This is a genomic window from Aeromicrobium sp. YIM 150415, from assembly GCF_016918125.1.
Taxonomy (GTDB): Bacteria; Actinomycetota; Actinomycetes; order Propionibacteriales; family Nocardioidaceae; genus Aeromicrobium; species Aeromicrobium piscarium.
On record NZ_JAERWM010000007.1, the window covers coordinates 56,984 to 109,003 of the forward strand.

49 protein-coding genes (1 of these 49 running past the window's edge) are annotated in these 52,020 nt (G+C 69.5%); 13 read left to right on the plus strand and 36 right to left on the minus strand.

Annotated elements, in window-relative coordinates:
- Positions 1–487, minus strand: partial view of a patatin-like phospholipase family protein gene (locus tag JL108_RS05275; RefSeq protein ID WP_205197400.1) — the beginning only. The gene continues 509 nt to the left of window position 1, outside the view; only the first 487 of its 996 coding nucleotides appear in the window; it begins with the start codon at positions 485–487; the stop codon falls past the left edge of the window.
- Between the two features lie 190 nt (positions 488–677).
- Between JL108_RS05275 and JL108_RS05280 the strand changes: the two genes are divergently transcribed.
- Complete coding sequence (locus JL108_RS05280) at positions 678–1,568, plus strand: alpha/beta fold hydrolase (protein ID WP_205197401.1); 891 nt, start codon at positions 678–680, stop codon at positions 1,566–1,568.
- 125 nt (positions 1,569–1,693) lie between these two features.
- Here the strand turns inward: JL108_RS05280 and JL108_RS05285 are convergent, their stop codons facing one another.
- A complete protein-coding gene (locus JL108_RS05285) occupies positions 1,694–1,906 on the minus strand; it encodes a hypothetical protein (RefSeq protein ID WP_205197402.1) in 213 nt (70 codons plus the stop codon).
- A gap of 276 nt (positions 1,907–2,182) precedes the next feature.
- On the opposite strand from JL108_RS05285, the gene JL108_RS05290 reads away from it, so the two are divergent.
- Positions 2,183–2,476, plus strand: a complete 294-nt coding sequence (locus JL108_RS05290; protein WP_205197403.1) for a hypothetical protein — start codon at positions 2,183–2,185, stop codon at positions 2,474–2,476.
- Complete coding sequence (locus JL108_RS05295) at positions 2,473–2,781, plus strand: transcriptional regulator (protein WP_205197404.1); 309 nt, start codon at positions 2,473–2,475, stop codon at positions 2,779–2,781. The genes JL108_RS05290 and JL108_RS05295 overlap by 4 nt, the downstream gene beginning before the upstream one ends.
- Before the next feature lie 51 nt (positions 2,782–2,832).
- On the opposite strand, the gene gatB is transcribed toward JL108_RS05295, so the two are convergent.
- From gatB to JL108_RS05320, 5 genes are all read right to left on the minus strand, one after another.
- Positions 2,833–4,323 (minus strand): Asp-tRNA(Asn)/Glu-tRNA(Gln) amidotransferase subunit GatB, encoded by a 1,491-nt coding sequence (gene gatB / locus JL108_RS05300; RefSeq protein WP_205197405.1) that lies wholly within the window; start codon positions 4,321–4,323, stop codon positions 2,833–2,835.
- Positions 4,320–5,798: an Asp-tRNA(Asn)/Glu-tRNA(Gln) amidotransferase subunit GatA gene (gene gatA, locus JL108_RS05305; RefSeq protein ID WP_205197406.1), complete on the minus strand. Its 1,479-nt coding sequence runs from the start codon at positions 5,796–5,798 to the stop codon at positions 4,320–4,322. The genes gatB and gatA overlap by 4 nt, the downstream gene beginning before the upstream one ends.
- Positions 5,795–6,097, minus strand: a complete 303-nt coding sequence (gatC, locus tag JL108_RS05310) for an Asp-tRNA(Asn)/Glu-tRNA(Gln) amidotransferase subunit GatC (protein WP_205197407.1) — start codon at positions 6,095–6,097, stop codon at positions 5,795–5,797. Before gatC ends, gatA begins: the two co-directional genes overlap by 4 nt.
- A 39-nt stretch (positions 6,098–6,136) precedes the next feature.
- Positions 6,137–8,545, minus strand: a complete 2,409-nt coding sequence (gene ligA, locus JL108_RS05315) for an NAD-dependent DNA ligase LigA (protein WP_205197408.1) — start codon at positions 8,543–8,545, stop codon at positions 6,137–6,139.
- 165 nt (positions 8,546–8,710) lie between these two features.
- Positions 8,711–9,643: a methionine synthase gene (locus JL108_RS05320; protein ID WP_205197409.1), complete on the minus strand. Its 933-nt coding sequence runs from the start codon at positions 9,641–9,643 to the stop codon at positions 8,711–8,713.
- 41 nt (positions 9,644–9,684) lie between these two features.
- Between JL108_RS05320 and JL108_RS05325 the strand changes: the two genes are divergently transcribed.
- A complete protein-coding gene (locus JL108_RS05325; RefSeq protein WP_205197410.1) occupies positions 9,685–10,212 on the plus strand; it encodes a GNAT family N-acetyltransferase in 528 nt (175 codons plus the stop codon).
- 5 nt (positions 10,213–10,217) lie between these two features.
- Here JL108_RS05325 and JL108_RS05330 read toward each other — a convergent pair whose 3' ends face one another.
- From JL108_RS05330 to JL108_RS05355, 6 genes are all read right to left on the minus strand, one after another.
- On the minus strand, positions 10,218–10,850 hold the full coding sequence (locus JL108_RS05330; RefSeq protein ID WP_143911640.1) for a hypothetical protein: 633 nt from the start codon (positions 10,848–10,850) through the stop codon (positions 10,218–10,220).
- The gene (gene mnmA / locus JL108_RS05335) at positions 10,847–11,950 is read right to left on the minus strand and encodes a tRNA 2-thiouridine(34) synthase MnmA (protein WP_205197411.1); all 1,104 of its coding nucleotides are present in this window, start codon (positions 11,948–11,950) and stop codon (positions 10,847–10,849) included. Before mnmA ends, JL108_RS05330 begins: the two co-directional genes overlap by 4 nt.
- A complete protein-coding gene (locus JL108_RS05340; protein WP_143911642.1) occupies positions 11,947–13,149 on the minus strand; it encodes a cysteine desulfurase family protein in 1,203 nt (400 codons plus the stop codon). The genes mnmA and JL108_RS05340 overlap by 4 nt, the downstream gene beginning before the upstream one ends.
- 57 nt (positions 13,150–13,206) lie before the next feature.
- The gene (locus JL108_RS05345; RefSeq protein WP_205197412.1) at positions 13,207–14,127 is read right to left on the minus strand and encodes a hypothetical protein; all 921 of its coding nucleotides are present in this window, start codon (positions 14,125–14,127) and stop codon (positions 13,207–13,209) included.
- Positions 14,124–15,683 (minus strand): serine/threonine-protein kinase, encoded by a 1,560-nt coding sequence (locus tag JL108_RS05350; RefSeq protein ID WP_205197413.1) that lies wholly within the window; start codon positions 15,681–15,683, stop codon positions 14,124–14,126. Before JL108_RS05350 ends, JL108_RS05345 begins: the two co-directional genes overlap by 4 nt.
- A 76-nt stretch (positions 15,684–15,759) precedes the next feature.
- The gene (locus tag JL108_RS05355; protein ID WP_205197414.1) at positions 15,760–16,764 is read right to left on the minus strand and encodes an FhaA domain-containing protein; all 1,005 of its coding nucleotides are present in this window, start codon (positions 16,762–16,764) and stop codon (positions 15,760–15,762) included.
- Positions 16,765–16,836: 72 nt separating this feature from the next.
- Here JL108_RS05355 and JL108_RS05360 point away from each other — a divergent pair, with 72 nt between their 5' ends.
- A complete protein-coding gene (locus JL108_RS05360) occupies positions 16,837–17,580 on the plus strand; it encodes a hypothetical protein (protein WP_143911646.1) in 744 nt (247 codons plus the stop codon).
- Positions 17,581–17,721: 141 nt separating this feature from the next.
- Here JL108_RS05360 and JL108_RS05365 read toward each other — a convergent pair whose 3' ends face one another.
- The 10 genes from JL108_RS05365 to JL108_RS19775 form a co-directional block, all read right to left on the minus strand.
- Complete coding sequence (locus JL108_RS05365) at positions 17,722–20,385, minus strand: hypothetical protein (protein WP_205197415.1); 2,664 nt, start codon at positions 20,383–20,385, stop codon at positions 17,722–17,724.
- Positions 20,385–20,786: a TadE/TadG family type IV pilus assembly protein gene (locus JL108_RS05370; RefSeq protein WP_205197416.1), complete on the minus strand. Its 402-nt coding sequence runs from the start codon at positions 20,784–20,786 to the stop codon at positions 20,385–20,387. The genes JL108_RS05365 and JL108_RS05370 overlap by 1 nt, the downstream gene beginning before the upstream one ends.
- Positions 20,783–21,157, minus strand: a complete 375-nt coding sequence (locus JL108_RS05375; protein ID WP_240190686.1) for a TadE/TadG family type IV pilus assembly protein — start codon at positions 21,155–21,157, stop codon at positions 20,783–20,785. The genes JL108_RS05370 and JL108_RS05375 overlap by 4 nt, the downstream gene beginning before the upstream one ends.
- A 20-nt stretch (positions 21,158–21,177) precedes the next feature.
- The gene (locus JL108_RS05380) at positions 21,178–21,576 is read right to left on the minus strand and encodes a TadE/TadG family type IV pilus assembly protein (RefSeq protein WP_307837198.1); all 399 of its coding nucleotides are present in this window, start codon (positions 21,574–21,576) and stop codon (positions 21,178–21,180) included.
- A 4-nt stretch (positions 21,577–21,580) separates the two neighbouring features.
- Positions 21,581–21,793 (minus strand): Flp family type IVb pilin, encoded by a 213-nt coding sequence (locus tag JL108_RS05385; RefSeq protein WP_205197419.1) that lies wholly within the window; start codon positions 21,791–21,793, stop codon positions 21,581–21,583.
- Between the two features lie 18 nt (positions 21,794–21,811).
- The gene (locus JL108_RS05390; protein WP_205197420.1) at positions 21,812–22,720 is read right to left on the minus strand and encodes a type II secretion system F family protein; all 909 of its coding nucleotides are present in this window, start codon (positions 22,718–22,720) and stop codon (positions 21,812–21,814) included.
- Positions 22,717–23,586, minus strand: coding sequence for a type II secretion system F family protein (locus tag JL108_RS05395; protein ID WP_205197421.1), 870 nt, complete (start codon positions 23,584–23,586; stop codon positions 22,717–22,719). The genes JL108_RS05390 and JL108_RS05395 overlap by 4 nt, the downstream gene beginning before the upstream one ends.
- A complete protein-coding gene (locus JL108_RS05400; protein WP_205197422.1) occupies positions 23,583–24,890 on the minus strand; it encodes a CpaF family protein in 1,308 nt (435 codons plus the stop codon). The genes JL108_RS05395 and JL108_RS05400 overlap by 4 nt, the downstream gene beginning before the upstream one ends.
- A complete protein-coding gene (locus JL108_RS05405) occupies positions 24,890–25,669 on the minus strand; it encodes a hypothetical protein (protein WP_205197423.1) in 780 nt (259 codons plus the stop codon). The genes JL108_RS05400 and JL108_RS05405 overlap by 1 nt, the downstream gene beginning before the upstream one ends.
- A gap of 79 nt (positions 25,670–25,748) precedes the next feature.
- Positions 25,749–26,516, minus strand: a complete 768-nt coding sequence (locus JL108_RS19775; RefSeq protein ID WP_205197424.1) for an SAF domain-containing protein — start codon at positions 26,514–26,516, stop codon at positions 25,749–25,751.
- A 130-nt stretch (positions 26,517–26,646) separates the two neighbouring features.
- Between JL108_RS19775 and JL108_RS05415 the strand changes: the two genes are divergently transcribed.
- The 4 genes from JL108_RS05415 (at position 26,647) to JL108_RS20585 (ending at position 32,698) form a co-directional block, all read left to right on the plus strand.
- A complete protein-coding gene (locus tag JL108_RS05415; RefSeq protein ID WP_205197425.1) occupies positions 26,647–31,188 on the plus strand; it encodes an FtsK/SpoIIIE domain-containing protein in 4,542 nt (1,513 codons plus the stop codon).
- A 199-nt stretch (positions 31,189–31,387) separates the two neighbouring features.
- A complete protein-coding gene (locus JL108_RS05420) occupies positions 31,388–31,591 on the plus strand; it encodes a hypothetical protein (protein WP_205197426.1) in 204 nt (67 codons plus the stop codon).
- On the plus strand, positions 31,579–32,496 hold the full coding sequence (locus JL108_RS05425) for a DUF222 domain-containing protein (RefSeq protein ID WP_205197427.1): 918 nt from the start codon (positions 31,579–31,581) through the stop codon (positions 32,494–32,496). The genes JL108_RS05420 and JL108_RS05425 overlap by 13 nt, the downstream gene beginning before the upstream one ends.
- Positions 32,414–32,698 carry an HNH endonuclease signature motif containing protein gene (locus JL108_RS20585; RefSeq protein ID WP_374190842.1) on the plus strand — a complete coding sequence of 95 codons (285 nt, stop codon included), beginning with the start codon at positions 32,414–32,416 and terminating at the stop codon, positions 32,696–32,698. Before JL108_RS05425 ends, JL108_RS20585 begins: the two co-directional genes overlap by 83 nt.
- 67 nt (positions 32,699–32,765) lie before the next feature.
- Here the strand turns inward: JL108_RS20585 and JL108_RS05435 are convergent, their stop codons facing one another.
- From JL108_RS05435 to JL108_RS05445, 3 genes are read right to left on the minus strand one after another with little or no spacing between them, the layout of a single operon-like run.
- Positions 32,766–33,662: a hypothetical protein gene (locus JL108_RS05435; protein WP_205197429.1), complete on the minus strand. Its 897-nt coding sequence runs from the start codon at positions 33,660–33,662 to the stop codon at positions 32,766–32,768.
- Between the two features lie 4 nt (positions 33,663–33,666).
- Complete coding sequence (locus JL108_RS19780; protein ID WP_205197430.1) at positions 33,667–34,275, minus strand: DUF6318 family protein; 609 nt, start codon at positions 34,273–34,275, stop codon at positions 33,667–33,669.
- Positions 34,276–34,281: 6 nt separating this feature from the next.
- Positions 34,282–34,587, minus strand: a complete 306-nt coding sequence (locus tag JL108_RS05445; RefSeq protein ID WP_087623019.1) for a WXG100 family type VII secretion target — start codon at positions 34,585–34,587, stop codon at positions 34,282–34,284.
- Positions 34,588–34,774: 187 nt separating this feature from the next.
- Between JL108_RS05445 and JL108_RS05450 the strand changes: the two genes are divergently transcribed.
- The 3 genes from JL108_RS05450 to JL108_RS05460 are packed head-to-tail and all read left to right on the plus strand — an operon-like array spanning position 34,775 to position 37,579.
- The gene (locus JL108_RS05450) at positions 34,775–35,107 is read left to right on the plus strand and encodes a hypothetical protein (RefSeq protein WP_205197431.1); all 333 of its coding nucleotides are present in this window, start codon (positions 34,775–34,777) and stop codon (positions 35,105–35,107) included.
- 1 nt (position 35,108) lies between these two features.
- Positions 35,109–37,082, plus strand: a complete 1,974-nt coding sequence (locus JL108_RS05455; protein ID WP_205197432.1) for a hypothetical protein — start codon at positions 35,109–35,111, stop codon at positions 37,080–37,082.
- A complete protein-coding gene (locus tag JL108_RS05460; RefSeq protein ID WP_205197433.1) occupies positions 37,082–37,579 on the plus strand; it encodes a hypothetical protein in 498 nt (165 codons plus the stop codon). Before JL108_RS05455 ends, JL108_RS05460 begins: the two co-directional genes overlap by 1 nt.
- 36 nt (positions 37,580–37,615) lie before the next feature.
- On the opposite strand, the gene JL108_RS05465 is transcribed toward JL108_RS05460, so the two are convergent.
- The 7 genes from JL108_RS05465 to JL108_RS05495 all read right to left on the minus strand — a co-directional run bounded on the left by JL108_RS05465 (position 37,616) and on the right by JL108_RS05495 (position 44,492).
- A complete protein-coding gene (locus JL108_RS05465; protein WP_205197434.1) occupies positions 37,616–38,467 on the minus strand; it encodes a hypothetical protein in 852 nt (283 codons plus the stop codon).
- Entirely contained in the window at positions 38,464–39,015 is a 552-nt protein-coding gene (locus JL108_RS05470) for a DUF6318 family protein (RefSeq protein ID WP_205197435.1), read from the minus strand. Before JL108_RS05470 ends, JL108_RS05465 begins: the two co-directional genes overlap by 4 nt.
- 64 nt (positions 39,016–39,079) lie before the next feature.
- Complete coding sequence (locus JL108_RS05475; protein ID WP_205197436.1) at positions 39,080–40,195, minus strand: cysteine desulfurase family protein; 1,116 nt, start codon at positions 40,193–40,195, stop codon at positions 39,080–39,082.
- 2 nt (positions 40,196–40,197) lie between these two features.
- Positions 40,198–41,034: a carboxylating nicotinate-nucleotide diphosphorylase gene (nadC, locus tag JL108_RS05480; protein ID WP_240190687.1), complete on the minus strand. Its 837-nt coding sequence runs from the start codon at positions 41,032–41,034 to the stop codon at positions 40,198–40,200.
- Positions 41,034–42,533: an L-aspartate oxidase gene (nadB, locus tag JL108_RS05485; protein WP_240190688.1), complete on the minus strand. Its 1,500-nt coding sequence runs from the start codon at positions 42,531–42,533 to the stop codon at positions 41,034–41,036. Before nadB ends, nadC begins: the two co-directional genes overlap by 1 nt.
- Positions 42,534–42,543: 10 nt before the next feature.
- Positions 42,544–43,803: a quinolinate synthase NadA gene (nadA, locus tag JL108_RS05490; protein ID WP_205197437.1), complete on the minus strand. Its 1,260-nt coding sequence runs from the start codon at positions 43,801–43,803 to the stop codon at positions 42,544–42,546.
- Positions 43,800–44,492, minus strand: coding sequence for an NUDIX domain-containing protein (locus tag JL108_RS05495; RefSeq protein ID WP_205197438.1), 693 nt, complete (start codon positions 44,490–44,492; stop codon positions 43,800–43,802). The genes nadA and JL108_RS05495 overlap by 4 nt, the downstream gene beginning before the upstream one ends.
- 159 nt (positions 44,493–44,651) lie before the next feature.
- Here JL108_RS05495 and eis point away from each other — a divergent pair, with 159 nt between their 5' ends.
- Positions 44,652–45,812, plus strand: coding sequence for an enhanced intracellular survival protein Eis (eis, locus tag JL108_RS05500; protein ID WP_205197439.1), 1,161 nt, complete (start codon positions 44,652–44,654; stop codon positions 45,810–45,812).
- Between the two features lie 79 nt (positions 45,813–45,891).
- On the opposite strand, the gene JL108_RS05505 is transcribed toward eis, so the two are convergent.
- The 3 genes from JL108_RS05505 to JL108_RS05515 form a co-directional block, all read right to left on the minus strand.
- On the minus strand, positions 45,892–49,299 hold the full coding sequence (locus JL108_RS05505) for an error-prone DNA polymerase (RefSeq protein ID WP_205197440.1): 3,408 nt from the start codon (positions 49,297–49,299) through the stop codon (positions 45,892–45,894).
- A gap of 100 nt (positions 49,300–49,399) precedes the next feature.
- Positions 49,400–50,917, minus strand: a complete 1,518-nt coding sequence (locus tag JL108_RS05510; protein WP_205197441.1) for a DNA polymerase Y family protein — start codon at positions 50,915–50,917, stop codon at positions 49,400–49,402.
- On the minus strand, positions 50,917–51,558 hold the full coding sequence (locus JL108_RS05515; RefSeq protein WP_205197442.1) for a hypothetical protein: 642 nt from the start codon (positions 51,556–51,558) through the stop codon (positions 50,917–50,919). Before JL108_RS05515 ends, JL108_RS05510 begins: the two co-directional genes overlap by 1 nt.
- Positions 51,559–52,020: the final 462 nt, after the last annotated feature.

Genomic DNA, 52,020 nt, shown 5'->3' on the forward strand with positions numbered 1-52,020 from the left:
ACGGCAGGTACATCACGCGCTGACGTGAGAGATCGCTGGCGGTGACGACCAACCGGTAGGCGCGCTCCGGCGGAAGACAGGACTCGGGATCGTCCAGCCGCAGATCGCCGAAGGAGCGCACCCCCAGGTCGTCGAGCACTCCGGCGAGCCACTGCTGCAGGTACGCGCCCCGGTGCGCCCCGAGATGGAACAGCACACCCCAGGCGTTCGCGGCATTGGGCCACCAGGCCAGTCCCCGGCCGATCGCCCGTCGGTCGAGCATCGCGCGATAGTTCACCGTGCGCATGACATCGTCGACCCGACTCATCGACTCGCCGCGCTGCTGCATCGCGACGATGATCGCGCCCACCACCGCCCCAGCCGATGAGCCGGCGACCCGGGCGAAGCGGTACCCGTGGTCGGAGAGCGCGACGGCCGCCCCCACCAGGGCGATGCCCTTGACGCCGCCTCCCTCGAGCACCAGATCGGTGACACGTTCGCTCGCCATGGGGACAACCTACGTCGATCGCGCCGATGTGACAGCGCATGGCCAGATCCGCGAGTGGTGCAAATCCGCCCGATTTTCACCGTTTCCGGGGCGAATCTGCACCACTCGCGGGCAAGATTGCACCACTCGGCGGACATCCCCGTTCCCAGAAGTCCACTCCGGGCTGTAAACCAGGACTACACTCAGGGCCGTGATCTCTCACGAGACCCTGCGCTATGTCGACATCGACAGCCAGGACGGGACCCGGATCCGAGCGTGGACCAATGACGTCGCCGGCCCCTCGGTGCTGCTCTCGAACGGCCTGGGCACCAATCCCTTCGCCTGGCCGGGGCTGTTGCGCGAGGACTGCGGGGTCCACGTGGTGTCATGGAATCACCGCGGCACCGGCGGAGGCGGACGTGTCGCCAAGCGCCGGGTGAATCTGGACGCCTTCGTCGAGGACGCCGTGGCGACCCTGGACGCCTTCGGCCTCGAACGAGCCCCGGTGCTGGCCTGGTCGGCCGGGGTGACCGTCGCCTTCGAGCTCGCCCGGCGCTTCCCCGAGCGAGTGGAGGGCATCTACGCGATCGCCGGCGTTCCCGGCGACACCTTCTCGACCACCCTCGCGCCACTGCGGGTGCCGCCCTTCATCGCCCGTCGCATGGTGGTGGCCCTGAGCCACACCGCCCGCCGATTCGGACCGCTCGTCGAGCCGCTGACCCGCGACCTGCCGGTGGTCCCGCTGGCGTCCCGGGTGCTGCGCACCACCCGGCTCATCGATCCCGCCGCGGACCTGGAGGAGCTTCAGGCGCTCCTGCACGAGTTCCGCACCACCCATCCGCGGTGGTATGCCCATCTGGCGTTGAGCGTGAAGGACCATCAACGCATCTCGCTGTCGTCGATCGACTACCCGGTACGATTCCTCGCCGGACGTCGCGACCTCCTCGTCGGCGCCCGCTACGTCAAGACCGCCGCCGATCGCATCGCGCACGCCGCCTACGACGAGATCAACGCGACGCACTTCATCGGCGTCGAGTTTCCCGACTACGTCACCGAGACCCTGCACGACTTCGTCACCGAGCTCCGGCCAGGAACCCGTTGAGCGTGCTGGCCTCGTCCCCTTCCCCCACTCGCTCACCTTCGCGCTACCACCGCCTTCCACTTACTACGCGACTCACTGCGTACGATCTGGATGAGAGAAGGGAAGATGAGAAGGCTTGAAGGCCTTCAGCCTTGAGTGGGGGGATCTTCATCCGCCTTCTTACGCTTGCGCTTCCTGTCTTCATCGAAGCCGAGGCCGATGGCGAGACCGATGGCCGGCCCTACCGCTAGCCCGAAACCGAGATTGTCGGCGAGTAGACCAAGAACACCACCGGCGACGACACCGATGAGCAGGCCGATCACCATGTACGTGTACGAAAACTGCTGCTCCTGTGTCATGCCACCATTGTAGAAAGCACTCCTGGGAGGAGTCAGGAGAGCCGATGACGGCATGTCACCTGGTGGGGGCGACGCTCTGCGGCCGCGAAAGTCGCTGCGTCTTGATCGGCTTGTTCGTGCGGACTCGATCCACCGGCAACACACCACCGGTCGCGGACGTTGGCGGTTCGCCGACCGGCTCTACACGCCGGGTGGTACCACCCGGCCCTCGGCCTGCTGCTCGGTCTTCTCGTACTCCAGCTCTGCGGCGTGCTCGGCCGATCTGCGGTGTTCCTCATGCCGGTGCCCGTGCTCGGCATCATCGCGCTGGGGCGCATCTACCGGCGCCTATCAGGTATCGACCTCTATGGAGCGGATGCACCCGACGGGGGCCAGCGGGGGCGCTCGCTGCTCGCCGTCTACGTCTGTGTCCTCGTCAGCTGCTTCGCCGCCGGCTTCATCCTGAGCGATCAACTCGGCAACGCCTGGACCGCCTGGGTGATCACCGCCCTCGTGGTAGTCAGCACCGTCGTCGTCGGGCGCACCTACGACGGCCTGCTCCGCGAGCAGCTCCGAAGCGCCGGATCATGACCGGCGAGCCGACCAGCGATGGTCTCGATCCCTTGATCCATGAGATCGCTCGGTTGCGCATCTGCGCGGCCCTCGCGGCAACGACAGCGGTCGAGGCGCAGACGCTCAAAGCGGCCGCCGGGATCAGCGACTCGGCGCTCAGCAAGCACCTGCGCCGCCTCGCCGAGGCCGGCTACATTTCGCAGACCCTGGGCACATCCCGCGGACCCGGGCGTCCCCGAACCTGGGTTTCTCTCACCGATCACGGACGCACTGCCTACACCCAGCATCTTGCGGCACTGCAGCGCCTCACGCAGGCCTCTTGACAGCACAAAGCCCAGCCAGGCGACACACCGAAAACACCCAACGGGTTCTGGCTAGGAGAGCTTCTCCAGGATGAGCTCACGGACGCGGCCCGCGTCGGCCTGGCCGCGCATCTGCTTCATGACCGCCCCAATCAGGGCACCGGCCGCCTGCACCTTGCCGCCGCGGATCTTGTCCGCCACATCCGGATTGTCGGCGATGGCCTGGTCGACGGCCTCGCTCAGCGCTCCGTCATCGGACACGACCTCCAGACCTCGGCCGGCCACGACCTCCTCGGGAGTCCCCTCCCCCGCCAGCACCCCGTCGAAGACCGACCGAGCCAGCTTGTCGTTGATGCGGCCCGCGTCGATGAGCCCCTGGATCTCGGCGACCTGCTGGGGAGAGATGCCCAGGTCGGCGATCTCGGTACCGGTCTCGTTCGAGCGACGGGCGAGCTCGCCGAGCCACCACTTCTTGGCCGCCGCGGGGCTCGTGCCGGCCTCGATCGTGGACGCGACGAGGTCGAGCGCACCCGCACCCACCGTGTCGCGCATATCCAGATCGGAGAAGCCCCATTCGGTCTGGAGGCGCTTGCGCCGCTCGGCCGGCGGCTCCGGCAGGGTCTGACGCAGCTCCTCGACCCACTCGCGCGACGGCGCGACCGGCGCGAGATCGGGCTCCGGGAAGTACCGGTAGTCCTCGGCATCGGACTTCTCGCGGCCGGCAGAGGTGCTGCCGTCGGCCTCGTGGAAGTGCCGCGTCTCCTGCACGACCTTCTCCCCGGCGTCGAGGATGCCCGCGTGACGACCGACCTCGTACCGCACAGCGCGCTCGACGGAACGGAACGAGTTGACGTTCTTGGTCTCGCTGCGGGTTCCCAGCACATCCGAGCCCGTCGGCTTGAGCGACAGGTTGACATCGGCGCGCAGCGAGCCCTGATCCATGCGGGCATCCGACACGTCGAGAGCCACCATCAGGTCGCGCAGGTAGTTGACATATGCGCGCGCCACGGCGGGTGCCTTGTCGCCGGGGACCTCGATAGTCTTGGTGACGATCTCGATCAGCGGGATGCCCGCGCGGTTGTAGTCCAGCAGCGAGTGCGAGGCACCGTGGATGCGACCGGTAGCGCCACCGACGTGCAGCGACTTGCCGGTGTCCTCCTCCATGTGCGCCCGCTCGATCTCGATCCGATAGACCTCGCCCTCGACCTCCAAGTCGACATAGCCGTCGAAGGCGATCGGCTCGTCGTACTGCGAGGTCTGGAAGTTCTTCGGCATGTCCGGATAGAAGTAGTTCTTCCGCGCGAAGCGGCACCACTCGGCGATCTCGCAGTTCAGCGCGAGGCCGATGCGGATGGCCGACTCGACCCCCTTGGCGTTGACGACCGGCAGTGCACCGGGCAGACCGAGGCACACCGGGCACACCTGCGTGTTGGGCTCGGCACCGAAGGTCGTCGCGCAGCCACAGAACATCTTGGTCGCGGTGTTGAGCTCGACATGGACCTCGAGGCCCATGACGGGCTCGTATCGCGTGAGGGCATCCTCGAAGGCAACCATCGTGGTCATCGGACCTCCTCCAGCTTCGGGGTGTCGACGAGGCGCTCCAGCGCGGCCGCGGCGTTGTACAGACGGTCATCGGCCATGGCCGGCGCCAGGAACTGCACACCGACCGGAAGACCCGAGTCGTCTGCCAGCCCGACGGGCAGGCTCAGGCCGGGCACACCGGCGAGGTTGGCGGGGATCGTCGCGATGTCCTCGAGGTACATCGAGAGCGGGTCATCGGACTTCTCACCGAGCTTCCAGGCCGTGGTGGGCGTGGTCGGCGAGACCAGGACGTCGACCTGCTCGAAGGCGGACTCGAAATCGCGGGCGATGAGCGTGCGCACCTTCTGCGCCGAGCCGTAGTAGGCGTCGTAGTAGCCGCTGGACAGCGCGTAGGTGCCCAGGATGATGCGGCGCTTGACCTCATCGCCGAAACCGGCATCGCGGCTCGCCGCCATGACCTGCTCGGCACTCGCGCCCTGATGCGGGACGGTGCGCAGGCCGTAACGCATCGCGTCGAAGCGGGCGAGGTTGCTGCTGACCTCGCTGGGCATCACGAGGTAGTACGCGGCGATGCCATGCGCGAAGCTGGGGCAGCTCACCTCGACGATCTCGGCACCCGCCTGGGACAGCTGCTCGACGGCGCGATCGAAGGCGGCCTGGACACCAGGCTGGAAGCCCTCGCCGCCCAGTTCGCGGATCACGCCGACACGAAGCCCCGCCACGTCGCCACGACGTGCTGCCTCGACGACGGGCGGGACGGGACGCTCGATGCTGGTGGAGTCCATCGGGTCGTGACCCGCGACGACCTCGTGCAACAGCGCCGCATCGAGCACGGTGCGGGCCATCGGGCCGACCTGATCGAGGCTGCTCGCCATCGCGATGACGCCGTAGCGCGACACCCCGCCGTAGGTCGGCTTGACGCCGACGATGCCGGTCATGGCGCCCGGCTGACGGATCGAGCCGCCGGTGTCGGTGCCGAGGGCGAGTGGGGCCTCATAGCCGGCGACCGCGGCGGCCGAACCGCCGCTGGAGCCGCCGGGGATGCGCGAGGTGTCCCACGGGTTGCGGGCCGGCCCGTAGGCGGAGTGCTCATTGGACGAGCCCATCGCGAACTCGTCGAGATTGGTCTTGCCGAGGATCGGCAGACCGGCGGCGCGCAGACGCGCCACGACGGTGGCGTCGTACGGAGGGATCCAGCCCTCGAGCATCTTCGACCCGGCTGTCGTGGGCTGGCCGGTGGTGTTGATGAGGTCCTTGACGGCGATCGGGACGCCCGCGAGGGCCGGGAGCTCGGCACCGTCCGCACGGCGCGCGTCGACCTCGGCGGCCGTGGCGAGCGCGCCCTCGGCGTCGACGTGCAGGAACGCGTTCAGCCGGTCGTCGACGGCTGCGATCCGATCCAGGTGGGCCTGAGTGACCTCGACGGAGGTCGCCTCGCCGCCGGCGAGCGCGTCGGCGATGGCCGCCGCCGAGGCAGTGGTGAGATCGGTGGTCATTCTTCTCCCAGGATCTGCGGGACGCTGAAGCGCTGCTCATCGGCATCGGGGGCGCCGGACAGGGCCTGCTCGGGGGTGAGCCCGGCGCGCACCTCGTCGGCGCGCAGCACATTGGTCACGGGGATGGGGTGGCTCATCGCGGGGACGTCGTCGCCGGCCACCTGCTGAACGACCTTGACGTGCTCGAGGATCGCGGGCAGTTCAGCGCCCAGACGGTCGAGTTCGTCATCGGACAGGTCGATGCGAGCCAGGCTCGCGAGGTGGGCGACGTCGTCACGAGAGATCGCAGAAGACGACATGCCCTCCATCCTAGAGGCAGCCCCTCCCGCACCAGTCGGTCAGTCGGTGGGGGCCTCGGGCTCGGGGCCGAGGGCGTCGGGGCCTTCGGCCACGAGGAGGGCGAACTGCTCGGCGTCGATGATGCGCACGCCGAGCTCCTCGGCCTTGGCCAGCTTGGAGCCCGCACCCGGTCCGGCTGCCACGAAGTCGGTCTTCTTGCTGACGCTCGAGGCCGCCTTGCCGCCCGCCGCGATGATCGCCTCCTTGGCGCCGTCACGGCTGAAGCCCTCCAGCGACCCGGTGGCGACCACGGTGACGCCGTCGAGCACTCCCCCGCCCTCGGCCCCGGCTCCGGGACCGGGATGCCCCGGGATCGCGAACTGGACGCCGGCGGTCTTCCAGCGTTCGACGATCTCGCGGTGCCAGTCGACCTCGAACCAATCGATCACCGCATCGGCGATGATGCCGCCCACGCCGTCGACCGCGGCCAGGTCCTCACGCGTGGCCTCGCGGATCGCCTCGATCGAACCGAAGTGCTGCGCCAGCGCCCGGGCCGCGACAGGCCCCACATGGCGAATGCTCAAGGCGACGAGCTGGCGCCAGAAGTCCTTGGCCTTGGCCTTCTCGAGCTCATCGAGCAGCTTCTCGGCCTGCGCCGAGGGCAGCACCTTGCGGTAGTCCTTGCGCACCCCGGCCTTGCGGCGCTCGGCGGCCGAGCTCTCCTCATGGCCCGGCGGATAGGTCAGCTCGACCCGCTGGAACGGCGCTCGGCGTACCGGCTGACCGGTGCGGTCGTCGACCCGAGGCTCGCCGGTCTCGGCATCGCGGACGACCACCTCGATGGGGACCAGCTGGTCCATCGTCAGCTCGAACAACGCCGCCTCGGTGACCAGCGGCGGCTCGGCGGGCACCGACGGCTGGGTGAGCGCCGCGGCGGTCACCTCCCCGAGCGCCTCGATATCGAGCGCACCACGGGATCCGACATGCTCCACCCTGCCGCGCACCTGTGCGGGGCAGGAGCGCGCGTTGGGGCACCGCAGGTCGATATCACCCTCCTTCATCGGCCGCAGCGCGGTGCCGCACTCGGGACAGTCGGCGGGCATCTCGAAGGCGTACTCACTGCCGTCGCGGCGTTCGACGACCGGACCGAGCACCTCGGGGATCACATCGCCGGCCTTGCGCAGCACGACCATGTCGCCGATCAGCACGCCCTTGGACTTGACGACCTCCTGATTGTGCAAGGTCGCCTGACGCACGACGCTGCCCGCGACGCGCACCGGCTCCATCACCGCGAAGGGCGTCGCCCGGCCGGTGCGGCCGACCGAGACGACGATGTCGAGCAGCCTGGTCTGCACCTCCTCCGGCGGGTACTTGTAGGCGATCGCCCACCGCGGGGCGCGACTCGTCTCACCCAGCTCGGGATGCAGAGCCAGCTCGTCGACCTTGACCACGAGACCGTCGATCTCGTGCTCGATCGAGTGCCGGTTCTCGCCCAGCTCCTCGACTCGGGCCAGGACGTCGTCGATCGAGGTGTACACCCGCGAGTGCGGGCTGGTGGGCAGACCCCATGCGGCGAGCAGATCGTAGACCTCGCTCTGCGCGGCGACCGGCGGCGTCTCCCACGCGCCGATGCCGTGCACGTACAGCGAGAGCGCGGCGATCCTCTCCACCCCGGCCTCGTGCTCCAGACCGGTCTTCTTGTCGAGCTGCTGACGCAGGCCACCGCTGGCGGCGTTGCGGGGGTTGGCGAAGGCCGGGAATCGACGCGCCGCGCTCGTGCGGACCCGCTCCTCGTCGAAGGGCTTGCGGCTGGCGGCGGGACGGGCCTCCCAGCGCTCGCGCGACTCGACGTAGGCACGTTCGCGGAGTTCGGCCTGCAACGCATTGAGCCGCTCGAATGCCGCGACCTTAATGAAGACCTCGCCGCGTACCTCCACGATGGGCGGGTGCCCCTCGCCGTCGAGATACTCGGGGATGCCCGCGACGCGCAGGGCGTTGATCGTGACGTCCTCGCCGATACGGCCGTCGCCGCGCGTCGCCGCGGACGTGAGCGCCCCGTTCTCGTAGCGCAGCGAGATGGCCAGACCGTCGATCTTGACCTCGGTCAGCCAGGCCACCGCACGGCCGGCGGCCTGTTGGGTCTTGACGCACCAGTCGCGCAGTTCATCTGTGGTGAAGACATTGTCGAGGCTGAGCATGCGCTCCGCGTGCTCGACCGGGGCGAGCGCGGAGTCGGTCGGGGCGCCCACCCGCTGCGTGGGCGAGTCCTGACCTTGCAACTCCGGGTGCATGCGCTCGATCTCCTCGAGGCGGCGCATCCAGCCGTCGAAGGTGGCGTCGTCGACGAGGGACGTGTCGCGGCTGTAGTACGCGTCGCGCGCCTCATCGATACGTTCGGCGAGGGTACGAGCTTCGTCGCGGGCTTCGTCCAGGCTGAGGTCGGGAAGGTCCGCTGCGTCGGAGGCCATGGCACGACAGTAGCGCCGCGCACCGACGGTCACCGGAGCAGATATCCACTACACCGCGTTCCCCCGCCTGTGGCGGTACACCAGCAACCTCATCGTGCCGCCATGAGGTTGACCAGCTACCGCCGTCGATGACGAAGGGGTGATGGCCTACCGCCCCACTGCAGGTCAGGAGAGGCTGGTGGCGATCGTCTGGACGCGCTCGAGGGAGCGGCGGGCCTCACCCGGGGCCTGGCCGGCGAGGCCGCACGACGGCGTCACCACCATGCGATCGGTATAGGAGGCGGGCTCGTAGCCGAGGCGACGCATGAAGTCCTCGACGGCCCTAGGATCGAGCCCTCCGGGCCACAGATCCACCCCCGACTCGAAGGCCTCGGCCCACGCATCGTCCGCGCCCGCGAGCGCGAGATCGAAGGCGATGGCCCCGACGCCGGTTCCGGCGAGCAGTGCCACGGGGAGGTCGTCCGCACAGCAGTGGACCACCGGCCGGGCGCCCGCATCCTCGATGACCTCGACCAGGAGACGCAGCAGCGCATCGGCCTCCGGCGGGTGGACCGTGCGGTATCTGCCGAATCCGCTCGTGGTCGGCACCGCGCCTCGCAGGACCGAGGTGATTCCGGGCTCGTCGATCTGCACGACCAGATCATGGCGGGGGAATCGGCGCCGCAGCCCGGCCAGATGCTCACCGACGCCGGCAGCGAGCGCCCCGGCCAGGTCGCGCCGGGCTCCGTGGTCGGCCAGCACGCGCTCGCCGCGCGGCAGCGCGACCGTCGCGGCCAAGGTGAGCGGGCCGGTGATCTGCTGTTTGAGCGTGCCCTCGTGCCCCTGCAGCTCCTCTTCCAGGAGATCGAGGTCATGGTTCAGCAGTGATGCGGCGCGGCGATGATCGACTCCGCCGCCGGACGCGAGCCGCCACCCGGCGGGCTGCAGGTCGACCGCCAGTTCCGTGACGAGTCCGAGCGTCCGGCCGATCATCCCGGCCTGAGCCCCCCGATCGGGGAGCTCAGGAACGAACACGAGGTCGTCGAGCACACCGGTGACCATCTTGATGGCCTCGCGATAGTCCTCTCCCGGCATCGATCCGACTCCCGTGGCACGCATGCGCCCATTGTCCCCGACAGCGGACTGGCTACGCTCGGCGCGTGACGATCCGGACCGCCGTACCGGCCGACCTCGACCGCCTCGCCGCCCTGGCGGCACGAACCTTCCCCCTGGCCTGCCCCCCGCATCTGCCGGCCGAAGACATCGACGCCTTCATCGCCGCGCACCTCACCGCCGACCGCTTCGGGGACCATCTCGCCGATCCGGCCCGCACGGTCTTCGTCGCCGACGAGACCGGTGAACTGGCGGGATACGTCATGGTCGTGTCCGGGGATCCCTACGATGCCGCTATCGCCGCCCTCGTCCGTCACCGGCCGACGGTCGAGCTCAGCAAGTGCTATGCCGCACCGGAGTTCCACGGATCGGGAGTCTCGGCGCAGCTGATCGAGCACACGGTGTCCTGGGCTCGCGAGCACGGCGCCGCCAGCATCTGGCTGGGCGTCAACGGCCTCAACCTCCGCGCACAGCGCTTCTACGCCAGGCAGGGATTCGAGACGATCGGAACGCGACGCTTCGCGGTCGGCGCACGCATCGAGGACGACCTCGTCCTGGAACGGCCGCTGTCCTGACGCGGTCAGATGAACGCGAGAATGACCACGAACAGCGCGAAGAACAGGATGAAGACCGCCGCCACCATGAGCAGCAGAGCGAAGATCACCGGGTGGGCGCGCCACCAGTGGATGAGCCGCGGGTCTCGTCGCCGCAGAGCCGCCGCGGTGAGGGGCTGACTGGCCCGCTCCACGGCGACTCCATTCCGCCAGAGGTCGGCGGCGAGCTCCTCGAGCTGGTCGACGGTGAACATCTGACTCACCAGAAGGAGCGCAGGACCTTTCTGCCCCGCGACGATCAGGTGGAGAGCCGGTCGCATCACGCCCAGGCTGAACTGCTCGGCAAGCACAGCCAGGCTCAGCTCGTCCGCGCGGTAGACACGGTCGGCGCCGACGAGCCTGCCAATCCGATAGCTGCCGTCGCCGAAGCACACGCCGCTACGTCTCACGAAACGGAAGGCGAGCCATCGGGTGGCGAGGACCGCCGAGACGTAGAGGAGTCCGACGGACGCCAGGACCAGGGCGATCGAACCGCCGGGCAACAACAGGCCCGAGGGAATCAAAGGCAGGACGAACAACGGCCCCAGACAGAGGATGTAGACGGTGTTCAGGCGGACGATGCGACGAGCTTCCTCGGGCGGTACCCGCAGCTCGGTCACGCCGAGACCTCGGTCGTCGAACGATGGGTCCGGGCGATCGTGCCCGACCCGACCACCCGGGTGCCGTCGTAGATCACGCAGGCCTGACCGGGAGCGATGCCCTCGGCCGCGTCGAGTAGCGCGACCTCGATCGACGAGCCGTCGGCACCGACCCGTACCCGGGCACGATGCTCTGAACCGTGGGCGCGCAGCTGCACCGTGCACTCCAGCTCCTCCTCTGGCGCGGTCCCGCACCACAACGGCTTGAGGCATTCGAGTCCGTCGACGAGCAGATGCTCACGCGGACCGACCGTGACCGTGCCGCTCACCGGCTCGATGTCGAGCACGAACCGCGGCTTGCCGTCGTCCGCCGGCATCCCGAGGCGGAGGCCGCGACGCTGGCCGATCGTGAACTGATAGGCGCCCTCGTGCTCACGCAGCACCGCACCGGACTCGTCGACGATCGCGCCGGGCTTGGGGCCGAGCTTCTCGCTCAGCCAGCCGGCGTTGTCGCCATCGGCGATGAAGCAGATGTCGTGGCTGTCGGGCTTGTGCGCGACCTGAAGGCCGCGCCGCTCGGCCTCGGCGCGCACGACATCCTTGGTGTCACCGCCGAGCGGGAAGATCGAGTGCCGCAGCTGCTCCTGGGTCAGCACACCCAGCACATAGGACTGGTCCTTGCCCTGGTCGACGGCGCGATGCATCTCGATGGTGCCGTCGGCAGCGGTATGCAGCTGCGCGTAGTGTCCGGTGGCGACCGCATCGAAGCCGAGGGCCATCGCCCGGTCGAGCACGGCGGCGAACTTGATCTTCTCGTTGCAGCGCAGGCAAGGGTTGGGGGTGCGACCCGCGGTGTACTCGGCGATGAAGTCCTCGACGACCTCGTCGGCGAACTCGTCGCTCATGTCCCAGGTGTAGAAGGGGATGCCGATGACATCGGCGGCGCGGCGCGCATCCCCGGCGTCCTCGATCGAGCAGCAGCCGCGGGCTCCGGAGCGGTAGGAGCGCGGATTGCGGCTCAGCGCGAGATGGACGCCCGTAACGTCATGTCCGGCCTCGACGGCACGCGCGGCGGCGACTGCCGAGTCGACGCCGCCGGACATCGCGGCGATGACCCTCATCGAGCACCGCCTCTGACCAGTCGTGCGGCACGCGCTCGTTCGTGCGCCGCCGGCAGCACCTCGAGCAGTCGATCGACATCGGCATCGGTGCTGGTGTGACCGAGGCTGAACCGCAGGGAGCCACGGGCGGCGGCCTCGTCGAAGCCCATCGCGAGCAGGACGTGGCTCGGCTGCGGCACCCCCGCGGCGCACGCGGAGCCGGTCGAGACCTCGACCCCCTGGGCGTCGAGCAGCATGAGGAGCGCGTCTCCCTCGCATCCGGGGAAGGTGACGTGGACGATAGTGGGCAGGCGGTGATCATCGCCTGCGAGCGGATCGCCGTTGACCACGGCATCGGGAACGAGTCGGGTGATGCCCTCGACGAGCCGCGCGCGCAGCCGCTCGATGCGCGCGGCCTGCTCGGCCTGGTGCTCGACGGTGAGATCGAGCGCGGTGGCGAAGGCGGCGATGAGGGCGACGCCGATCGTGCCGGAGCGCACATCGCGCTCCTGTCCCCCGCCGTGCAGCAGCGGCGTCGGCGTCAGCTCGCGCTTCATCAGCAGGGCGCCGACGCCGACCGGACCGCCCAGCTTGTGCGCGGTCACCGTCATCGCGTCCAGTCCGCTCGCCCCGAAGTCGAGCGGCACGTAGCCGGCGGCCTGCACCGCATCGGAGTGCACGGGGATGTCGTACTGGGCGGCGAGCTCGACGACCTCGCCGATCGGCTGGATCGTGCCCATCTCGTTGTTGGCCCACATCGTGGTGACGGCCGTGATGTCGCTCGGGTCGGCCTCGATCGCCGCCCGCAGCTCGTCCAACCGCACGCGTCCCTCGCGATCCACCGGGGTGACCTCGATGCGCGCTCCCTCGTGGGCCGCGAGCCACGTGACCGGGTCGAGGAGCGCGTGATGCTCGATCGAGCTGAACAGCACCCGTCGGCGGGCCTCAGTGCGTCGGGCCCAGTAGAGGCCCTTGATCGCGAGATTGTTGGCCTCGGTTCCGCCGGAGGTGAACACGACCTCCGAGGGTCGTCCGCCGAGCCGCTCGGCGATGCGTTCCCGAGACTCCTCCACGACACGGCGGGCCTCCCGCCCCGAGGCATGCAGGGACGACGCATTGCCCACGCGAGCGAGCTCGCGCGTCATGACCTCGAGGGCCTCGGGGTACATGGGCGTCGTCGCGGCGTGGTCGAAGTAGGCGCGAGGGGTGACAGCGGACATGGCCGTTCCAGGGTACTCGCCCCGGCGACGCCGCCTCCGCCGACATCGTGCGACGGGCTAGGACTTGCGACCGATCTCGACGTGCATCGCCGTACAACTCGTCCGGTGGTCGACTGAGGCCAGGTGCCGTTCGGCCAGCCGGGCGATCCGGTCACACACCTCACGGTGGCCGAGCCGCTCGGCGAGTGCGGGGCGGTCATCGGGGTCGGCGGATCGCAGCTCATCGGACTCCACCGAGGTCCGGACCATGACGGCCGGCCGTCCGCCCTCGTGCTCCGTCGATAATGCGATACCCAGCCGGTCCTCAGGTGACGGCAGGTCCTCGGCGACAGGGCCCAGCTCGAAGGCGAGCGCGACCGCTCGCGGGTCGACCGGTCCGTCCACGCCCTCGAGCCTGGACACGACCTGTCCCTCGGGGAGCTCGATGCGCTCGCTCGTCAGATGGTCGGCCACGTAGTCGGGCAGTACCGACGTCGCGAGCCTCTCCCCTTCCTCCGCGCTCTGAGCGTTCCCGCGCAACTGGATCACGGGGTCGTCCCCGCGAGCCCACACAGCGATCGACGACCACGCTCCGCCGGCGACCGTCTCCAGCACCTGCTCCACCTCGTCGGGCCGGTACGTTCCGGCGATGGTCACACTGGCGAAGGGGGCGCCGTACGCCATCGGCGGCACCTCCTCGCCGTGCTGATCGGCGAGGGCGGCGAGCTCGCTCAGCAGACCGTGCAGCTGCTCGGGGTCGGTCTCCTCCGCGAGGTCGACCACGGCGACGCGGTCCGGGACATTGGCAGCCCGTTCCCAGCCGTCCACCTGCGCGCCATGGTCGACGACGATCGCCGAGTCGTCCAGCAGATCGACGATCGCCTGCTCGTAGTCATCGGGATAGGTGTCCTCGGTCGGCACGCCGAACAACGCGCACCCGCCGAGTCCGATCGTCATCGCGGCGGCCGCGAGGGGCAGAAACCGATGAGCCGAGGTCACCCGATCAACCATAGGCTCGATCCGGCAACCTCGGGCACCGCCAGGAAGACCAGGATCGCGAGCCCCGCACCGCACACGCACAGGAACGAGAGGGCGACGGCACCGAAGCTGGCCCGCAGCCCGCTGATCGACCGCCAGAGGAGGACGAGCGCGAGCAGTGGCAGCAGCACCCAGATGGTCGACCAGGCGGACGAGAAGACATCGGCGGGCCAGGACAGGTCGATGGCCCGCGCCAGCTCGGCGAGCCCGGCCACGTACCAGCCGAGGAGCAGGATCGAGCCGCCCCGCAGACCGGCCCGGGCCGCCATCCACACCCCCGAACGGGTCGACGGACCCACGAGCGTCTCGGGCCGCTCCGCACCGATCTCGGGTCCCGCCAGCCGCGCGAAGAAGTCACGGCGTCGCACCAGCAGGCACAGCAGGGCGATCGTCACGGCGGCCATCCACCACACGGGTCCGGCAGAGGCCATCGACGCGGGCCGGTACTCGGCAGGAGCGAGATCGCCCACCAGGCCGGCCGCGGTGGTGATCGCGACGACCGCGAAAGCGCTCATGACCAGACCTGAGGTGAAGGTCGTCAGCCGGCTCCATGAGGTCACACCGGAACCACGGGCATGCTCCGGCGGGTGGGCAGCCGGTGACTGGGGCCGCGACGACGCGGAGCGTGCGGCGGGGACGCCGATCGTCGCCTGCGGGGCCGGCGTCACCGCCTCGGTGGAGGGCACGGGCTCCGCGGCCAGTGCACCGAGCATCTCCGGTACACCCGAGAACCGCTGATGGGGGTCGACCGCCATCGCCCGCATCACGACCAGCGCCAACCCGTCCGGGAGGCCGGGGACGACGCGCCGCGGGTCCGGCCGCGGCTGGTGGCGGTGGGCCATCAACTGCGCGGCCATCGTGCCCTCGAAGGGCGGCCGCCCGGTGAGGCACTCGTACAGCAGGCAGCCGACCGAGTAGACGTCGCTGCGCTCGTCGACCCGGCCCTCGGCCTGTTCGGGCGCCATGTAGTGCGGGGTGCCCGCGATCGTGGCCGTGGCGTCGGAGGCAGCCCGCGCGATGCCGAAGTCGACGATCTTGACCCCGCCGCGCTCGGTCACCAGGACATTGGCGGGTTTGATGTCCAGGTGCAGGATCCCGGCCGCATGGCACGCCGCGAGGCCTTGCAGCACGCCGCGGACGACCAGCACCGACCGCGTGCTCGGGCCGTAGGCGGCGAGGATGTCGCGCAGCGACGTGCCCTCGGCGAGCTCCATCACGAGGTGCGGCGTGATCTCGCCGTCGCCATCGGGAAGATGGACCAGGTCGTGGACGGTGACCACATTGGGGTGCGAGACCCGCGCCAAGGTCTCGACCTCCCGGGTGATGCGGCGCATGGCCCGCGGGTCGTCGGCCAGGAAGTGCGAGAAGCGTTTGATCGCCACCTCACGGCCGAGCTGGCGATCGCGGGCGCGGAACACCACGCCGTGGTTGCCCGCGCCGATCCGCGAGATCAGCTCGAAGCGACCGGCGGCCGGCGCGACGGGAGTGGTGGTGCGCAAGGGGCGGGCCTCGGACATCCCATCGCCTCCCCTCGTCGCCTGCGCGGTCCCGGGCACGACGGTCAGTCGCGCCCTCCCATTGTCACGCACCGCGCTAACGGCTCGTGACATCGGCGAGGTTCACCGTGCCGGTGGCATCGATCGTGACCTCGACGGGCACCCCTGCCACGGCGAGGACCGCTCCGCTGCGCAGCGGCATCCACCGCTCGCATTCGACCGGCTCGCCGTCGAGGGTCGTGCCATTGGTACTGCCGAGATCGGCGACCTCCCACCGGCCGGCCCGCAGACGGATCGCCGCGTGGCGTCCGGAGACTTCTGGCTCGGTGAACGGCACGACGCTGCGTCCGACTCGCCCGAGCACGGCGGTGCCCTCCCTCGGGACCTCGACGAGACGGCCGCCGTACCGCAGCCGCAGGGCGGGGACAACGTTCACGGTGAGAGCATCGTCGTCCTCGATCGCTGAGAACAGGGCCGTAGCAGCCGGATCGAGTTCGGGCCCCGAGGGCACCGGCCGCAGCGGGATCGGATCGGCCGTCGCCGGCTCCGGATCCTCGGTGACGACGTCCCAGCCGAGCGGTTTGCGGCGATCGGCCCGAGGTATCTCGACCGAGCCGGTCTCGACCGGCTCGAAGGCCCCCGCCCGCGCGATGGCGCGCGCCGGTGGGATCCATCCCGACCGTAGCCCGGGATCGATCTCGACGTTCACCGTGACGTCGGCGGGCACGCCCCATCCGGACCGGCGTGCGTGGGTGGCGTACAGCTTGGCGCCGTCCGCGCCGAGCCGCTCCACGTCGCCATCGGGGTCGAGCCTCTCGAGATCCTCCGGGGCGATCCGCACGGTGAGTTCGGCGAAGGCGAGTCGCTCACCGCTGGGCATGATGAGGTGCTGACCGGTCAGCGCACGCACGAATCTGCGCCGGAGCACGCCGGACGAGCCGGTCGGATAGGCGACGAGCTTCGCCGCCACCTCTGTGGCCGCCGCACGCTTGGTGTCGGTCTTGAACACGCTCTGCGCCGCCCTCAGCCCCAGGGCGATGACTCCGGCGAACGCCGCCAGGATCAGCAGATTCGTGGTGAGGGAGGCGATGGTCGAGCTCATGACGGCATCATTGACGCTGAGACCCGCCCACGTCGAACCGCGGCGGAACACGTTCCACGAGAGGAGAGACCGGTGCTGCACGTCGAGTGGTCGACCGCCGATGGACACTCCGGTGCGACCGACCTCGATGCCGGTAACAAGCTCGTGCTGGCGCGCCGGATGGAGCTGCCCGAGCAGCAGCCGATGGTCGTCGAGGAGATCGCGGGCTCCCTCTACGTTCTCGTCCGGCTGCCCTATGTCAGCGATCCCGCGCTCGTGCTGACCTCCACCGAGGGCGAACCGGTGCTCTACCGGAGGCAGCGCGCGAACGGAGCGATCGTCGAGGTGACCACGCCGAGCGGAGTGGCCATCACCCCCGAGCCGGGGCAACGGATCACGCTCACCGCCAGCGGCACGCGGGTGAGCTTCCGCGTGCCGGAGTTGGAGCTCGCGATCGCGACGCGATTCCGGGCGTCCTCATCACCCGAGTCCGGCTCCGGCACCGTCCAGCTGGGGCTGAGCACCTTGGAGCACGATGACTCGTGGCTGGTCGCCGCCCTCGCCGTGGCACTGTCCCCCGAGCACGGCGTGGTGCCGCACGGCGAGCTGAAGTCGGCCTTCGCGGCCTGGCGCGGCATCGCCGAGCCGAGTGTGGGTTCCTTCGACCGCAATGTCCTCCGGCCGGCCGTCGAGGCGCGCGGTGCCGAGCTGCCGGGCACGCGTCTGAACAAGATCGCCTATCTCGTCGAGCGCTGCCGGCGCACCTCGGAGTTCCCGCCGCATGTGCTCGACGAGGTGCGACGACGTCTGAGCTCCCTCCCGTCGCCCGGACGGTGAACCCTCACCCTCCCGATGGCGGTACCTGAGCAACCTTTCACCCCCGGTGGCGGTAGCTGGTCAACGTTACCGAGGGGCGATGGGGTTGATGAGGTACCGCTGCCCGAGACGAAAGGTTGATGGCCTACCGCTGCTTCCGGGCTAGGCGAGATCGAGGTGCTGGTCCGGGCTGAGCTCGGCGATGAGCTCCTCGGTCGGCGCCTCCATCGGCTCGGTTCCCAGCGCCCGACGCAGCGCCGTCACCGCGGCTGCCACACCGGCGGCCCCGTCGCGGGCATGCCGTTGGCGGATCACATCGCGCCACAGGCCCTGATGTGTCGGGGCGATGCGCAGTCCGATCTCGGCTGCGGCGACGGCACCGTCGGGATCGCCATCGTCGCCGAGGAGCTCGACCAGCCGCTCAGCCGAGTCGACGATGAGCGCCGTCATCTCGTGCACCGTGCCCTCGCGATGCGCCCAGGCATAGGTGCCGGGGCCCGCGTGGCGCAGCGGCATACCCCGCACGATGTGGAGTGCCCGCTTCAGACCGCCGATCTCATCGCGCATGGTGGAGGCGCGACGCGTGTCGCGCACCAGCGTGCGGAAGGCGTCCCAGTCCAGCACGACCTCCGGCGCCAGCGACAGACGGCCTTCGGCGTCCTCCCCCAACATGGGCGCACCCTGTGCATCCGTGCCCAGCCAGCGCCGCGCTCGCTCGATATTGGCATCGCGAACATCGGCAGAGACGCCACGTGGCCACACCGCACCCGCCAGCACCGTCGGGTGAACACCCCCCGGGTGAAGCGCGAGATAGGAGAGGATCTCGGCGAGCAGCTCACTGCGTCCGTCGGTCGGACCCTCCGCCCCGGCCACCTCGACCGCACCCAGCACCATGACGCGCTGCTGGGCCGCGGCCCAGGCAGCAGCATCCACGCGGCGCGCGGGCTCCGAGACGGGCAGCCGGTCATCATCGCCGCCCGGGCCACCATCGGTCTCCCGCGCGGCTGCCACGAGCTCCAGCACTCCGGTCACCTCGCGCTCGGAGAGGCGGTGCGCGCTCACCGTGATGCCCAGCTGCGGCGCGCTCAGCGTGCCGTTCTCGTCGATGCTCAGGCGCCAGCGAGCCGCCGGATGATCGCCGACGGTCACCATGGACACCGCGCGACGCTCTCCGCCGGTCAGCCGCCCCATCGTGGCGGCAACATCCTCCGAGAGCGGGTACGACGACGCGATGAGATACGAGGAGCCGAGCGGACGACGGGAGGTGCGGCCCACGAGCGGCTCGCCCTCGGAGCCGACCACGTGCGCGACCTCGTCGACCACCGCCGCGAGATCGTCGGTGAGGGTCACACGCTCGTCGTCGAGGGACTGCAGACCATCCGGGAGACCCGCTCCGACGACCACCATCGACCCTGACCAGGGCGACGTGGCGGCCTGGACCGCGATCGCATTGGTGACCTGCGCCGCGAGGGCATCGTCGCCTCCGACCGACACGATGCCGCCCGCCGCCTCGAGATCGATGAGGATGTCACGGCCCAGATCGTCCAGTCCGAGCGAGACGAGCGCCGGATAGGGACTGGTGCCGGATTCGAGCTCCCGGCGATCCTCAGCGACGTACCGCCACCGCTCACCCCCGTCGTGGGCCTCCCAGCCGGGCAGCGCCTCGGGCGTGGCCGGAGCGAGATGCAGGTCGACGTGCTCGTCGTCGACGGTAGCGGAGTAGACGGGCGGCAGCGCGCTCCCTTGGCCCTCCGCGACCCGGGCGAGCTGTGCCAGGGCGGCCTCGAGCAGCTCCGCGCGCGCCTGGCTCGCGGCGACCCGCAGCAGCGCCTCGGTGTCGAGCGCATCATCGTCCGGACGGCGGCCGATGCCCGAGCGCCGGGCCACCGCCACGACACCGAGCACCCCGGCGGCGAGCAGGCCGGCACCGGTCCACCAGGCGGTCGAGGTCTCGGCGGTGTCGGCGACGGTCGCGGACCCCTGATCCGTCCCTCGTGCATCTCCGGTCGGCGGTGCCGTGCTCGGCGCGGACGGAGCGGCCACGCGCTCCAGTCCCGACGCGTCCTCGGGCATGATGAAATCCCACCCCGGCTGGATCAGCCGCGCGAGCTCCAGGCGACCGCCGTCGGGCTGGAGCCGGTCCTTGTTGAGCTCGTAGATCTCCTTGTAGCGGAAGCCGTCTCCGAGGTGTCGCTCCGCGATATCCCAGAGATTGTCGTGATAGCCGTTGACGGGGGCCTGGACGGTGTAGACCTTCTTGCCGACCATGCTGTCGTCGGTCGAGACCGACGGCACCTCCGGCACGTCCTCGACGAGGTCGAGCTGCTGCTCGGCCATCACACTTGCGGCGACGGTGGGTTGAGCGCCGGCATCGGCCGCGGTGGCCGCTTGGGCCGGCCCCGCGACGAGGCCCGTCACCAGGAGCCCGCCGACGAGGATCCGGGCCAGATGCTGCAACGGTCCGGCACCGGGAACGCGGGAGGCGAGCCCCCCACGCCGGGCCGCGACGATCTCCATGACGACGCATACGAGGAACAGCAGCCAGACCAGCCAGACCACCGCGACGAGCACCGCGATGAGGTCTTCGACGCCGAGCTGCCGGGCGAAATCTCCCAGCGACGGCACACTCGTGGGGATCGGCGGCGGCGCGCCCAGCGCGAGCAGGACCACCGGCAACCCGATGACGAGCGCGAACAGGCCGACCGCCGAGAAGGCCTTCTCGCGCGGGGACGGCTCATGCACCGGTCGATCGTCGACGAGCCGCTCGAATCGCGACGCGTCGGGGGCATTGTCGTGTGTCGTGTTGTCGTCCATCGGGTAACCCATCAGTTCATGGCGGCGACGGCGGTCGCTCCGGCGCTCACCGGGTAGGAGTCGATGTTGATGATCGAGAGGATGATCGTGTCGGTCGAGTCTCGCACGTCGACGGAGACCTCCGTGCCGTCGACGGAGACGCTGTACTGGCCGGCGCTGTAGCCACGACCCGCGAGGAAGCCGGCGGCCGCCTGGCGGGCCTGCACCGGGTCGATCGCGACGACACCGGAGGATCTCAGGCGACCCACGTCGACGGCATTGGCGCCCGCTCGGGCCGCCTGCTCGGCATCGTCGGCCACGCGCATCCGCGTATTGATGCCGACGCCGCCATCGATCGCCAGGCCGGCGCACAACAGCAGGACGACGGACATGCCCACCACGAAGACCGAGGCGGCGCCGCGTTCGTTCCTCATCCGGTCCTCCTGTACTGGTCGATCGGCGCGCTGGACTGGCCGGTGAAGCGGCGTTCACCCGAGAGCCCGATCATGCCGAGCCCGGTGTTGCTGACCAGACACGAGATGGTGATGTCGACCTGTCCCCCGGCGACGAAGCTGCCGCCGAAGCGCTCGAGCTGGCAGCGCGAGAGGTTGCCGTCCGCGCGCTCGGCGGCGGCGACGGCGGCGGTGCGCGCCGCGTAGGCGTCACGCTCGAACGAGGCCGCGCGAGCGGCGTCGCGAGCGGCGGACTCGATATCGGCCTTGACCGAGACATAGCGTCCACCGGCGACCACGAGCAGCATGAGCATGACGAGGATCGGGATGGCCAGCACCACCTCGACCGACATCGAACCCCCCTCGCGCCGTCTCATGGGTTGTCCTGCTCGAACTGCTCGATCCGGCCCTCAGACGTTTCCGAGACCCGCGGGGCGATCTCATAGGGCAGCAGCTGATTGGCGCGACCGCTGACGGTCGCCCGCATGCTGGTGCCGTCGACGACCTCGACCGTCACCTCGATATCGCGCAGGGTGCCTCCGCCGAGATCGGCGGCGAACTCGTTGCCGCGCCGTACGCCTTGCTCGGTGTCGCCGGTCACACGCGCCACCCGGGCGGCCTCGCGGGCCGCCGAGGAGGCCGCGGACTGGGCGAGGTACACGAGCGAGAACTGCACGGCCAGCACGATCACGAGCATGAGCAGCGGCATGTAGAGGACCAGCTCGATCGCGCTGACCCCCCGTTCGTCCTCCCGACGCCGCTGCCCGATCACGAGATCAGGAGCCCTCGATCTCGCCGCCGACTCGCTCTGCGCGATTGGTGATCGCATTACGCAGAGTGAAACCGATCAAAGCCACGATCCCCACGATGATCGCGGTGATGATGACCCATTCGACCGCTGAGGCGCCACGCTCCTTGGCGCGCGCCCTTTCGTAGTGCAGTCCGACCAGGCTGACGAGGAACTGCAGGATGATCCGGTGCTGCATCATGGTCTCTCCTTGAGGGGGTTACAGCCCGACGATGCCCGCGAGCGCGGGATACATCAGGAAGACGAGGAAGCCCGCGCACAGCAACAGTTGAGCGACGAGCATGGACTGGGACTTGGCCGATGCCTGGCTCTCGGCATCGGCGAGTTCGCGCTGCCGCATCGAGGCGGCCCGGGCGGTGAGCGACTCGCGCACCTTGGCACCGTCCTCGGCAACGAGGGCCAGCGCCGCGGCGAGGTCGCGGAGCTCCTCGACACCGAGCTCGTCGCCCAGGTCCCCGAGCGCGGCCCACGGGGTCATGCCCTGCAACCGGGCACGTCCCATGGTGTCACGGATGAGCACCATCGCCCAGCTGTCGCTGAGCTCCGATGCGCCCTTCAGTGCCTCGGGCACACCGCGGCCTCCTGCGAGGCTCATCGAGACGAGGTCGAGGAAGGAGCTGAGCACATGCCGGAAGTCCTGGCGCCGCTCCTTGGCCGTCGACGAGAGCTGGAACTGGTTGACCACGACGCCGAGCACGAAGCCGAAGAGCGCACCCCACAGCGGGATGGAGAGGTCCATGCCGCCGAGGAGGATCACCGGCGACAGCGCGACCGCCGGGGCGAAGATCCCGGCGACACCCGCCAGGACCGTCATACCGAGGTGGGTCTCCAGGGTGCGACCGGTGACCGCGAGATCGGCGCGCATCCCCTTGGGCAGTTCATAGCCGCGGGTGGCCATCCAGGCGTTGATCCGCACACCGATACGCCGGGCGCGCTCGGACTGGCGGTCGGCGAGCTTCTCGGCGACCGCGTCGCGGCGCGACCGACTGCGATCGGCGTCCAGACGCGCCAGCTGGACGGCCGCCGAGGTCGAGAACGCCGGCCGACGGCCGACCAGCAGCAGTACGCCGAGACCGATGAGCGCGCCGCACAGCAGGATGAGGGTCATCGGCCGGCTCCTGCCTTGCCGAGCAGGAAGCGGTCTGGCAGCTGGAAGTCCGAGAGCCGGCGCATCCACGCGAAGCCGATGGCGAAGAGCCCGACCACCACCGCCAGCACCATCTGGCCGATCGGCGAGGAGTACGGCTCGACATAGGTGCGGTTGAAGACCGCGAGGCCGAGCACGAAGGCGACTGAGACACCCACCACGATCTGCACGCTGCGGCGTGTGGAGGCGCGACCCGAGGTGATGCGACGACGCATCTCCAGTTCCTCGCGAGCCGACGCCGCGAGCGACGTCAGCACCTCGCGCAGGCCCGGGCCACGCAGTCGCGAGTTGAGCATCAGCGCCGCGACGATGATGTCGGCGCTGGGATCGTCGAGGTCGTCGGCGAACTCCTGCAGGGCTACGGGCAGCGGCGTGCGGACCCGCAACCGGTCCGAGAGCGTCCGCAGCTGCGGGGCGATCGACGGCGCGGCGGCATAGGCGGTGGCGGGGATCGCCTGTTCCAGGCCCACCGCACCCGCGATCGTGTCGCGCAACGACTCGGTCCAACCGGCGAGTCCCTCCAACCGGGCGATCGCCCGTCGCTCAGCCCTCAAGCCGCCGAACAGCAGCGGCGCGAAGAAGGCGAGCAGACCGACCGCGACGGCCATTACCGGCCAACGGGTCAGCACCAAAGCGAGCAGACCCGCGCCGATCGCGATCGGTCCACGGGTGCCGAGGGCCTTGAGCCGCGGACCGAGCGAGGACGGCGCCTTGACCACACGGTCCTCGTCGCGCTCCTGCAGGCCCCACCAGACGAGCAATCCACCGAGGCCGATCACCGCGCCGAGCGCGACGATGGCCAGCAGCTGCACCGGGAACCAGCTCACAGCGCCTGCTCCTCGTAATACGCGGGCCGGTAGCCGTGCAGCTCCAGCTCGTCGACGCAGCTGACGGCGGCGGCGGGCACGGCGAGACCCTCGGGCCCCTCGGCGAACACCTCGCTCGACAGCACCCGGCCATCGACACCGTTCACCTCACGCACCGAGGTGATCAGGCGTCGCAGCCCTCCGCCGGTCGCATACTCATTGCGGCGTTCGACGAAGATCACGAAGTCGATGGCACCCGCGATCAACATCATCGTGGCATCGGCCGGAAGGCGCTCGGCCGACTGGATCGCATAGGTGCAGATGCGGTTGAAGACCTCGAGCGAGGAGTTGGCGTGGATCGTCGAGAGCGAGCCGTCGTTGCCTTGGCTCATCGCATTGAGCATCGTCACGATCTCATCGCCCAGCACCTCGCCGACGATGACGCGGCTGGGGTTCATGCGCAGCGAACGGCGGACGAGCTCGGCCATGCCGATCGCGCCGAGACCCTCGGAATTGGGCAGCCGCTCCTCGAAGGCCACCACATTGGGGTGGAGGTCGGCGAACTCGCCGAGTCCGAGCTCCAGGGCGCGCTCGACCGTGATGAGGCGCTCCTGTGCCGGGATCTCGTTGGCGAGGGCCCGCAGCAGGGTCGTCTTACCGGCATTGGTGGCGCCGGCGATCATGATGTTCTTGCGCGCCGCCACGGCGGAGGAGAGGAAGGACGCCAGGTGCGGGGTCATGGTGCCGTTGTCGACGAGCATGTCCAGGCTGGCCCGACCGATGCGCGCCCGGCGGATCGAGAGCGCCGGCCGCTGGGTGACGCCCATGACGGCCGATAGGCGGCTGCCGTCGGGGAGCCGCAGGTCGAGCTGCGGATTGGCGGTGTCGAAGGGGCGGCTCGTCAGGCCCGAGTAGGCACCGAGCACCTGTACCAGCTCGACCAGCTCGTCATCGCTGTCCGCCACCGGGGGCATCCGGCGCTCGTCTCCGTTGGCGTAGCCGACGAAGACATTGTCGTAGCCGTTGATGTCGATGTTCTCGACCTCGGGGTCGTCGAGCAGCGGCTGCAGACGTCCTACGCCGTACAGCGCGGCGTGGATGCCGTCGGCCAGCTCCGCCTCGTCGGCCGATGACATCGGGGAATGCCCGGCGGCGATCTCGGCGCGTGCGTGCGCCTCGAGGACTCGCGAGATGAGGGCGCGCGCGAACTGGCGTTCGTCCTCGCTCGTCATGGGCGGGAGACCGGAGGCGGCGTCCTCGCGACGCTGCTTGGACAGTGCGTCGGCGACCTCCTCGCGAAGGCGGCGGAGAAGCTGCTGATCCATCACGCCCCCTGCAACTGCTGGGGCCGGTCGCCGGTCAGCTCGAGCAGACGACCGGCGACGGCCCGCACCGATCGGAAGTACTCGGTGCGTGCCAGCCGCCGCGACAGGCCCTGCGCGATCATGGCGACGGACTTGGGCTCGTCGGAGACCGTTCCGAGCACGGTGGCTCGTACCCCCTCGGAGTCGAGCAGACGGGCGACGTCCTCCTCACCGTGCCGGTCGCGCGCGTCGCCCACCAGCACCACGCCGGTCGGCGCTCGCGGCCCCTCGTCGATTCCCGCCGAACGCTGCATCCGGACGAGGCGCTCGCGCACGTGGGCGATGCCCGGCACGTCGGCGCGGGCGACGAAGACGGTGGCGGCCGAATTAGCCAGGACACTGGCCACCGGCGAGCCGGCGGTGAACCGGCCGCCATCGGCGATCACCGTGCCCTCGAAGCGTTGCAGGGGCGTGTGCAGATGGGGCCAGGCCGGCCCGAGGCTCTGCGCCTGCGCCGGGCCGGTCGCTCCGAGCAGCACGTCGACGCCCATCGAGGTGGGCACGAGGTGTTCGCCCAGATCGAGATCGGTGCCTCGGCGCAGCGCTGCGCCGAGGGAGACCAGGCCGATCGAGTCGTCGAGTGCTCGGCCTTCGGGCGTGCGGGCGAGCAAGGCGACATCGCCGCCCACGGGATCGAGGTCGGCCACGATCGCGGGGCCCTCCCACGCCTGCGCCAGGGACAACGCCAGCGTCGTCACACCGGGCGACCCCTTCGCCGACACCAGCGTCACAACGCTCATGTCGCCACCGCCTGGAAAAGACACGAACCAGGCCGATGGCGGCATGAGAAGACCCTCATCGTTCGCTCGCTGCGCTCGCTCATTCGTCATCACCACCGAAGGTGGTCAGGCGGTCGGCGTCCTCCTCGGGGCTGAGTCCGCGCTCGATCAGCGAGAGACCGAGGACATCGTTGCCGGCGGCATCGACGACCGCGTCCGCGGCTCCTCCCGGAACGAGCAGGCTGGCCGTGGCTCCCGCCTCGCCGCCTCCCGCCAGGCCGCCGCCTCCACCGTCATCGGACGAGGTCTGCAGCACGATCGCCGTGGCCAGCGGCCGCACAGGGCTCTGCCCGTCGCCGAGCCGCGCGACGCGGACCAGATCACCCGATCGCAGACCAGCCGGCACCCGCCCCGGCGAGAGCGTGACACCCACCTGAGCCACATCGCCGGTGAATGGCGAGGACTGGACCAGCATCGTCGTATCGAGCAGCTGCCCCTCCGACAGAGCCGTCTTGGCGTACGTGCCGATGATCTCGTCGACCTGACCGGCGGGCACCAGGAGACTCGAATCGCTGGCCACATTGGTCTGCGCGAGCATGTCATTGGTGATCTGCGTCCCCGCGGGAACATCCGTGCTCAGCACCACGACCGGATCTCGGGAGTCCATCCGCAAGGCGAGCAGGCCGGCGAGGGCCGCGCCGCCCACGATGAGCAGCACGCCGATGACGGCGATGGCCGGTCGTCGCCGCTTGGGCGGGGCAGGGCGGCCATCGCCCTTGGCCTGGGCGCGCGACCCGATGCCGCGCTGGGCCCGTTCGCGCTGGCGATCGTCGACAGACGTCCCCGTGGACCGGGTGTCAGTAGCCACGCAGGTGCTCCCCCTCAGACATGAACGTGCGCTGGTCGCGAAGCGCAACCGCAATCGCGAGTGTAATGGCGTGCGATGACGCGAGCACATCGACGTTCGTCACACCGGCTGCCCGCGTAGGCTGTGCGCCATGCGCCTGCTCATCACGGCGGAGTCCGCGTCGAGCCGGAAGCGGCGCGACGTCATCGTGGGTTACACCCCCTCCAGCACCGTCGCGGATCTGGAAACCCAGCTGCACGAGGTGCTCGAGGGCCGACGTCATGCCGATCTCGGCAATGTCGTGGAGCTCACGTCCAAGCGTCCAGGGTCGCCATCGTCGGCGCAGGGAGGTCTCTACCTCGGCGACCGCCGTCTCGACCCCGACGAGCCGATCACCACCTCGGGTGTGCGCCATGGCGCGGTCGTGGGCCTCGGCGGGCCGAGTTCGCATCGCGGAGAAGAGCCGGACGGCGTCGTCGAGATCCGCATCAGCTCGGGCGTGGGAGCCGGGCGGGTCTATCGGCTCGGTATCGGCACCTCGACCATCGGCAACGCCGCGCACTGCACGATCCGGCTCGCGGAGGGCCCCGAGACCGCGGCCCGGCTCGAGGTCGGACCGCGCGGGGACATCATCGTCACCCCCGATCCATCGACGATCGGCGAGGAGATGGCGGCTCCCTTCCGGCGCGAGCCGGCGACCGAACCGATCATGCTCAGCGCCAGCACCGTCACGACCCGCAAGCGACGACGATTCGGCCGCAAGAAGAATGTCGAGAGCATTCTCGAGCAGGGTGAGAGCATCGACCCGACGGCGCCTCTGCCGCTGGTACGGCTGGAACGGCGCCCCCTCACCGACGGCACGGTCTGGGAGCCCGGCGCCGTCCTCGGCATCGGGGACATCCTGCTCGAGCATGTGCCGGTCACGACGGCCGACGCCTCGCTGTCGCCGGCCGTCGCATCGCCCGAGCTCGACTACAACCGTCCGCCGCGCCTGCACCCGGCCGAGCGCGTCCGTGAGTTCAAGCTCCCCACCGAGCCGCGCCGCCCGGACAAGATGCCGATCCCGATCTTCATGGTGCTGTCGCCACTCCTCATGAGCGGCACGATGTTCTTCGTCACGCGATCGATGTACTCGCTCATGTTCATGGTGATGATGCCGATGATGATGCTGCTGAACATGACGGGGTCGCGCCGGCAGCAGAAGCGGCGCTACCTCGACCAGCTGGCCGAGTTCCATCGGCGCCGCGCCGACGTGGAAGAGGCCGCGGTCGCCTCGCTACTCGACGAGCGCTCCCAGCGGCGCAGCCTCTACCCCGATCCCGCCTCGGTGCTGCTCTTCGCCACCGGTCCGCGGGCCCGGCTCTGGGAACGGCGCCGCTGGGACCCGGACTTCCTCGTCTTGCGGGTGGGCACCTCGGACGTGGCCTCGGATGTGATCGTCAAGGACTCCACCCGCGAACAGCACGAAGGACCACTGCGCTGGACCGCGCCAGACGTGCCCGTCGCCGTGCCACTCGCCACGACGGCAGTCCTCGGCATCGCCGGTGAGACGGCCGACGTGCATCGCACCACCTCCTGGCTACTGGCCCAGATCGCGACGCTGCACTCCCCCACCGACACCCGTCTCTGGATCTTCACCTCGTCGCGCGGGGCGGCGTCCTGGGAATGGACCAAGTGGCTCCCGCATGAGCGGGCCGGCGACGATCACCCCCGTCCGGTGCGACTCGCACACGATGAGGACGACCGTGCCGCCATGATCGGCGAGCTCACCGCCGAGGTCGAGCGTCGCAAGGAGCTGGACACCGACGAGCGCGAGGGGCTGCCGTCCGTCGTGGTCGTGCTGGACGGCGCCCGGGAGCTGCGCATGGCCCCGGGCATGACCTCGTTGCTGAAGTCCGGTGCCTTCGTCAACGTCTACTTCATCTGCCTGGACCGCACCTCGCGCGAGCTGCCCGAGGAATGCCGCTCGGTCGTGGAGATCGACGGCCCGCTGGCCAACCTGCAGACCACGGCGGAGCGGCATCTGGACGGCGTCCGCCGCGATGTGGTCGACGATGCCTGGCTCGACCGGCTCGGGCGTGCGCTCGCGCCGATCCACGACGTCAGCACCGAGGACCTCAGCTCGTCCCTCCCGGCCGCGAGCCGGCTGCTCGACGTGCTCGGACTGCCCGTGCCGGACGGCGAGGCGCTCACCCGCCGCTGGTCCGGAGGCGGTCGCACGACGCGGGCGGTCATCGGCGAAGGCCTCGACGGTCCCTTCACCGTCGACGTCCGCGCCGACGGCCCGCACGGGCTGGTCGCCGGCACCACCGGATCGGGCAAGTCCGAGCTGCTGCAGACGATCATCGCCTCGCTCAGCGTCGGCAACCGGCCCGATGAGTTCAACTTCGTGCTCATCGACTACAAGGGCGGCGCGGCGTTCAAGGACTGCCAGCATCTGCCCCACACCGTCGGCATGGTGACCGATCTCGACGGCCATCTCACGTCCCGGGCGCTGGAGTCGCTCGGCGCGGAGCTGCGGCGGCGCGAGCATCAGCTGGCCCGCGCCGATGCCAAGGACATCGAGGACTATCTGGCCGCCAAGGGCCCCGATGACGAGCCGATGCCGCGCCTGCTCATCATCATCGACGAGTTCGCCGCCCTCGTGGCCGAGCTGCCCGACTTCGTCAACGGCCTGGTGGACGTGGCTCGACGCGGCCGCTCCCTCGGCGTGCATCTCATCTTGGCCACCCAGCGACCCGCCGGTGTCGTCAACGCCGAGATCAAGTCCAACACCAATCTCCGCATCGCCCTACGCGTCACCGATGCCAACGACTCCGAGGACGTCATCGAGTCGAAGGTCGCCGCCGAGATCCCCAAGTCCTTCCCCGGCCGCGCCTATGCCCGGCTCGGGCATTCCTCGCTGGTCGCCTTCCAGAGCTCGCGGGTCGGAGGACGCCCGGCTGGCGACGAACGCCCCGAGCTCGTCTCGCGGGCCTTCGGCCTGGGCGACCTGCGCGCCCTGGCGCCCCTGTCGACCGAGGCGGAGGAGGACACGTCGACCCCGACCGATCTCACCGCCCTCGTGCGCGCCGTCAACGCGGCGAACGATCTGCTCGGCCTGCCCGAGATGCGCAAACCGTGGCTGCCGCCCCTTCCGCAGACGCTGGCCCTCGACGATCTCGACGACGCCGCGCCCGCGGACTCCGACGCGATCGTGTTCGGACTCGCCGACGTGCCCCATCGCCAGGAGCAGCGCGTGGCCACCTGGGATCTGGTCCGCGGCGGTCACCTGATGATCGCCGGGCAGTCGCGTTCGGGCCGCTCTTGGGCGCTGCGGACCATCGCCGCCTCGATCGCGCGGACGCACTCACCGGCCGATGTCCACGTCTACGGCATCGATGCCGGCAACAACGCGCTGCTGCCGCTCGTCTCGCTGCCGCACGTGGGCGCCGTCATCACCCGCACGCAGACCGACCGCCTGTACCGGCTCTTCGACTTCCTCGGTCGTGAGCTCACCCGCCGCCAGCAGTCGCTCGCGAGCCAGGGATTCGCCGATGTCACCGAGCAGCGCGCAGCGGTACCGCCCGAGGAGCGGCTGCCCTATCTCGTCGTGGTGCTCGACCGGCTCGAGGGCTATGTGAGCGCCTTCGACTCCCTCGACGGCGGTGTGCTGGTCGAGCGTCTCGTCGGCTTGCTCCAGGAGGGTGTCGGGGCCGGCATCAGGTTCGTGATCGGCGCGGACCGCAGCGGCGTTCTCGGGCGGATCGCCCTGCTCGTCGAGGATCGGATCATGCTCTCGATGAGCGATGCGAGCGACTTCTCGGCGATCGGGTTGTCGGCCCGCTCGGTGCCGGCCTCGATGCCGCCGGGCCGTGGCTTCCGCGGCGGTGAGCGGCCCGAGGAGCTGCAGTTCGCGATGCTCGATCCGAGCGGCGAGGGCACCGCACAGGTCCGGGCGCTGCACGAGATCGGTCGGCTGGCGGCTGAACGTCACCCCGATATCCCGCGGCCGCAGCGTCCGCAGCGTATCGACGAGCTGCCTGTCACGATCAGCCTGGAGGAGGCGCGCCAGCTCGAGCGCACATCGGCCCAGGACAGCCCGACCTTCGTCCCCATCGGCGTCGGCGGGGACACGCTCGCCCTCGTCGGGTTCGACCCGCTCGTCACCGGTCCGGGATTCCTCGTGGCCGGACCCCCGCGCTCGGGGCGCAGCACGTCCCTGCGCGTCGCGGTGGAGCATCATCTCTCCCGACGACGCGAGGTCGTGGCCTTCGCACCTCGTATCTCGGCCCTGCGCGAGGTCGAGGGGAAGCGCTACCGGCTCATGACCGGCCAGGAGCCGATCGAGGAGATCCGCCAGGTGATCTCAGAGCTGCGAACCCACCATCTCATCGTCGTGGACGATCTCGACGTGCTCGGTGCCGACTCGCCCTTGGCGCAGTTCCTCTCCGAGACGCTGACGGGCATGCGCGACTCCCCCAATGCCATGATCGTCGCCGGCGGCATCGATGAGCTGGGAAGCTCGTACCGGGGCCTGCCCGCCGACCTCAAACGCGGTCGCACCGGCTTGGTGCTCGCCCCGCGGGCGGCGAACGACGGCGATGTCGTGAATGCGCGCTTCCCGCGTTCGGTCGGTGCCTCGGTGCCGATCGGGCGAGGGCTGCTGGCCACCCCCACCGGATTCCGGTGGGTCCAGGTGCCGCAGCCCTGAGCCCCGGTCTATGAGAAGGCGCTCGGCGCTACTGCTGGGTTGCGCGTGAGGTGTTCGATGTCATCGACGCGCCGGCCGCCTGTGTCCGAGACGACGGGGAAAATTCTCCCCTGTGGAAAGTCGCTGGACGTGTCGGTGGGACCTGCGATGATGGGAACATCAGTTCGACGCATGTGGGGGGTTTTCGATGGGTGTGGTGGTGGATCGTCTGGCCGGTGGTCCGGCGGCGATCGCTGCTGCGCGTGAGGGGCTCGCCGAGCTGGATGCGGGTGAGCTGGTGGAGGCGCATCGGGTGGGGCAGGCGATCCTGCGGGAGGTGCAGGCGTTCCTGCTCGCGGTCACGGCCGAGGGGCGCGGAAGAAGGCGCACGAGCAGACCTCCGCGCCGTCGATGGATGCTCTGATCGCCGAGACCTCGGGCATCACGCGGCGCGACGCCTCCCGGCAGCGCCAGCTGGCCGAACGTCTGGAGACGGCGCCGGTGCTGGCCGGACAGTTGACCAAGCCCGGCATGTCCACCGACAAAGCCCATGTGGTCGCTCGCGCGATGGATGAGCTTCCCCGCGACCTGTCCCCGGCCGACCGCGGCATCATCGAACGCGACCTGGCCGAGGCGGCACCGGGCATGAGCCTGGAGCAGTTGCGGCGCAAGGCCCGTCGGGCGGTCGAGATCGTCGACAAGCCCCGCGCGGACGCGATCGAAGACCAGACCCTCACCCGCCAGGAGCAGGCTGCGCGGCGCAGGGCCAGCTTCTGGATGACCCGGCCCGATGATGCTGGCATGGTCAAGGGCGGATTCGAGATCGACGCGTTCACCGGCGACATGCTGCGCTCCGTCCTGGAGTCCAAGACCTCACCGCGCTACCGCGGCGATGACGCTGAGGTGCCCGAATCGACGTCGGTCGGCGACGAGCCGTCGTACCCGGAGAAGCTCGGCCACGCGTTCTGTGACGTGCTGCGGCACCTGCCCAAGGACGGCTACGGCAACCACGGCGGAGTCGCTGCCACGCTCATGGTCACCGTCACCGAAGACGCCCTGCGCGGTCGTACCGATCAGGCCGGCGTCACCGACCACGGCACGCACGTCTCCGCCGGGCAGCTGCGGATGATCGCCTGCGACGCGGGCATCCTGCCGGTGGTCATGGACGGCGACTCGGTCCCCCTCGACCTCGGCCGCAGCAACCGGCTCCACACCGAGAAACAACGCAGAGCACTCGCGTCACGAGATGGCGGATGTGCGTTCCCGGGCTGCGACCGACCACCGAGCATGGAGCCGTCGCACCAGGGGCATCGCCGCGACGGAGTGTGAAGCCCACCATGTGAGGCCATGGGCGGACGGCGGACCGACCAGCATCGACAACGGGGTCCTGCTCTGCGCCCATCACCACCACAAGATCCATCACACCCGATGGCGGGTTGTCATCAACCCACGCGACCGACTCCCCGACTTCTACCCACCCGGATCTGACGTCCCCATCCGCAACACCCGCTACCAACCACTCATCGCCTAGACCCCCGTCGCGCCAGTAGGCGCGGGGGTTGCGAGCGCCGTTAGCCGGGACCTACCGGCGCGATCTCTTAACGCACCTTCTTGACGATCGACTGCAGCTCACCGACGCCCAGGTCATAGGGGCCTCCCGAACCGGAGATGGTCCCGGGCATCTGGAGCGTCTGGCCGTTCGGCAAAGTCGCCTCGACCGTGTAGTCGACGGTGACGCCGATCGCGTACGACCCAGAGCGTCGGTACGCGTGCTCCACGGCGCCCTCCTGGCCGACCTCCGCATCGGCGATGCCGGCGCCGGTGGCGGAGGCACCGTCGCCGAAGTTCCAGGTGACGTCCTCGGGTGAGAAGGTCAGCGGGATGTCGAAGCCGAGGACGTCGACATTCACCTGCTGGTCCGCGTCGTCGACGTACATATTGGTCGGGAAGTTGACGTAGCTGCGCGCGCCGGGCTCGGTGGTGATCTCCACCCCGGGGGCGACGGCTCGTGCGCTGTCGATGATGTCGTCGATGGTGATCTGCCGGGGCCCCTCCTGCGGCGGCGGGTCGTTCGCACCGCGGCAGATGGGCCCGAGCCGCTCGAATTCCGGCCCGTTGGGGAATGTGCCATCGGGATTGACGAGCCGACCGAAGTCCCAGTACCCGTTCTCTCCATCGGCGCAGTGGGTCTCGGCGTATTGGTACATCTCCGGACACAGATTGTCATTGATCTGCATGGGACGATTGGTCTCGGGGTCGTGTCTGATTCCTGCGGATTGGCAGTACGGCGCGTAGGCGTGTTCCATCCACGGTTCAGGGTCGGTGAAGATCGGCCGGTCGCCCCCGCCACCTCCACCCGGGTCGGTGACCGAACCACCGGGGTCGGTGCCGACGAGATCATCGTCGTCCCAGTCCCAACCGGCGAACGCAGGGCTGACAGTGCCGATGAGAACAGCCGCCAGCCCGATGGCGGCGACTCGAAGTCCTCGTCTCACGGTCTCACTCCCCCAGGTTGAAGTTCAGCAGTGACCATACGTCACCGGTCCATCGGAGATTCAACGACGCCGGGACATCCTGCTCCGCAGGCAACACCTCGACGTCCTCGGGGTCCGCGCTGTTGATGCGCTCACCCTCGGGAATGTCCATGGTCAGCGAAAAATTGTGTACGTCGTCCCTGGTCTCGTGGTCCTGGACGATGAAGGTAGGTTCTGCCCCGGCGACTTGCAGCTTCTTACTCTCCGCCGCAGCGAAGCGCTCCAGTGAGGCACACCCCTCGCAGGTGGTCTGGTCGGCGATGTCGAGGACCGGATCGGCGTCGCCGGTCGCGTAGGCATAGAAGATCAGGTCCATCGCGTACTGCGCGAACTCCTCGGCGCTCTCCGACGAGTTCTCCTGATCCCCCGGAGCCGGGGGCGCCTCTGTGGCGCTCCATTCCCAGTCCTGCTCCTGCGCCGGCGTGCTCTCCGTCCCTGCCTCGGGCAAGTCGGAGTCCTCCCCGCCGGAGCAGGCAGCCAGCGTGAGAGCCAACAGCACAGCGACAACCCCGGCACCACGTCGCCGTGAGGCGAGCGAGGTGCCGGGGTTGCGGGCCGTGTCGTCAGGCCACACCGTCGATCAGCGCGGCGAGGTGAGCGGCGAGAGCACGGGATGCTTGTCCTGCTCCTTGGCGCCCTCGGCGAACTTGTTGTGCTGGAAGGCCACATCGGTGCCCGCACCGGCGAAGGCCTGGCACAGGTTCGTCAGCGTCTGCTTGAACTGCACCCAGGACTCGTTGAACTGGGCGGCACCGGCCGACTGCCACTCCTCATTGGCCTGCGTCAGCGATGCATCCACATTGGTGATCATCGTGTCGGTCTCCTGCATCGAACGCTGAAGCGTCGTGTAGAGAGCGTGCAGGTCTTCGATCCGTGCTCCGGCCATCTGTTTCTCCTCAGTACGTTGGTCCGTCCCCCGAACCCCGCCGAAGGACCTCTGCGTTGACAAGACAGTATCGAACTCTACGATCTCTCCCCCAGTCCCGCCCGCTCAGAGAGCAACCGAGGCGAGTCCTGGTACCTTCTTTCTCAGCTTCAGTGTCTTTCCAGCTTCACTGTCGAGGGGTGGATCGGTGACCGACCAAGAGGACAATCTGTACAAGGCCGCGCTCGGGCGCGCACGGACGCGGATCGGCCAGGAACGCGATGCCTTCGATATCGGGGGCGATCCCACCTCGGCGATCACCCGGGCCATCGCGACCGACGGCGGATGGGACTGCAGCGAGGCCGACGGCTGGCTCGAGGATCTCTCGCATCAGGTCAGCGGCCTGCGCGAGGCCTTCGACCAGGCGTGGAACGACATCAACACCGCCTACGAGGCCGAGGACGACAAGGTCGACGAAGGCGACTGGCGCGGGCGGGCGTATTACACGCTCCAGGGTCCGCTGATCCTTCAGGCGTACTGACATGACCGTACGTATGAACGTCGGCGCCCTCGATTCCGCGATCTCCGCGGTCGAGGAGCTTGCCAATGACATCGCCAATGCCCGTACCGCCTGCATCAACGCCGTGCCGTACCGCGGGCCGTCCCTGCCGAGCCTGACCGGGGGTTCGGTCACCGTGACCGCGCCGGAGTGGCTCAGGGAGCAGAAGACCGACCCGCTGGGCGTCGTGCTCGATCTCGCCCGTCTCCTCGACACCGATGGCGAGGGCGAGGTCGTGTGGACCGGATCCACCGACGGCTCCATCCAGGACATCAAGGAGGAGCTCGGCCGTCAGATCGCGGCGCGCGCCGAGGATCTGGAGGATATCGAGTCCTCGGAGGATCTCGATGAGTTCCTCGAGACGCTGGAGCTGCTCGACACCTATGCCGACGATCCCGATGTCACCGGGGCCTTCGTCAACGCGATCGGCCCCGAGGGCCTCAACCGGCTGATCCAGCAGGCCGGTTCGATGACCGGCCCGTACGCCGACTACCCGAACCCGAACGGCATCTACGAGGACTCCTCGTACGGCGAGGAGTTCGAACGCGTCGTCGCCATGCAGGACACGCTGGCCGAGACGTTGAGCCAGAGCGTCGCCACGGCCTCCCTCGCCGGCAAGCTGCCCAGCGACTTCGGCGAGGAGTTCGTCCGTGGCGGGGACCCGCGGTCCGCCGCCATCCTCTTCGACTACGCGGCCCGGGGCGGGCACGAGTTCGGCTCGGAGTTCCTCGTCTCCGCCGGGGACGCGCTCATCGAGTGGGAGAACGGGGAGGGCGGCATGTACTGGTCGAACTTCTCCGGCAGCGACCAGCAGTTCGGCACCGCCGACATGGACGCTCTCCGCGATCCCACGGTGGCCTGGATGGAGGCACTCTCGCTGAGCACGGACGGTTCGCAGGAGGTGCTGCTCGACACCGACCGAGCCGCCTACCTGCTGGAGCGCTTCAGCCCGATGGAGGATGTGGAGGGCGCGGCCGCCGGAAAGGTCCTGCAGACCGCCACGATCGATCAAGCTCTCGATCCGGGTACTCACGGACGCGATGCCGCCACCATCTCCTCCTGGGCCATCGAGCACTTCGGCGGCGACGCCGAGCCCCTGGACGGCATCAAGGAGGAGCTGGGCGGCATCGTCGCCACCTACATCCGTGATGTCGACCGGGTCTCCTACGACCTGGAGTCCGCGGCGGGGAGCGGCATCTATGGTCCGGGGGACGTTCCTCCGGGCACGATGGGCGGGGACGGCTTCCCGCCCTACGGCATCCGACTCGATCGGGGCGCCCTGGCCAATCTGCTGGGCGATATCGGCGACAACGATTCAGCGGTCTCCATCGTCGGCGGTGCGGCCAGCCGCCTGAACTCGGTGCGCCTGGACGAGGCGATCGGCCTGGTCGCCGAGGATCCGGCGCCGTCCGGTTCGATCGGCACGGATGATCCGCTCTACAACGCCGCCCGTAACAACGGGTCGTTCACCGGTTTCCTCTACGACAACATGCTCCAGGGCGATATCGCGAGCGCTCAGGGTGACGCCGAGCAGCGTCAGCGCATGGCCGAGCTGCTGCTGCTGCCGGCCGACGCGGTGAAGCTGCCGGGCGGCCCTGTCGGCTCGTACGTCATCGGGCAGATCAAGCGCGAGGTCACGAACGAGTTCGTCGGCGATGGTGTGAGCGACACCATCGCCGAATCCAACCACGCCTACGACGACATCATGTCGTTCACCCAGATGCAGGCACTCGAATCCCTGGTCTTCTCCGATGAGGACATCCCGATGGGCGATCTCGCCGAGGTGTGGCCGGGCGCGGCCGACGGCGATCCCGTCCCCATGTCGGAGCTCACGAACGAGGACCGCACGGCGATCATCAACACGGTGCGCTCCGGTGGCCAGGATTATGCGACGGCCGTGCGCAATGGTGTGGACGACGGCCGCGACGACCTGGTCCAGCAGTACGGACGTCCGTGATGGGTCGGCGCCGGGCCGCCATCGCGACGGCGGGAATCGCGGTTCTCGCGCCCGTTCTCACCTCCTGCGGAGGGCCGGCGTACGAGCACGAGACGGCCTGCTCCATCCCGGCGGATGTCGTCGGCGAGGCCCTCGGGACCGATCGATTCGAGGCCACGGCCGAGTCGCTGTCCGATGTGCCGGTCGAGCTCCCCGAAGGCGGATCCATCGACGCCTGCTTCATCGAGACCGACGACGACACGCTCCGCGTCCTGGCTCAGGTGCGCGGTAAGGACTTCCTGCGCGAGCAGCGCGATGCTCTGGACGACACCGCACCCACGTTCGAGCTCGGCGAGGGGACCGCACGCGTCACCGACGGCGGTGGAACCTGGATCTGCGGCAATGTCTGGCTGCACGTCGTGCTCGACGAGGGCACGCTCGCCTCGACGGACGCCATGCGCGAGGCGCTGGAGACGCTCGCCGATGTGGTCGGATGCTACGAGGCAGCGAGCGGATGAGCCGAGCGACGAGCACAGGCCCCTCGGCCCCGCCGCTCAGCGGACGCGCTTGACGAGGGACTGGACCTCGCCGACCGTGATCGGATAGGGATCGCTGGTGTTGGTGATCGGCACATCGGCGTCGATGGGCTCGCCGTCGACGGTGACCGTAGCTGTGTAGTCGCGGGTGACGGTGATCGAGTAGGCGCCGGCGCGGCGGTACTCGTGCTCTACGGCGCCCGCCTCGCCGATCGCGGCGCCGACGATGCCCGCACCCGAACCGCCTGACCCGTCCCCGAAGCTCCAGGTGATGTCGCTGGGGGTGAAGGACACGCTCACCTCGATCGGCAGGTCCTCCATCGGCACGACGAAGGGCCCGTAGGTCTCGTCGCCGGTGGCCACATTGGTGGGGATGTTGACGTAGGTACGCGCCTCGGGTTCGACGGTGATCTCCGGCTTAGGCGCCAACTGGACGATCTCGTCGAGGATGTCGTCGATGGTGATCGGCTCGTTCGGGTCCGGGGTGTCAGCCCCACGACATTGCAAGCGCTCGAACTGCCAGGGCTCGTCCGAGCCGCGTTCGCGAGAGTACAGCCGGTACTGGATCTGCCTGTCCGGGCACGGGGCGATCGCGCTGCCGCAGAGGGCGTCGTCGGGATTCTCCGGGCCGTTCACATCACAGGCGACGACCCATCGGTACTCTTTCGGGTCGACCCAGATCGGCGTTCCGCCGATGGGGTCCGGCCCGCGGTCACCACCACCGCCACCCTCCTCACAGCCGACGCTGACTCCGCCGCCGATACCTCCGGTGTCGCAGTCGGCGGCCGACGCGGAATCGACGGAGGTGACGACGCTCGTGGCGAGAGAGGTCGCCACGAGCGCCAGCGCGAGGATCAGGCGCCGGATCATGGTGCCTGCCCCGGCAGCGTCCAGGTGCGCACCTTCCAGGAGCCGTCGACCCATTGCAGGTGGTAGTCGAACTCGCTGGACTCGGCCGGGAACTCCCCGCTCACCACGTTGGTCTGCGGATCGAGGATCTGGGCGGAGGGCGCGCGGAAGCTCGCCCGGACGGTCGCGGTGTCGTCCGTGACCTCGGCATCCTCGATGTCGATCGTGAGGGGCCCGGAGTACGCATAGACCTCGTCGCCGAGCCCCATCCCCGTCTGTGCGACCGTCGCGCACGGGGCACACTCACCGCGCGCCTCGTCCAGGATGCTCTCGCGGTCCGGCGTGGCCAAGGTGTACGCGAGCATGCGGATGACGTAGTCGGTGTAGGCCTCGGCGCCCTCCGCCGTCTGCTCCGGTTCGGGCCGAGTCGGCTTCTCCGCGGGGTCCGACGGTTGTTCGACCGCTGCCGGCTCGGACGAGGCCGGCGCCGTGGGCGCCGTGTCCGTTCCGTCCTCGCCACACGCGGACAGCGTGAGCAGAAGCGCCATGCCGGCGATGACCTTGCGCACCGCATTCCCCCTGTCATGGATGGTCGTCCGTCGCAGTTTACGATATTCCCCGCCTTCGTCAGGATCAGCGACGCAGGACGGAGGCCAGCTCGCGGGCCGTCGACATCATCTCCGCCGGAGCAGTGCGAGAGCCGAAGGTGAAGCGCACTGCCGTCTGAGCGGTCGCCGCGTCGTAGCCCATGGCCGTCAGCACGTGGCTCGGCTCATCGCTCCCGGCGGCACACGCCGATCCGCTCGAACAGTAGACGCCGCGACGCTCGAGATCGAGCAGGATGGACTCGCCGCTGCGGCCGGGGAACACGAAGGACGCGTTGCCGGCCAGCCGACGGATGGCGTGCCCGGTCAGCCGCGACTCCGGAACCTGGGCGAGGACCTCCCCGATGAAGCGATCTCGCAGTGCGACCAAGGTCTCGATGTCGTCGTTCGCGGCGAGATCGAGGGCGGTGGCCATCCCCACCGCGGCGGCCACATTCTCCGTCCCCGAGCGACGATCGCGTTGCTGACCGCCGCCGTGGATCAACGGCTCGAAGGGAGTCCGGCGGCGCAGGTAGAGCACTCCGATCCCCTTCGGTGCGCCGAGCTTGTGCCCGGCCAGGCTCAAGGCCCGCACCCCGAGCCGGGTCACGTCCAGATCGAGGGTGCCGGCGGCCTGCACGGCATCGGTGTGGAAGGGGACGTCGTACTCGGCTGCCAGGTCGCTCAACACGGCGATGTCCTGCACCGTGCCCACCTCGTTGTTGGCGTGCTGGACGCTGACCAAGGTCGTGTACGGGCGTAACCGCGCCGCGAGCGCGTCCGCCGCCACGATCCCCTCGGAGTCGACCGGGATCCGTTCGACCTCGAAGCCCAGCCGCTCCAGCCATCCGGCGGACTCCAGGACCGCTGGATGCTCGATCTCGCTCACCAGCACGTGCCTCCCCCGAGGCGAAGCGAGCGCGATGCCCTTGACCGCGGCGTTGTCGGACTCGGTCCCGCCTGAGGTGAACAGGATCTCGGCGGGTCGTGCTCCGAGATGCTCGGCGACCCGTGCGCGGGCCTCCTCCAGAGCTCGGGCAGCCGACTGCCCGAGCTCGTGGTTGCTGGCCGGATTCGCGAAGCCTCCGGTCAGATGCGGCCACATCGCCTCCAGCACCTCACGCCGGACCGGTGCCGTCGCCGCTTCGTCGAGGTAGACCTGCACGGTCAGCTCCGCACGTCGAGACCGAGGTCGAGGGCGGGCACGCCGTGGGTCAGCGCTCCGACGCTGATGACATCGACACCCGTGCGGGCGATGTCGCCGATGGTCTCGAGCGTCACTCCCCCACTCGCCTCGACGAGCGCGCGACCGGCGACGAGATCGACACCGCGCCGCAGGTCGTCGAGGGAGAAATTGTCGAGCATGATCGTACCGACACCACCGGCGAGCACCGGCTCGATCTGTTCCAGTCGGTCGACCTCGACCTCGATATGGGTCGTATGCGGGAGCTGAGCGCGAGCGCGGCGGATCGCGGCGGTGATGTCGCCGACCAGCGCCAGATGGTTGTCCTTGGCCATCACCGCGTCCGACAGCGAGTAACGGTGGTTGTGGCCCCCGCCGCACCGCACGGCGTGTCGTTCGAGCGCACGCAGCCCCGGGGTGGTCTTGCGCGTGTCGACCACCCGCGCACGCGTGCCCTCCACCGCGGCGACGTACCGCGCCGTCAGCGTGGCGATACCGCACATCCGTTGGACGAGGTTCAGAGCGACACGTTCACCCCGCAGCACCGACCGTGCAGGGCCGTCGACCGATGCGAGCACCTCGCCGGCATCGAATCGAGCGCCCTCGGCGACCTGCGCTGTCACGGTGACCGTGCCGTCCAGCGCGGTCATGGCGCGCGCGAAGACCTCCCCGCCGCTGTAGACGCCCGGCTCGCGTGCGACGAGGTCGGCGGTGGCCACCGAGGTGCTCGGGACGAAGACCTCGGAGGTCAGATCGCCGAAGGGAGCGTCCTCGTCGAGGGCGGCCAGCACGATCTGATCGATCTGTCGTGGAGTGAGCATCAGGCCTCCCATCGCACGGCCGAGTGCCGCGCGGTCGTGTCGGATCCGGGTGCGTCGGCTCGCCAGTGAGCGCCTCGGGACTCCTGCCGGGCGAGGGCGGAGTGGGCGACCGCGCGGGCCACCAGCAGCAGGTGATCGTCCTCGGCGCTCTTGACATCGCTGGCCGGGCCGACGGACCAGCCGTCGAGCGTCCCGATCGCGAGTTCGAGGAGGTCACGATCCCGCTCGAGGCCGACGTTCTGCCACATCAACCGTTGCAGATCGTCGCGTCCGGCGTGTTCGCGAGATCGGCCGGAAGACACCGTGACGACCTCGCCGTCGAAGGGCGGTTCCATCTGCCACGGCAGGTTCAGCGCCTCCACCGCGCGCCGCCCCATGACGGCGCCCTCGAGCAGCGAGTTCGACGCGAGCCGGTTGGCGCCGTGCAGCCCGGTGCAGGCGACCTCCCCCGCGGCGTAGAGGCCCGGGACCGTGGTGCGCGCATGGCCATCGGTGACGATGCCGCCCATCAGATAGTGAGCCGCGGGAGTAACCGGCACCGGCGCCGCGGCCCAATCCCATCCATGCGCTCGGACCGTGGCATCGATCCCGGGGAACCGCCGAGCGAGGAACTCGCCTCCGAGCGCGGTGGCGTCCAGTCCGACGGGTGCACCGTTCTGCTCGCGCATCCGCCGAGCGATGGCACGCGCCACGACATCGCGCGGAGCCAGTTCGGCATCGGGGTGGACCTCGGTCATGAAGCGCCGGCCCTCAGCGTCGCGCAGCACGGCGCCCTCCCCCCGAACCGCCTCGGAGACCAGAGCGTTGCCGCCGACCGCCAATGAGGTCGGGTGGAACTGCACGAACTCCAGATCGGCGAGCAGGGCCCCTGCCCGCAAGGCCAGCGCGAGACCGTCGCCGGTGGCCACGGCGGGGTTGGTGGTGTGGGCGAAGAGCTGTCCAGCACCCCCGGTCGCCAGGATCACGGCATCGGCGTCGATCGTGGAACCGTCCAGGAGGCGCGCCCCGCGTACCCCGCCGTCGCGCAGGACGAGACCGGAGACGAAGGTGTTCTCGTGGACCCGGGCGCCCGAGTCGAGCAGGCGACCCGCGAGGGCCTTCGCGATCGCGGCGCCGGTGGCGTCACCGTCGGCGTGCAGGATGCGTGCGCGGCTGTGCGCCGCCTCCAGCCCTCGCGCGAGACGCCCTTCGGAGACATCGAAGCGCACCCCCGCGGCGAGCAGATCGGCGACCGCCTCCGCCCCCGCACCGCACACCACCTCGGCCGCGGAACGCTCGCTCAGCCCGGCGCCGGCATCGAGGGTGTCCCTCACATGGGCCTCGACCGAGTCGTCATCGCTCGTCACCGCGGCGATGCCGCCCTGCGCGTAGCGCGTCGCGCTCTCGGTGAGATACGACTTGGTGACGACGGTGACGTCGAGCCCGCGGCTCCGCGCGGCGAGGGCCGCGGTCAGCCCCGCGACACCGCTGCCGACGACCAGAACGTGTTCGATGGACATGGCGACCTCGTCAGCGCGGCTTGGCCGCCAGCATCCGCTCGAGCGCGACCTTGGCATCGGCGGCGACCTCGTCGGACACGACGATCTGATTGCGGATCTCGCCCTCGACCAGACCGTCGAGCACCCAGGCGAGATACCCGGGGTGGATGCGGTACATCGTCGAGCACGGGCAGACGACCGGGTCGAGGCAGAAGATGGTGCGATCCGGGTACTCGGCGGCGAGACGGTTGACGAGGTTGATCTCGGTGCCGATCGCGATCGTGTCACCGGGCTCACTGGCAGCGACGAACTTCCTGATCACGTCGGTCGATCCCGCCGCGTCGGCCGCATCGACGACCGGCATGGGGCACTCGGGGTGCACGATGACCTTGCAGCCCGGGTGATCGGCGCGCGCCTGCTCGATCTGCGCCGCGGTGAAGCGCTTGTGCACCGAGCAGAAGCCGTGCCACAGCAGCACCTTGGCCTCCTCCAGCTGTTCGACCGAGTTGCCGCCGAGGTCCTTACGCGGATTCCACATGGGCATCTGTTCCACGGAGATGCCCATCGCCTTGGCGGTGTTGCGGCCGAGATGCTGGTCGGGGAAGAACAGCACGCGCTGGCCGCGCTCGAAGGCCCACTCCAGCACCGTCTGCGCATTGGACGACGTGCACACGATGCCACCGTGGCGTCCGCAGAAGGCCTTGAGCGCCGCCGAAGAGTTCATATAGGTGACGGGGATGACCGGAAGACGGCCCTCAGCATCCGGCTCGGTGCCGTACACCTCGGTCAGCTGCTCCCAGGCCTCCTCGACCGAGTCCTCATCGGCCATATCGGCCATCGAGCAGCCCGCGGCGAGGTTCGGCAGGATCACCGTCTGCTCGTCTCTCGCGAGGATGTCCGCGGTCTCGGCCATGAAGTGCACGCCGCAGAACACGATCGCCTCGGCCTCCGGGCGGGTCAGCGCGGCATTGGCGAGCTGGAAGGAGTCCCCGACGAAGTCGGCGTACTGCACGACCTCGTCCCGTTGGTAGAAGTGCCCGAGGATGACGAGACGGTCGCCGAGGGCGCTCTTGGCCCGGCGGATGCGCTCGTGCAGCTCCTCCTCGCTCATCTGCTGGTAGGCGACCGGCAGCTGGCCGGGTCGCACGACGGGTTCGGGGATCGCGTCGGCCTCGGAGGCGCCGGGCCCGTACCCGGGCATCCGGTCGAACTCCCACGGCCCCTTGGCGAGCTCCACATCGCAGCTCTGCTTCGGCTGGGACTCGATACGGTCGGTGACGGACAGTGTCATGACGTCTCCTCGATGGTGAGGCTGTGACGCGAATGCGCCGGGTTGGATCGATAGAGCGCGGGGGGCCGATGGCTCGTGCCGGTCACATGGCGGCCGGTCGGTTCCACGGTCCCCTGCGCGAGGATCTGGCGACGGAAGTTGGCGGGGTCGAGCGCACGACCCAGCACGGCCTCGTAGACCTCTCGCAGTTGAGCGAGGGTGAACTCGTCGGTCACGAAGGCGTGCGCGATCGGCGAGTAGGTGATCTTGGCGCGGAGCCGGTCGAGGGCGTATCGCACGATGACATCGTGGTCGAAGGCGAGGCCGTGGACATCGTCCGCGACGAACCACTCCACGTTGTCGCCATCGATCGCCCGGGCGTCCTCGTCGGGCCGCACGAGGGCCCAGTAGACGATCGACACGACCCGCTCACCCGGGGAGCGGTCGACATTGCCGAAGGCGTAGAGCTGTTCGAGGTGACGCGGCGCGAGGCCGGTCGTGCGCAGCAGGGTGGCGCCGGCGGAGTCGGCGAGATCCTGATCGTCCTCCAGGGGCCCGCCCGGCAATGCCCAGAGCCCCTCATAGGGCTCGCGGATGCGGCGGACCAGCGGGAGCCAGGGGGTCGGGCGGCCGGTGCTCGGATGCGGGCGCAGCGCGAACACGACGGTGGACACGGCGAGCGACAGGCACTGCTGCGTAGTGCTCTCCATGCGACCCTCCTTAAGGTGCAAGTGACACTATGCCCCCGACTTTTGGTCGCGTCAACCCTAAGCACCTCCGGTGCGACTTTTGCCGGGTTGTGGCCCCGTGGCCGGCGGCACAGGGGCCGCAACCCGGCAATTCTCGATCGTTGCGGAAGACTTGTCCGCATGCCGACACAGATCCGACCGATCACACCGGACGATCACGACCAGCTGAAGGTGCTGCTCACCGAGGCTTTCGGAACGAACGAAGGAGACTGGGAGGGCCTCCGGGCTCCAGGGCGGACCCGGTGGGGCGCGTTCGTCGACGGTCGTCTCGCCGCGACCATCAACCATCTCGAGTACACGTCCTGGTTCCGGGGCGTCGAGGTGCCGACGGCCGGCGTGACCGGGGTATCGATCGCGGCCGAATACCGTGGACAGCGTCTACTGCGCCCGCTCATGGAGGAGTTGACGGCGCACGCCCGATCACGAGGCGAGCGGATCGCCACGCTCTTCGCCACGGCGACCGGCATCTATCGGGGCTTCGGATTCAGCCGCATCCTGCAGGTCGGCAGCGTGGAACTCCCGGTGGCCTCGCTCGGGCGGATTCGCGGCAGCCTGGACCTGCGCCGGGCCACCGACGACGACCAGGATGTGCTGCGGACGATCTACGACACCTGGGCCCGGCGGCACGACGGCCCGCTGACCCGGCGTGGTCCGGCCCACGAGCGCCCCGACCATCGCTTCAAGGACCTCACGGGCACCACGATTATCGAACGTGACGGTGAACCCCGCGGTTATCTGCGATGGAAGCGCGGGCCGTCCGGCGACTGGGCCGACTCGGTCGTCGAGGTTCCCGAGCTGATCGCCCTGGATGCCGAGGCAATGCGCACGGCGCTGGCCACACTGGCGAGCTACGACTCGGTGGCCTCGCGGATCCGGCTGTTCAGCGCCGGTGACGTGGACACGATGCGATGGATCCTGCCGTCCAATGCCTGGAGTCCGGTCGGGGACAACGAACCGTACATGCTGCGCGTCCTCGATCCGTCGGCCTTCGATCTGCTGCCGGCACCACCAGGCGTCACGGCCACTCTGCCGTTCGCGGTCGGCGACGACGGCTGGGTGCTGCACGTCGCGGACGGCGAGATGCGCGTCGAACCAGATCCGATGGCGGCGTCCTCGGGCCGCCGGCTGGATCCGGGGGCGCTCGCGGTGAGCTTCGCCGGAGCGCTGACGAGCTCGGCCCAACGCGAGGTCGGCCTGCTCGCCGGCGACGATCGCGACGACGCCCTCTGGGACCTCGTCTTCACCAGCGGCCGCCGTCTCGCCACCCGAGACTCCTTCTGACTCCGTCCACCTTTTGCCGGGTTCTGGCCCCTCGCGCCTTCGGAAAAGGGCCACAACCCGGCAAAAGTTGGACGGAGGGCTAGCGGAAGTCGCGGGCGCGGTGCTTGGCGGGGAGCGCGGAGGCGGCAGCGGGGTAGAGCGACTCGATGCGCTCGAGGGCCTCGGCCTTGAGGTTGACCGCGCCGTCGCTGTGCTCCAGGACGCCGCGCACCACCACTCCCGCCGCATTGCGCGCCACCCGGCGATGCTGCTGCCACACCGAGCCGAAGACGACGACATTGAGCATGCCGGTCTCGTCCTCGAGATTGAGGAAGGTGACCCCACCCGCGGTAGAGGGTCGCTGGCGATGCGTGATGAGCCCGGCCACCCGTACCCGACGTCCCGTCTCATAGGCCGCCAGCTCGGTCACCGAGAGCACCCCGTGTTCTCTCATGAGGGAACGCAGGTGCTGCATCGGGTGCTCACGCGGCGAGATGCCCGTCGCCCACAGATCGGCGGTGGTCAGCTCGACCTCGCTCATCCCGGGCAGCATCGGCGGCGGCGAGGTGACGGCTGTACCCTCCAACTGCTCGAGCCGGTCGATATATCCGGCATTCCACAGCGCCTCGCGGCGCGACATCCCGAAGCCGTCGAACGCTCCCGCGGTGGCCAGCGACTCCATCTGGGCGATCGACAGCCGCGCCCGCCGGGCCACATCGGCCATGTCGCGGAAGGGCCGCTCGTTCCGGGCCGCGACGATCCGCTCGGCGTCCGCCTGACCGATCTGCTGCACACTCGTCAGACCGAGCCGTACCCCGTGGTGGCCGTCGCGGCGATGGGCACCGAGCCGGTGATCGGCACCGGGAGCGAAGTCGGGCACCGGTGGCTGCTCGGTCAGCAGACATGAGTCCATCCCCGTCGCCTCGCTGCTCCCGGCGAGTGGTTCCAGGTCGGCATGCACGGCCGATGCCTCGATATCGGGCCGGAGCACCTCGACCCCGTGTCGTCTGGCATCGGTCACCAGCGACTGGGGCGAGTAGAACCCCATCGGCTGCGAGCGCAGCAGTCCGGCGAGGAAGGCCGCCGGATAGTGCAGCTTGAGCCAGGAGCTCGCATAGACCAGGAGCGCGAAGCTGATCGAGTGGCTCTCGGCGAAGCCGAAGTTGGCGAAGGCCTCGATCCGGGCATAGAGGATGTCGGCGACCTCATCGCTGATGCCCTTGGACTTCATGCCCTCATAGAGCTTGGCGCGCAGCCGCTCGATCTTCTCGATCCCCCGCTTGGAGCCCATCGCGCGGCGCAGCAGATCGGCCTCGTCTCCCGAACACCCGCCGATATCGGTGGCGATCTGCATGAGCTGCTCCTGGAACAGCGGGACGCCCTTCGTGCGCTCAAGGATCGGCTCCAGTGAGTGATGGAGGTAGTCGACCTCCTCATACCCCAGCTTGCGGCGGATGTACGGATGCACCGCGCCGCCCTGGATCGGCCCGGGACGGATCAGCGCGATCTCGATGACGAGGTCGTAGAACTCACGCGGTCGCAGCCGGGGCAGAGTGCCGATCTGCGCCCTGCTCTCCACCTGGAAGACCCCGATCGAGTCCGCCCGGCACAGCATGTCGTAGACCCCCGCCTCCTCCTTGGGGAGCGTCTCGAGCTCCCACCTCTCCCCCGTGTGCTCGGCGACGAGGTCGAAGGTGTGCTGGAGGGCACCGAGCATGCCCAGCCCCAGCAGGTCGAACTTGACCAGCCCCATCCAGGCACAGTCGTCCTTGTCCCACTGCAGCACCGTGCGCTTGTCCATACGGGCACGTTCGATGGGCACCACCTCGCCCACCGGCCGCGCGGTGAGCACCATGCCGCCGGAGTGGATGCCCAGATGGCGAGGGGCCCCGGCGGCACGCGTGGCCAGGTCGATAACCGCCTGCGGGGGCGCGCCGGGGGCATCGGGATCGTCGACCTCGACACGCGACCACGAGTCGATGCGCTTGCTCCAAGCGTCCTGCTGTCCCGGCGAGTAGCCGAGCGCCTTGGCCATGTCGCGCACGGCCGACTTGGGCCGGTAGCTGATGACATTGGCGACCTGGGCGGCATTGTGGCGGCCGTACTCGTCGTAGACCCACTGGATGATCTCCTCGCGCCGGTCGGAGTCGAAGTCCACGTCGATATCGGGCTCCTCGTCGCGGGTGGCCGACAGGAACCGCTCGAAGGGAAGGCGGTACTTGATCGAGTCGACGGCGGTGATGCCGAGGGCGTAACAGACCGCGGAGTTGGCCGCCGATCCCCGCCCCTGGCACAGGATGCCGCGATCCTTGGCCTCGGTGACGATGCGGTGGACGATGAGGAAGTAGCCGGGGAAGTCCTTGTCCTCGATCACCGCGAGCTCACGCTGCAGCCGCTCCTCGGCCTCCTCCCGGCGGTGGGCGTAGACGCGGTCGGCACCCTCTCGGACGAGCTTGCGCAGCCACGACATCGGCGTATGCCCGTCCCCGACGGGGAACCGCGGGAGCGCCGGAGAGGCCTTGCGCAGGTCGAAGCCGACCTCCTCGGCGATCCGCACCGAGCGCTCGACGGCCCCCGGATAGCGAGCGAAACGGCGCGTCATCTCCTCACCGGACCGCAGGTACCCCGGTTGCCCCAGCCAGCCACGCATCTCGGCGAGGCTGCGGCGGGCCCGCACGGCGGCGAAGGCCTGAGCCAGCCGAGCGTCGTCGGGCACCGCGGCGTGCACATTGCCGGTGGCCACGATGGGGAGCCCCGCCTCGCACGCCAGCTCGGCGAGAGCGTCGTTGACATCGGAGTCCTGCGGGTACCCGTGGTCGAGGAGCTCGACCACGACGTTGTCAGGCCCGAAACGCTCGACGAGGCCGCGCAGCTCAGCCTCCGCGGCCGACCTGCCACCCTCGCTCAAGGCCCGGCGGACCGCCCCCTTGCGGCATCCGGTGAGCACGAGGGCACGGTCGCGCAGTCGTTCGGCGAGGGAATCGAGGTGGTAGACCGGGCGCCCCTTCTCGTCGCCTGCCAGCTGCGCCTCGGTGATCGCCCCCGAGAGCGCGTGGTAACCCTCGACGCCGCGGGCGAGGACGAGCAGATGCTCTCCCTCCGGGTCGGGGCGACCGTTCTGCGGGCCGGTGAGTCCCAGGGAGAGCTCGGCCCCGTAGACAGTGTCCAGGCCGTGCAAGGTGGCAGCCTCGGAGAAACGCGCGGCCCCGTAGAAGCCGTCGTGGTCGGTGAGGGCGAGAGCGGAGAGCCCCAGCCGGACCGCCTGCTCGACGAGGGCATCGGGAGCGTTCGCGCCGTCGAGGAAGCTGTAGTTGCTGTGGCAGTGCAGCTCCGCATAGGGCACGACATCGACCGGGCGCTCGACGGGCTCGTCGGGGCGATAGGCACCGCGTTTGCGCGACCAGGCGGGACCGTCACCGCCGTCGGGCGGGTCGGTGGGTGGAGTGACACGACCGGAGAGACGGGACTCCAGCTCACGCCAGGAGATACCGGGATTGTTCCAGCCCATCACTCACTCCCTTCGGACAACTTTTGCCGGGTTGTGGCCCTTCGCGGACACGAATAAGGGCCATAACGCCGCAAAAGTTGGCCCCGGAGGGGTGTGCCGGTCAGTCATAGCGGGCCTCGGTCCACCATCGTCCGTCCTCGACACACATCAGCCAGGCGCTGCCGTCGACGCCGACGACCTGGAAGCGCGCGATCCGACGGGCCGCATGCTCGTCCCACCACAGGTCGTCGAGCGGCCAGGGGCCTGCCCAGCCCGCGACCGGCTGCCACGGTTGATCCGCTCCAAGACGAAATCGCGCGGGTTCTCCCGTCAGCCCGCCGCGAGAGGTCACGATGACCGGCTGCCCCTCGGCTCCCACCACTTGCGCCGGCTCGGGCGCCGCGAACACCCGCGCCGGAGCCGGCTCGGGGATCGACCCCGGCCACGGCCGCGCGAGATCGCGGACCTCGGCGGGCCGGTCCCCCCACGTGCTGGCGAGTTGACGCTCCCCGGGGCTCGATCCGCCCTGAACCCCTGCCGTCCGTACCGCCTCCGGCCCTACCAGACTCTGCACACGTGCCACCACCCTCTCGACTCCCTCATCTACTCCGTCACCGAACAGGCTCTCGGCGTGATCACCCACCTGCTCGACGGCCTCGGGTACCACCCGGACCTCATCGACCGGCGCGGTGATCACCCCGGGCACCTGCGCCTGCCAGCGGACCCGGTCGACGATGTCGGCCGAGGAGAACCACCGTGGGTGCCGCCAGGTACGAGCGTGGGACAGCACACCGTCGCTGTCGATCTCGATGCGTATCGCCGTGGCCACCGCACCGCGTTCGGCCAGCGCGGACACGAACGACTCGGCCGCTCTGCGCATGCTGAAGGCGATCGCCTCGACACGATCGAGCGGCGGCTCGAACGGCACCCGCCCGACCAGGTCCGGGGGGATCTCCCGTCGGCTGAGGAGCCTCGGATCCTCACCTCGTGCCCAGCGATGGGCGAGCACCCCGCTCGGGCCGAACCGCGTGCGCACGTCGGCGATCTCCAGCCGCGCGTAATCACCCAGCGTGCGGATGCCCAGACGACGCAGCAGATCGGCCATCTCCGGATCGCCGAGCACCGCTACCGGCAGGTCCCGCACGAAGTCCGCCGAACCGCCGGGGCCCACGACCACGGAGTCCTGCGGTGGAGCCTGGCGGGCCGCCTGCTCGGCCGCGAAGAGATCATCGGCGATCCCGCATCGGACGTCCCAGATCCCGTGCTCGACGAGCTGCTCGGCGAGTACGGCCGCCGCCTCGGCCTCGCCACCGTAGTAGCGCGCCGGCACCGTCACCCCGCACAACCCCGGCCGCAGAGGCGCGACCTGTGCGGAGAGCTCCTCGACGAGATCGAGAACCGGCTCGAAAGCCCGGGCATCGGCGGCGGGATCGTGGGCGCACAGGATGACATCGGGGCATCGCGCCTGGGCATCGCGCCGGCGCATCCCACGGCGCACCCCCTCCTGTCGTGCCGCGGCCGAGCAGGCGACGACGACCTGGCCGTCGATGACCGCCACCGGAGCATCGGCCGGGGTGTCCGGTCCGAGGTGGCTGACGACGGGCCAGTCCGGGCACCACAGCACCATCACCCGTGTCATCAGCCGACCCTGCGCAGCAGTGGTGGCTCATCGGCCACACGGACCTGGCCGTGGTCGTCCGGCAGCCAGAGCTCTCGCCGCCGCGAGGGACGGCCGGGATGCTGAACCTCGATCGTGGCCCGGCGGGCACGCAGATGCCCAGCACCTCGGTCGGTGCCCTCCCACTGGACATCGGTCAGCCGCAGATGGGCACGAGCCCGCGGCCATGCGGTGTCCCAGGCGATGACGATGCCCTGGTGCTCATGCAGCCGGGCGGTGATCCGCTGGGCATCGCGCGAGGCCATCGCGCGACCCGCCACCACCACCACGGGGACGACATCGATCAGCGCCGCGGTGACGGACAGCCAGTCGGCTCCCGGATCGGGCACCAGGACGGTGCGCTCCAGCGCCACGCCGAAGGCCTGTGCCGCCTGCATGCCGAAATCCGTGGCGCCGATGACCGCCGACCACTGCCCTTGCACCGACGGGCCGGCCATGAGCAACATCGCCAGCGATGCCGCTCCGACGGTATAGACCTGCCCCGGCTGCACCTCCAGGAGTCCCTCCAGCACCGGATGGACCCGCATCGAGGACACCTGAGGGCGGCCTTCGAGCTCGCGCATCTTGGCGCGGAGGTCGTCGATCAGAGCAGCCTGGGACACTCCTCAAGTATCAAACACACGTTCGAATGAGTCAATCCGGGGAGGCCCCTCGCGACCGATACTGGGAGCGGTGGGATAGGCACCTCTCGTCGCTGGGAGCGGTGGGATAGGCACCTCTCGTCGCCGTTGATAGGTGCGCAACTCACCGCTCGGAGCGGGCGGTGGCCTAGGCACCTCTCCATGCGGGCGGTCTCAATCGGTCGAAGCAACATCTTTGATGAGGAGTTGTTGTGAGGCATTCGGTGCAGACGCGTCGGCGGTTCTATGAGTTGGTGTGTTTAGAGGGTTATGGTCTGTCGTCTGCGGCGTTTGCGGTTGGGGCGGGGATGGGGTCTTCGACGAGGTGGTGGCGGCAGGCTTTCGGTATGGATATCGAGGTCAGCAAGGGTGTTCATGGGGGACCACGGATCGGTGTTGCGCGTGATGTCGATGTCAGTGATGGGCGGGTCCGGTCGCGGCGGG

Bases quoted from the DNA above. Each gene is read 5' to 3' on its own strand.
- JL108_RS05285 (WP_205197402.1), bottom strand. From the start codon at position 1,906: ATGACACAGGAGCAGCAGTTTTCGTACACGTACATGGTGATCGGCCTG.
- JL108_RS05290 (WP_205197403.1), top strand. From the start codon at position 2,183: ATGCCGGTGCCCGTGCTCGGCATCATCGCGCTGGGGCGCATCTACCGG.
- JL108_RS05295 (WP_205197404.1), top strand. From the start codon at position 2,473: ATGACCGGCGAGCCGACCAGCGATGGTCTCGATCCCTTGATCCATGAG.
- gatB (WP_205197405.1), bottom strand. From the start codon at position 4,323: ATGACCACGATGGTTGCCTTCGAGGATGCCCTCACGCGATACGAGCCC.
- gatA (WP_205197406.1), bottom strand. From the start codon at position 5,798: ATGACCACCGATCTCACCACTGCCTCGGCGGCGGCCATCGCCGACGCG.
- gatC (WP_205197407.1), bottom strand. From the start codon at position 6,097: ATGTCGTCTTCTGCGATCTCTCGTGACGACGTCGCCCACCTCGCGAGC.
- ligA (WP_205197408.1), bottom strand. From the start codon at position 8,545: ATGGCCTCCGACGCAGCGGACCTTCCCGACCTCAGCCTGGACGAAGCC.
- JL108_RS05320 (WP_205197409.1), bottom strand. From the start codon at position 9,643: ATGCGTGCCACGGGAGTCGGATCGATGCCGGGAGAGGACTATCGCGAG.
- mnmA (WP_205197411.1), bottom strand. From the start codon at position 11,950: ATGAGGGTCATCGCCGCGATGTCCGGCGGCGTCGACTCGGCAGTCGCC.
- JL108_RS05340 (WP_143911642.1), bottom strand. From the start codon at position 13,149: ATGTCCGCTGTCACCCCTCGCGCCTACTTCGACCACGCCGCGACGACG.
- JL108_RS05350 (WP_205197413.1), bottom strand. From the start codon at position 15,683: ATGTCCGAGGCCCGCCCCTTGCGCACCACCACTCCCGTCGCGCCGGCC.
- JL108_RS05355 (WP_205197414.1), bottom strand. From the start codon at position 16,764: ATGAGCTCGACCATCGCCTCCCTCACCACGAATCTGCTGATCCTGGCG.
- JL108_RS05365 (WP_205197415.1), bottom strand. From the start codon at position 20,385: ATGGGTTACCCGATGGACGACAACACGACACACGACAATGCCCCCGAC.
- JL108_RS05370 (WP_205197416.1), bottom strand. From the start codon at position 20,786: ATGAGGAACGAACGCGGCGCCGCCTCGGTCTTCGTGGTGGGCATGTCC.
- JL108_RS05375 (WP_240190686.1), bottom strand. From the start codon at position 21,157: ATGTCGGTCGAGGTGGTGCTGGCCATCCCGATCCTCGTCATGCTCATG.
- JL108_RS05385 (WP_205197419.1), bottom strand. From the start codon at position 21,793: ATGATGCAGCACCGGATCATCCTGCAGTTCCTCGTCAGCCTGGTCGGA.
- JL108_RS05390 (WP_205197420.1), bottom strand. From the start codon at position 22,720: ATGACCCTCATCCTGCTGTGCGGCGCGCTCATCGGTCTCGGCGTACTG.
- JL108_RS05400 (WP_205197422.1), bottom strand. From the start codon at position 24,890: ATGGATCAGCAGCTTCTCCGCCGCCTTCGCGAGGAGGTCGCCGACGCA.
- JL108_RS05405 (WP_205197423.1), bottom strand. From the start codon at position 25,669: ATGAGCGTTGTGACGCTGGTGTCGGCGAAGGGGTCGCCCGGTGTGACG.
- JL108_RS05415 (WP_205197425.1), top strand. From the start codon at position 26,647: ATGCGCCTGCTCATCACGGCGGAGTCCGCGTCGAGCCGGAAGCGGCGC.
- JL108_RS05425 (WP_205197427.1), top strand. From the start codon at position 31,579: ATGGATGCTCTGATCGCCGAGACCTCGGGCATCACGCGGCGCGACGCC.
- JL108_RS20585 (WP_374190842.1), top strand. From the start codon at position 32,414: ATGGCGGATGTGCGTTCCCGGGCTGCGACCGACCACCGAGCATGGAGC.
- JL108_RS05445 (WP_087623019.1), bottom strand. From the start codon at position 34,587: ATGGCCGGAGCACGGATCGAAGACCTGCACGCTCTCTACACGACGCTT.
- JL108_RS05455 (WP_205197432.1), top strand. From the start codon at position 35,109: ATGACCGTACGTATGAACGTCGGCGCCCTCGATTCCGCGATCTCCGCG.
- JL108_RS05460 (WP_205197433.1), top strand. From the start codon at position 37,082: ATGGGTCGGCGCCGGGCCGCCATCGCGACGGCGGGAATCGCGGTTCTC.
- JL108_RS05465 (WP_205197434.1), bottom strand. From the start codon at position 38,467: ATGATCCGGCGCCTGATCCTCGCGCTGGCGCTCGTGGCGACCTCTCTC.
- nadC (WP_240190687.1), bottom strand. From the start codon at position 41,034: ATGCTCACTCCACGACAGATCGATCAGATCGTGCTGGCCGCCCTCGAC.
- nadB (WP_240190688.1), bottom strand. From the start codon at position 42,533: ATGTCCATCGAACACGTTCTGGTCGTCGGCAGCGGTGTCGCGGGGCTG.
- nadA (WP_205197437.1), bottom strand. From the start codon at position 43,803: ATGACACTGTCCGTCACCGACCGTATCGAGTCCCAGCCGAAGCAGAGC.
- JL108_RS05495 (WP_205197438.1), bottom strand. From the start codon at position 44,492: ATGGAGAGCACTACGCAGCAGTGCCTGTCGCTCGCCGTGTCCACCGTC.
- eis (WP_205197439.1), top strand. From the start codon at position 44,652: ATGCCGACACAGATCCGACCGATCACACCGGACGATCACGACCAGCTG.
- JL108_RS05505 (WP_205197440.1), bottom strand. From the start codon at position 49,299: ATGGGCTGGAACAATCCCGGTATCTCCTGGCGTGAGCTGGAGTCCCGT.
- JL108_RS05510 (WP_205197441.1), bottom strand. From the start codon at position 50,917: ATGACACGGGTGATGGTGCTGTGGTGCCCGGACTGGCCCGTCGTCAGC.